General features: G+C 57.6%; 55 protein-coding genes and 1 other annotated feature (2 of these 56 only partly in view). Of the genes, 11 read left to right on the top strand and 44 right to left on the bottom strand.

Annotated elements, in window-relative coordinates; translation table 11 throughout:
- The 4 genes in view from NE562_RS01160 to NE562_RS01150 are tightly spaced (at most 21 nt apart) and all read left to right on the top strand, a layout consistent with a single transcriptional unit that may run on beyond the window.
- Positions 1–96, top strand: the 3' end of a protein-coding gene (locus NE562_RS01160; protein ID WP_280960551.1) for a pyridoxamine 5'-phosphate oxidase family protein. 519 nt of this gene lie to the left of the window's left edge; 96 of the gene's 615 nt are visible here — the last part of the coding sequence; its start codon lies off the left edge, out of view; it ends in the stop codon at positions 94–96.
- A complete protein-coding gene (locus tag NE562_RS17760; RefSeq protein WP_330645822.1) occupies positions 93–734 on the top strand; it encodes an ABC transporter permease in 642 nt (213 codons plus the stop codon). The genes NE562_RS01160 and NE562_RS17760 overlap by 4 nt, the downstream gene beginning before the upstream one ends.
- Positions 735–745: 11 nt before the next feature.
- Positions 746–1,636, top strand: a complete 891-nt coding sequence (locus NE562_RS17755) for a glycine betaine ABC transporter substrate-binding protein (protein ID WP_330645821.1) — start codon at positions 746–748, stop codon at positions 1,634–1,636.
- A gap of 21 nt (positions 1,637–1,657) precedes the next feature.
- Positions 1,658–2,386 carry an ABC transporter ATP-binding protein gene (locus tag NE562_RS01150; protein ID WP_280960550.1) on the top strand — a complete coding sequence of 243 codons (729 nt, stop codon included), beginning with the start codon at positions 1,658–1,660 and terminating at the stop codon, positions 2,384–2,386.
- Positions 2,387–2,431: 45 nt separating this feature from the next.
- On the opposite strand, the gene NE562_RS01145 is transcribed toward NE562_RS01150, so the two are convergent.
- Positions 2,432–4,831, bottom strand: coding sequence for an ATP-binding protein (locus NE562_RS01145; protein WP_280960549.1), 2,400 nt, complete (start codon positions 4,829–4,831; stop codon positions 2,432–2,434).
- A gap of 239 nt (positions 4,832–5,070) precedes the next feature.
- On the opposite strand from NE562_RS01145, the gene NE562_RS01140 reads away from it, so the two are divergent.
- Positions 5,071–5,409 carry a helix-turn-helix transcriptional regulator gene (locus tag NE562_RS01140; RefSeq protein ID WP_280960649.1) on the top strand — a complete coding sequence of 113 codons (339 nt, stop codon included), beginning with the start codon at positions 5,071–5,073 and terminating at the stop codon, positions 5,407–5,409.
- A gap of 11 nt (positions 5,410–5,420) precedes the next feature.
- Here NE562_RS01140 and NE562_RS01135 read toward each other — a convergent pair whose 3' ends face one another.
- The 6 genes from NE562_RS01135 to NE562_RS01110 all read right to left on the bottom strand — a co-directional run bounded on the left by NE562_RS01135 (position 5,421) and on the right by NE562_RS01110 (position 9,932).
- Positions 5,421–5,708, bottom strand: coding sequence for a DUF6809 family protein (locus NE562_RS01135; RefSeq protein ID WP_280960548.1), 288 nt, complete (start codon positions 5,706–5,708; stop codon positions 5,421–5,423).
- 144 nt (positions 5,709–5,852) lie between these two features.
- Entirely contained in the window at positions 5,853–6,032 is a 180-nt protein-coding gene (locus NE562_RS01130; protein ID WP_280960547.1) for a CopG family transcriptional regulator, read from the bottom strand.
- A 117-nt stretch (positions 6,033–6,149) separates the two neighbouring features.
- A complete protein-coding gene (locus tag NE562_RS01125) occupies positions 6,150–6,830 on the bottom strand; it encodes a GIY-YIG nuclease family protein (RefSeq protein WP_280960546.1) in 681 nt (226 codons plus the stop codon).
- Positions 6,831–6,837: 7 nt separating this feature from the next.
- Positions 6,838–8,127, bottom strand: coding sequence for a glutamine-hydrolyzing GMP synthase (gene guaA, locus NE562_RS01120; protein WP_280960545.1), 1,290 nt, complete (start codon positions 8,125–8,127; stop codon positions 6,838–6,840).
- Between the two features lie 90 nt (positions 8,128–8,217).
- Positions 8,218–8,883 carry a hypothetical protein gene (locus NE562_RS01115; protein WP_280960544.1) on the bottom strand — a complete coding sequence of 222 codons (666 nt, stop codon included), beginning with the start codon at positions 8,881–8,883 and terminating at the stop codon, positions 8,218–8,220.
- A gap of 110 nt (positions 8,884–8,993) precedes the next feature.
- A complete protein-coding gene (locus tag NE562_RS01110; RefSeq protein WP_280960543.1) occupies positions 8,994–9,932 on the bottom strand; it encodes a DMT family transporter in 939 nt (312 codons plus the stop codon).
- Between the two features lie 123 nt (positions 9,933–10,055).
- On the opposite strand from NE562_RS01110, the gene NE562_RS01105 reads away from it, so the two are divergent.
- Positions 10,056–10,922 carry a LysR family transcriptional regulator gene (locus NE562_RS01105; protein ID WP_280960648.1) on the top strand — a complete coding sequence of 289 codons (867 nt, stop codon included), beginning with the start codon at positions 10,056–10,058 and terminating at the stop codon, positions 10,920–10,922.
- 57 nt (positions 10,923–10,979) lie between these two features.
- Here NE562_RS01105 and guaA (NE562_RS01100) read toward each other — a convergent pair whose 3' ends face one another.
- On the bottom strand, positions 10,980–12,521 hold the full coding sequence (guaA, locus tag NE562_RS01100) for a glutamine-hydrolyzing GMP synthase (protein WP_280960542.1): 1,542 nt from the start codon (positions 12,519–12,521) through the stop codon (positions 10,980–10,982).
- A gap of 200 nt (positions 12,522–12,721) precedes the next feature.
- On the opposite strand from guaA (NE562_RS01100), the gene NE562_RS01095 reads away from it, so the two are divergent.
- Positions 12,722–13,666 carry an Ig-like domain-containing protein gene (locus NE562_RS01095; protein ID WP_280960541.1) on the top strand — a complete coding sequence of 315 codons (945 nt, stop codon included), beginning with the start codon at positions 12,722–12,724 and terminating at the stop codon, positions 13,664–13,666.
- Between the two features lie 46 nt (positions 13,667–13,712).
- Here the strand turns inward: NE562_RS01095 and dcd are convergent, their stop codons facing one another.
- The 17 genes from dcd to trpS form a co-directional block, all read right to left on the bottom strand.
- Positions 13,713–14,246 (bottom strand): dCTP deaminase, encoded by a 534-nt coding sequence (dcd, locus tag NE562_RS01090; RefSeq protein ID WP_280960540.1) that lies wholly within the window; start codon positions 14,244–14,246, stop codon positions 13,713–13,715.
- A gap of 19 nt (positions 14,247–14,265) precedes the next feature.
- Positions 14,266–16,041: an Rqc2 family fibronectin-binding protein gene (locus NE562_RS01085; RefSeq protein ID WP_280960539.1), complete on the bottom strand. Its 1,776-nt coding sequence runs from the start codon at positions 16,039–16,041 to the stop codon at positions 14,266–14,268.
- A gap of 12 nt (positions 16,042–16,053) precedes the next feature.
- Positions 16,054–16,833: a Nif3-like dinuclear metal center hexameric protein gene (locus tag NE562_RS01080; protein WP_280960538.1), complete on the bottom strand. Its 780-nt coding sequence runs from the start codon at positions 16,831–16,833 to the stop codon at positions 16,054–16,056.
- Positions 16,830–17,519, bottom strand: coding sequence for a tRNA (adenine(22)-N(1))-methyltransferase (locus NE562_RS01075; protein WP_280960537.1), 690 nt, complete (start codon positions 17,517–17,519; stop codon positions 16,830–16,832). The genes NE562_RS01080 and NE562_RS01075 overlap by 4 nt, the downstream gene beginning before the upstream one ends.
- Before the next feature lie 53 nt (positions 17,520–17,572).
- Positions 17,573–17,773, bottom strand: a complete 201-nt coding sequence (locus NE562_RS01070) for a DUF1858 domain-containing protein (protein WP_280960536.1) — start codon at positions 17,771–17,773, stop codon at positions 17,573–17,575.
- A 169-nt stretch (positions 17,774–17,942) separates the two neighbouring features.
- Positions 17,943–18,221 carry a zinc-ribbon domain containing protein gene (locus NE562_RS01065; RefSeq protein ID WP_280960535.1) on the bottom strand — a complete coding sequence of 93 codons (279 nt, stop codon included), beginning with the start codon at positions 18,219–18,221 and terminating at the stop codon, positions 17,943–17,945.
- 77 nt (positions 18,222–18,298) lie between these two features.
- Positions 18,299–18,916, bottom strand: a complete 618-nt coding sequence (locus tag NE562_RS01060) for a sigma-70 family RNA polymerase sigma factor (RefSeq protein ID WP_280960534.1) — start codon at positions 18,914–18,916, stop codon at positions 18,299–18,301.
- 130 nt (positions 18,917–19,046) lie between these two features.
- Complete coding sequence (glmS, locus tag NE562_RS01055) at positions 19,047–20,891, bottom strand: glutamine--fructose-6-phosphate transaminase (isomerizing) (protein WP_280960533.1); 1,845 nt, start codon at positions 20,889–20,891, stop codon at positions 19,047–19,049.
- 378 nt (positions 20,892–21,269) lie between these two features.
- Complete coding sequence (gene glmM, locus NE562_RS01050) at positions 21,270–22,622, bottom strand: phosphoglucosamine mutase (RefSeq protein ID WP_280960532.1); 1,353 nt, start codon at positions 22,620–22,622, stop codon at positions 21,270–21,272.
- 91 nt (positions 22,623–22,713) lie between these two features.
- Entirely contained in the window at positions 22,714–23,754 is a 1,041-nt protein-coding gene (gene ruvB / locus NE562_RS01045) for a Holliday junction branch migration DNA helicase RuvB (protein WP_280960531.1), read from the bottom strand.
- A 13-nt stretch (positions 23,755–23,767) separates the two neighbouring features.
- Positions 23,768–24,376, bottom strand: a complete 609-nt coding sequence (gene ruvA, locus NE562_RS01040) for a Holliday junction branch migration protein RuvA (RefSeq protein ID WP_280960530.1) — start codon at positions 24,374–24,376, stop codon at positions 23,768–23,770.
- A 2-nt stretch (positions 24,377–24,378) separates the two neighbouring features.
- Entirely contained in the window at positions 24,379–24,870 is a 492-nt protein-coding gene (ruvC, locus tag NE562_RS01035) for a crossover junction endodeoxyribonuclease RuvC (protein WP_280960529.1), read from the bottom strand.
- A 107-nt stretch (positions 24,871–24,977) separates the two neighbouring features.
- Positions 24,978–26,234, bottom strand: a complete 1,257-nt coding sequence (locus NE562_RS01030) for an aminotransferase class I/II-fold pyridoxal phosphate-dependent enzyme (RefSeq protein WP_280960528.1) — start codon at positions 26,232–26,234, stop codon at positions 24,978–24,980.
- Positions 26,235–26,240: 6 nt separating this feature from the next.
- Positions 26,241–27,014, bottom strand: coding sequence for a hypothetical protein (locus NE562_RS01025; RefSeq protein ID WP_280960527.1), 774 nt, complete (start codon positions 27,012–27,014; stop codon positions 26,241–26,243).
- Positions 27,011–28,159, bottom strand: a complete 1,149-nt coding sequence (gene wecB / locus NE562_RS01020; RefSeq protein WP_280960526.1) for a non-hydrolyzing UDP-N-acetylglucosamine 2-epimerase — start codon at positions 28,157–28,159, stop codon at positions 27,011–27,013. The genes NE562_RS01025 and wecB overlap by 4 nt, the downstream gene beginning before the upstream one ends.
- On the bottom strand, positions 28,146–29,282 hold the full coding sequence (locus NE562_RS01015) for a glycosyltransferase family 4 protein (protein WP_280960525.1): 1,137 nt from the start codon (positions 29,280–29,282) through the stop codon (positions 28,146–28,148). Before NE562_RS01015 ends, wecB begins: the two co-directional genes overlap by 14 nt.
- A 25-nt stretch (positions 29,283–29,307) precedes the next feature.
- Positions 29,308–30,318, bottom strand: a complete 1,011-nt coding sequence (gene trpS, locus NE562_RS01010; protein ID WP_280960524.1) for a tryptophan--tRNA ligase — start codon at positions 30,316–30,318, stop codon at positions 29,308–29,310.
- Between the two features lie 183 nt (positions 30,319–30,501).
- Between trpS and glpK the strand changes: the two genes are divergently transcribed.
- A complete protein-coding gene (gene glpK / locus NE562_RS01005) occupies positions 30,502–31,992 on the top strand; it encodes a glycerol kinase GlpK (RefSeq protein ID WP_280960523.1) in 1,491 nt (496 codons plus the stop codon).
- Positions 31,993–32,065: 73 nt separating this feature from the next.
- On the opposite strand, the gene NE562_RS01000 is transcribed toward glpK, so the two are convergent.
- The 14 genes from NE562_RS01000 to NE562_RS00935 form a co-directional block, all read right to left on the bottom strand.
- Positions 32,066–33,292 (bottom strand): peptidase U32 family protein, encoded by a 1,227-nt coding sequence (locus NE562_RS01000; RefSeq protein WP_280960522.1) that lies wholly within the window; start codon positions 33,290–33,292, stop codon positions 32,066–32,068.
- Complete coding sequence (gene mltG, locus NE562_RS00995; RefSeq protein ID WP_280960521.1) at positions 33,279–34,436, bottom strand: endolytic transglycosylase MltG; 1,158 nt, start codon at positions 34,434–34,436, stop codon at positions 33,279–33,281. Before mltG ends, NE562_RS01000 begins: the two co-directional genes overlap by 14 nt.
- A 50-nt stretch (positions 34,437–34,486) precedes the next feature.
- Positions 34,487–35,371, bottom strand: coding sequence for a CPBP family intramembrane glutamic endopeptidase (locus NE562_RS00990; RefSeq protein WP_280960520.1), 885 nt, complete (start codon positions 35,369–35,371; stop codon positions 34,487–34,489).
- Positions 35,361–35,933 carry a 5-formyltetrahydrofolate cyclo-ligase gene (locus tag NE562_RS00985; RefSeq protein WP_280960519.1) on the bottom strand — a complete coding sequence of 191 codons (573 nt, stop codon included), beginning with the start codon at positions 35,931–35,933 and terminating at the stop codon, positions 35,361–35,363. Before NE562_RS00985 ends, NE562_RS00990 begins: the two co-directional genes overlap by 11 nt.
- Positions 35,920–36,471, bottom strand: a complete 552-nt coding sequence (locus tag NE562_RS00980) for a DJ-1 family glyoxalase III (RefSeq protein ID WP_280960518.1) — start codon at positions 36,469–36,471, stop codon at positions 35,920–35,922. Before NE562_RS00980 ends, NE562_RS00985 begins: the two co-directional genes overlap by 14 nt.
- Before the next feature lie 55 nt (positions 36,472–36,526).
- Entirely contained in the window at positions 36,527–37,327 is an 801-nt protein-coding gene (locus NE562_RS00975; protein ID WP_280960517.1) for a GNAT family N-acetyltransferase, read from the bottom strand.
- Positions 37,324–38,241 carry a DUF2156 domain-containing protein gene (locus NE562_RS00970; protein WP_280960516.1) on the bottom strand — a complete coding sequence of 306 codons (918 nt, stop codon included), beginning with the start codon at positions 38,239–38,241 and terminating at the stop codon, positions 37,324–37,326. The genes NE562_RS00975 and NE562_RS00970 overlap by 4 nt, the downstream gene beginning before the upstream one ends.
- A 12-nt stretch (positions 38,242–38,253) precedes the next feature.
- Positions 38,254–39,033 carry an FAD-dependent thymidylate synthase gene (gene thyX, locus NE562_RS00965; RefSeq protein WP_280960515.1) on the bottom strand — a complete coding sequence of 260 codons (780 nt, stop codon included), beginning with the start codon at positions 39,031–39,033 and terminating at the stop codon, positions 38,254–38,256.
- Between the two features lie 4 nt (positions 39,034–39,037).
- Positions 39,038–39,778 (bottom strand): WecB/TagA/CpsF family glycosyltransferase, encoded by a 741-nt coding sequence (locus NE562_RS00960; RefSeq protein WP_280960514.1) that lies wholly within the window; start codon positions 39,776–39,778, stop codon positions 39,038–39,040.
- A gap of 102 nt (positions 39,779–39,880) precedes the next feature.
- Positions 39,881–42,394 carry a tetratricopeptide repeat protein gene (locus tag NE562_RS00955; protein WP_280960513.1) on the bottom strand — a complete coding sequence of 838 codons (2,514 nt, stop codon included), beginning with the start codon at positions 42,392–42,394 and terminating at the stop codon, positions 39,881–39,883.
- Positions 42,395–42,574: 180 nt separating this feature from the next.
- Positions 42,575–43,651 (bottom strand): 3-isopropylmalate dehydrogenase, encoded by a 1,077-nt coding sequence (gene leuB / locus NE562_RS00950; protein WP_280960512.1) that lies wholly within the window; start codon positions 43,649–43,651, stop codon positions 42,575–42,577.
- Between the two features lie 3 nt (positions 43,652–43,654).
- On the bottom strand, positions 43,655–44,146 hold the full coding sequence (locus NE562_RS00945) for a 3-isopropylmalate dehydratase small subunit (protein WP_280960511.1): 492 nt from the start codon (positions 44,144–44,146) through the stop codon (positions 43,655–43,657).
- A gap of 16 nt (positions 44,147–44,162) precedes the next feature.
- Entirely contained in the window at positions 44,163–45,422 is a 1,260-nt protein-coding gene (gene leuC / locus NE562_RS00940) for a 3-isopropylmalate dehydratase large subunit (protein WP_280960510.1), read from the bottom strand.
- Between the two features lie 18 nt (positions 45,423–45,440).
- Complete coding sequence (locus NE562_RS00935) at positions 45,441–46,982, bottom strand: 2-isopropylmalate synthase (RefSeq protein ID WP_280960509.1); 1,542 nt, start codon at positions 46,980–46,982, stop codon at positions 45,441–45,443.
- A 48-nt stretch (positions 46,983–47,030) separates the two neighbouring features.
- Positions 47,031–47,269 (bottom strand) — a binding site (T-box leader).
- A gap of 150 nt (positions 47,270–47,419) precedes the next feature.
- On the opposite strand from NE562_RS00935, the gene NE562_RS00930 reads away from it, so the two are divergent.
- The 3 genes from NE562_RS00930 to NE562_RS00920 are packed head-to-tail and all read left to right on the top strand — an operon-like array spanning position 47,420 to position 50,655.
- Complete coding sequence (locus NE562_RS00930; protein WP_280960508.1) at positions 47,420–48,619, top strand: dicarboxylate/amino acid:cation symporter; 1,200 nt, start codon at positions 47,420–47,422, stop codon at positions 48,617–48,619.
- A 22-nt stretch (positions 48,620–48,641) separates the two neighbouring features.
- A complete protein-coding gene (locus tag NE562_RS00925) occupies positions 48,642–49,214 on the top strand; it encodes a phosphatase PAP2 family protein (RefSeq protein ID WP_280960507.1) in 573 nt (190 codons plus the stop codon).
- A 10-nt stretch (positions 49,215–49,224) separates the two neighbouring features.
- Entirely contained in the window at positions 49,225–50,655 is a 1,431-nt protein-coding gene (locus tag NE562_RS00920; RefSeq protein ID WP_280960506.1) for a lipopolysaccharide biosynthesis protein, read from the top strand.
- Between the two features lie 63 nt (positions 50,656–50,718).
- Here the strand turns inward: NE562_RS00920 and NE562_RS00915 are convergent, their stop codons facing one another.
- The 5 genes from NE562_RS00915 to NE562_RS00895 all read right to left on the bottom strand — a co-directional run.
- Complete coding sequence (locus tag NE562_RS00915; protein ID WP_280960505.1) at positions 50,719–51,147, bottom strand: RrF2 family transcriptional regulator; 429 nt, start codon at positions 51,145–51,147, stop codon at positions 50,719–50,721.
- Positions 51,148–51,293: 146 nt separating this feature from the next.
- Positions 51,294–52,913: a solute:sodium symporter family transporter gene (locus tag NE562_RS00910; protein ID WP_280960504.1), complete on the bottom strand. Its 1,620-nt coding sequence runs from the start codon at positions 52,911–52,913 to the stop codon at positions 51,294–51,296.
- Between the two features lie 212 nt (positions 52,914–53,125).
- Positions 53,126–54,664, bottom strand: a complete 1,539-nt coding sequence (locus NE562_RS00905; protein ID WP_280960503.1) for a response regulator — start codon at positions 54,662–54,664, stop codon at positions 53,126–53,128.
- Positions 54,642–55,619 (bottom strand): substrate-binding domain-containing protein, encoded by a 978-nt coding sequence (locus NE562_RS00900; protein WP_280960502.1) that lies wholly within the window; start codon positions 55,617–55,619, stop codon positions 54,642–54,644. The genes NE562_RS00905 and NE562_RS00900 overlap by 23 nt, the downstream gene beginning before the upstream one ends.
- Positions 55,616–57,382 carry the 3' portion of a cache domain-containing sensor histidine kinase gene (locus NE562_RS00895; protein ID WP_280960501.1) on the bottom strand. It continues 21 nt past the right edge of the window, so only the last 1,767 of its 1,788 coding nucleotides appear in the window; its start codon lies off the right edge, out of view; the stop codon is at positions 55,616–55,618. Before NE562_RS00895 ends, NE562_RS00900 begins: the two co-directional genes overlap by 4 nt.

Here is a 57,382-nt window from a genome sequence, read left to right as displayed (position 1 = left end):
TCTCCCTACCGTATTGAGCAAGCGCATTGCCTGCACTGCGGTCTCTGCGCGGAGCTTTGTCCCAGCGCATGTATAATAAAGGAGCAACGAATTTGATTAACGAAATGATCCAGCTGCTTTCATCGCGAGGAGACTTCTTTTGGGGGTTGCTGTTGGAGCACCTGCAGCTCTCCCTTCTTTCGATCGCGCTGGCGATTGTGATCGGTCTGCTGACCGGCGTGGCGATCAGCGAGTACCGCAGAAGTTCCAAGGTCGTGATGGGCGTCATCAACTTTATCTATACCATACCGTCTATTTCCCTTTTGGGATTTTTAATCCCGCTGTCCGGCATCGGGAATACGACCGCGGTGATCGCGTTGACTATATACGCACTGCTGCCCATGGTGCGGAATACCTATACGGGCCTTGCCAATGTCGAACCGCTGCTGGTCGAGGCGGCAACGGGCATGGGCGGCACCCGCGCGCAGGTCCTATGGAAAGTAAAGCTGCCGCTGGCCATGCCCATGATCCTTGCAGGCGTGCGCAATATGACGGTCATGACGATCGCGCTGGCCGGTATCGCCTCGTTCATCGGTGCGGGCGGTCTTGGCGTCGCCATCTATCGCGGTATTACGACAAACAACAAGGCGATGACGCTGGCGGGCAGCCTGCTGATCGCTCTGCTGGCCATTTTGGCGGATACGCTGATCGGCCTGCTGGAAAAATTGACGCAGCGCCACAGGGCGCAGAGATAAAGGAGAAACCCATGAAGAAAAACAAGACCCTCGTTGTGGCGCTGGCGGCGGCCGCGCTTATTTCCGCCCTTGCGGGTTGCGGCAAGAGCGAAGACACGCTGCACATGGCGACCAAACCCATGACCGAGCAGTATATCCTTGGCAGCATGATGAAGACGCTGATCGAAGCGGAGACCGACCTTACCGTTGAAATGACAGAAGGCGTTGGCGGCGGTACCTCAAACATTCAGCCCGCGATGGAAAAAGGTGATTTTGATTTTTATCCCGAATACACCGGAACCGGCTGGAACTTCGTTTTAAAGGAGGACGGCCTCTACGATGAAAGCATGTTCGAGCAGCTGCAGGCGGGCTATCAGCAAATGGGCATGCGCTGGACGGGCATGCTCGGCTTCAACAACACCTTCGGCGTCGCCGTGACAAAAGACGCCGCTGAACAATACGGCCTGAACACCTATTCCGATCTTGCCGCCGCCGCGCCTTCGCTCACCTTTGGCGCGGAATATGACTTCTTCGAGCGCGACGACGGGTATGACGCTCTTTGTGAGACCTACGGCCTATCGTTCCATAACACGATGGATCTGGACATCGGTCTGAAATACGACGCGATTCGGCAGAAAAAAATCGATGTGATGAATATCTTTACGACAGACGGCCAGCTTGCCTCTTCCGATCTTGTGGTGCTTAAGGATGATAAGAACCTTTATCCTTCTTACATGTGCGGTTTTGTCGTGCGCGACGAAGTCTTGCAGGCGCATCCTGAGCTACAGCAGGTATTCGATCTGGTCGCGCAGTCAATCACGGACGCGGAGATGGCGGAAATGAATTATCAGGTAGAGACCGAGGGTAAAGCGCCTGAGGAGGTGGCCGCGGCATTCTTGCAGCAAAAGGGGCTCATGGCGTAAGCCGGCCGAAAAGGAGATACCATGAACGCGATCGAATACAAAAATATCCGTATGGCCTATGGCGACCGGGTAATCATTGAGGATTTCAGCCTTGCCATCCCGCAGGGAGAGTTCATAACGATCATCGGCTCCTCCGGCTGCGGCAAAACGACCCTTTTGAAAATGGTAAACGGTTTGGTCGAGCCAACGGGCGGCGAGGTTTATGTGGGCGGCGAAAACGTCAGCCGCGCGGATATCACCAAGCTGCGCCGAAGCATCGGCTACGCCATACAGGGCAGCGTGCTCTTTCCCCATATGACGGTGGAAAAGAACATCGCTTACGTGCCGAACCTACTGAACAAACGAGACAAACAGCGCACGGCGGAGGCTGTACGGAAATGGATGGGCATCGTCCGTCTGGACGACTCGCTGCGCAAGCGCTATCCGGATCAGCTTTCCGGCGGACAGCAGCAGCGCGTCGGCATTGCGCGCTCGCTCGCCGCCTCCCCCGACCTGCTGCTGATGGATGAGCCGTTCGGCGCGGTGGATGAGATCACGCGCGCTTCTTTGCAGGATGAGATCGCCCGTATCCACCGGGAAACCGGCATCACCATCCTGTTTGTCACCCATGATATCAACGAAGCGCTGCGTCTTGGCACGCGCATGCTGGTCATGGACCGTGGCGCAGCGCTGCAATATGATACGCCCGAAGCCATCCGCAAACAGCCTGCCAATCAATTCGTACAAGCGTTGCTCCGCCGCGCACTCTAACAGAAAAGGGGCGCTTCAGCTCAAGCTGCAGCGTCCCTTTTTCTGTTACGAAATGCCGTTCTGGTGGTTGGTTTTCCACCGGCTACAGCTTATCAAAGCGTTTTTCAGCTGGTCGATGGAGATCGGCTTTGCCAAGTGCCCGTTCATGCCGGAAAGGCGCGCCCGCTGCGCATCCTCGGCGAAAGCGTCCGCCGTCATGGCGATGATCGGCAGCTCGTCGATCCGCTCCATGCCGGAGCGCCGTATTGCCCGCGTGGCTTCATAACCGTTCAGCACCGGCATCTGCACATCCATAAAAACAATATCGTAATACAGCGGCGGATGCGAGCAGATCGCGTTTATTGCCTGCGCACCGTCCTCCGCGGTTTCCACGCGCGCACCGAGCAGTTCCAGCATCTCGGTGGCGATCTGGCGGTTCAGCTCATTGTCCTCCACCAAAAGCACACGAAGGCTGGCGGACAGCGCCTCTTTAGCGCTGCTTTCGGTAAGGGGGGCCGTCTCTACTTCGTCGCACCGGGGCAAACACAGGGTAACGGTAAAGCGCGATCCTTTTCCGTAGTCGCTCTCTACCTTGATATCGCCGTTCATCAGCGAAACGATGTTTTTGACGATCGTCATGCCAATCCCGGTGCCGGCGATCTTACTGATCCGGCTATCCTCCGCACGGCTGAACGGCTCGAAAATATGCGCTACGTATGCAGGCTCCATTCCTACGCCGGTATCCTCTATCACAAAGCGATAGGTGCCGGCTTTTGTTTCCCATTTTTTCAGTTCATCCACGTAAAGCGAGATCGTTCCGCCCGCTTCCGTGTACTTTGAAGCGTTTTCCAGAATATTGACCAGCACTTGGCTCAGCCGCGTCGCGTCGCCTATCACGCGCGGATGAAGCGTTTTATCTACATATACCGATAGGGATTGGCCCTTGCCTTCCGTTGCCAGACGAACCATGGAAACCACTTCCCGCACGGTATCGCGCAGATTAAAGGGAGCGTGCGTCAGCTCTACCGCGCCGCTTTCTATCTTGCTTACATCCAGTACATCGTTGATCAGCCCAAGCAGATGCGCGCCGGAATCGGCGATCTTTTGCAGATAATCCCGCTGCTTCCCCGTATCGCCCAGATGCAGCTGCGCCAGCTCGGTCATGCCGATGATGGCGTTTAACGGGGTGCGGATATCGTGGCTCATTCTGGAGAGAAAGTCGCTTTTGGCCTGACTGGCGTTTTCCGCCTTTTGCAGCGCGTCCTCCAGAATAAGCTTGGCTTTGCGCTCCTTTTGCAGCGCTTCTTCCTGCATGCGGCGTTCATCATCGATATTGCGCGAAAGCGTGATCTCGATCAGATCATCGGTATGGGGGCTTTCCACCCGTACCACCTGCGTGAAATGCCAGCGATATTCTCCGTTTTCCCCCAAATGAGGCACCCGCATGGAAACGATGCGCTCGCCGTTAGTAAAAGCATCGATCAGGGCTTTGCGCGAAAACCTGCTGTTAAATTCATCCCGGTATTCCGGATGGACGGTGCGCAATTCAGCCTCGATCAGATCCTGAAAAGCGCCTTCGTCGCCGGGCTTTGGCACCTGTTCGCGCTCGTATTCCAGCATATGAAAGGTGTTTTTGGTTAAGTTGACCGCGATCACCATCTGATAGGCTGTCTGCGCCGCCGTGGCAAGCTGGCTCACCTCGACATTGCGCTGCTGTTCCAGCTGGTATTCCTCCTGAATATCGCGAAAAATGAGAACGCACCAGCACTCGTCCTCTCCCAAGCGCTCGATTCTGGCGGCGCTGAACTCCACCATATGGTAAACGCCGCCGTCCACCAAACGGCGCATGCGCTTTATGATCTGCTTTTTGCCTTCTCCAAACAGCCGCAGCATGGCCTCTCTAGAAAAGTTCGCTTCAAAAAGCGGCAGATCGTCCGGATGCAGCGTTTTTTGCGCATATCGCCTGTTCTCCGCGCCAAAATTACCTTGTTCCGGAATGTCCGTCCACAACATGTCTTTTTGGCAGTTGACGTAGTAATCCTCGGTCAGGTTGGCGATAATGCATTCGTTAAAAACAGTTACCAGACTTTGGGCGTACATGCGCTCTATTTTTTGAGGGCCTTGCGCCTCTTCAAAATTCAAGCGGTGCGGGGTCGAAGTCACAACGACGGCAGGCGTTTGATCGTTCCACTGAATGCGGTTGGCCGTGATATCCACCGTGGTTTTCTGAATCGGATCGAAGCAGACAACGTGGTGCGTCTGCTTCGATCCGATCTGCTCTAACGGACAGCTGGCGCATTTTTCCGGCCATACATCGAAGCACTTTGCGCCAATTACCGCCCTGCCCCGTCCGGTATCCCGGCAGCGCCGGTTACAGTACAGCAGTTCGCGGGTATTCTCATCTATGACATACACGCTGGTTTCGGACAGTGCGTCCAAAAGTCCACTCAGGTTGTCAGCAGTCATGCTTTCCACTCCCCACCCAGACGGGCGTCCGCAACAGCGCGTTCATACCAGCTCTGGTTACAAGATCGATTCCACATCCATTATACACGCTGCGCAATTAAATAGAAAGTAGCTGCGCTCCATATTTTCAAAAAGCTCGCTCGCAACACAAACGCAACCGAAAATTGCGGAAAAATTGGTGGATGCAACCACGCATTTTTGATAAACTATTGCAAAATAAAGAGAGGAGAAATCAAATCATGACAGTTTCGTTCATTCTGATCGTGATCAGTATTATTGTGGTTGGAGTTTTCATCGGTTTTGGGGTCCTGATCACATGCGCGCTCTTGAAGTACATCCGATCAAAAGAGGTGCGGCAGGAAAAAGCGGCGGTGGCGAGATCCTTGGGAGAAACCTTAAAAGCACACCGGACCAGATGTAAAATGACACAGGAATTTGTGGCGGAATCCATTGGGGTGAGCAGGCAAGCCGTTTCCAAATGGGAAATGGGTACATCGGACCCCAGCACGTCAAATCTGCTTGCGCTGGCCAAGCTTTTCGGCATATCCGCCGAAGAACTGCTTCGGAATATCGCTTGAGCTTAAGCCTACTAAATTTCCGGTCCGCCGCCTTGCACGAAGATCTCGCACATCAGCATAACGCCGAGCTTGAGACCATATCCAAAGCAGTCCCGCTCTTCCAGCGTATTCGCTTGCGAATAGAGGTTGTTTAAAGCTTCAAACCGCTGGCAATCATCCACCGACATTTTACTGATAAAATAGCGCTGCTCTTCTTCGATCTTGCGATTGATGCAAGTGCGCTGGGGGTCAGGCTCAACCCGGCGGCTGATCGCACAGATCCCGCCATAAAATAAACTATCGATAATGCTTTCGTTCATATCTATATCCGTCCTTTCAATTTGGCTTCACAGGTGCCTTGCAAGAACGGTCCGCACAGTGTATAATATTTATGCGGTCTGCCCTTGTGGTAGCTGCGTATGGGAAGTGGCGAGTAACTTTGTCGAGGGACGCGCCGCTTCCTTTCATTTTTTTTCTAGGTCGTCATACATTTTGCGAACACCACGCCGAACCACTTCTGCTCTTGATATGTTCATCTGCTCACTGCATAGTGTGAGTAATTCAGATGTATCTCTATCAAAGCGTATTTTCATGGTAATGTCTTTGGGATTGTCTGTCGGACGACCCATTTTTTTTGCGGCCATTTGACACCTCCTTTTGCAGGTCGCTAAGTGCATTATAATATATAGACCTGCAAAAGTCAACAAGACATTTAAAAGGACCCGCAAACATCTGATACATTCAGATGTTTGCGGGTCTAATTATTCTTCCTGACTTTCCAATCGCTCACGCATTTCGCTTAAGGTAATGCCATCTTTGACAAAATATCTCCATCCATTGACGTGAGTATTCTCCAACCAGCCTCGTTTTTCTATCAAAAGCTTGCGGGCAAGAGCTGATACAGAATATTGTGCATTCTGATATTCGACAGTATTTTTGTCGTCAGCTACTTTAACACTTATACTGTCATCGAACATAAATATTAACTCTTGACCAATCGAAAGACCCAACAGCTTAAATGAATTATTTGTTCGTTTTGTCCTACTCTCTGCAATTTCTTCTTCTTCCGATTGTTCCTGTGTAGGAACATACAGCCTTAAATTTTCCCTATCATTTCTAAGCATTGCAACATCGTAAAAAATTCCATATGCTGTTTCAGGCGATATTCGGAAGAACTCGCGTTCACGAATCCGCCCGTTGCCGAGCTGCTCCCGTGCATGCAACGAACCATCTACCCTATCTATAAGACTGTGGATGTACTTCTCGACGAGCATCGGGTTATCAACTTCGTAGACGGCATAACAACGATATGATAGCGGGATATTAGTCGGGGCATTTAACTCTCGCAGGCGGCTTTCAATATCGTTACGCTCTGTCCTCCCAATTTTGACCCAACCATCAAGACAAGGATTCGTTAAGATGTATACAAGTCCCTTTGCCATATTACTGTCATTCCCACTCGATCGTGCCGACCGGCTTGGGAGTCAGATCGTACAGAACGCGGTTGATGCCGGGCACTTCATGGGTGATGCGGTCGGTGATGCGCTGCAATACCGGCCAATCGATCAGTTCGATCGTGGCGGTCATGGCGTCCACCGTATTGACCGCGCGGAGGATGCAAGGCCACTCGAACGAGCGCGCGTTATCACGTACGCCGACCGACTTGAAATCCGGTACAACGGTGAAATACTGCCACACCTTACCGGCTAGACCGGCCTTGTCAAACTCTTCGCGCAGGATGGCGTCCGCTTCGCGCAGGGCTTCCAGACGGTCGCGCGTGATCGCGCCAAGGCAGCGCACGCCAAGGCCGGGGCCCGGGAAAGGCTGGCGGTAGACCATGCTCTCCGGCAGGCCCAGCGCAACACCGCAGGCGCGCACCTCGTCCTTAAAGAGCATTTTCAGCGGCTCGACCAGCGCAAAGTCCATATCCTCCGGCAGGCCGCCGACGTTGTGGTGGCTCTTTACCGCCTTGACCGTCTTCGTGCCGCTTTCGATGATATCCGGGTAAATCGTACCCTGCGCCAAAAATTCAATACCGGAAAGCTTCCGCGCTTCCTCCTCGAACACGCGGATAAACTCAGCGCCGATGATCTTGCGTTTCTGCTCCGGATCGGTCACGTCCGCGAGCTTGTCCAGAAAACGGTCTACCGCGTCCACATAGATAAGGTTCGCGTCCATTTCATCGCGGAACACCGAAACGACCTGCTCCGGTTCGCCCTTGCGCAGCAGACCGTGGTTGACATGCACGCAGGTTAGTTGCTTACCGATCGCCTTGATCAGCAGCGCCGCGACGACCGAGGAATCCACACCGCCGGAAAGCGCCAGCAGCACCTTGCGATCCCCCACTTGCCGCTGGATCAGCTCGATCTGATCCGCAATGAAGTTTTCCATGTTCCAGTTGGGCTGCGCGCCGCACAAGTCGAATACAAAGTTGGACAGCGCGGTTTTGCGTTCGCTTTCGTCCGCGGGCCATGGCTTATCGCCCTTATGATCGGCAAGCAGCACGGGTACGTTGTAATTATAAACTTCCTTTGCCACGTCGATCTCTACCCCGTCCACCACACGGTTGGGGCCGCCGTTTAAAATAATGCCTTTTACGCCCGGCAACGCGTCCAGCTCAGCCGCCGTGATATCATGCGGGTGGATCTCGCTGTACACGCCCAGCTCGCGGATCTCGCGGGCCAGTCTGGGGTTTTCTTCGCTGCCAAGGTCAAGGATAACGATCATATCCTGCTTCATTGCAGTCCCTCCATCTTTCTATACGGTTAATATATTTAATCATACCGTATTTTTCTTTTGAATGCAAGCGTTTCACCATGGACGGCGCGGTTATAGGACCAGACGCTCCATGCGCGCGCCGGGCGCGAGCGCGCGGACATACGCCGCAATCTGTTCAAGGCAGCTCTCCACCCGAGCCGCCGGGTAGTCTTCGGGCGCAAACACCAAATAAACGGGGTGCAGCGTATCCTCCTGTAAACAGGTGCGCTCGTCCGGTCCGGCGATCATGCTGAGGATAATGCCGCCATCGTCGCGACCGGTCAAATCTCCCTTATATGAGTGACTTTCGCGCCCGCCCATGCCGGTAAAGGACTCCTCAGCAGCCGGGCGATAGAGTGTGACCGGGCCCTGCACACGTTCCACGTCATGCGTGCCCAGCAGCACGCGCGTTTTCAGCTCAGTCAAAAACGCCACTTGATTGATGGGGCTCCATTCTGGAAACGGCCGGCCCTTGAGCAAAAAACTTTCGAGCTGCGCCATGACCGGATAGGTCTTTTTGAATTTACGAAAATAACGAAAATAAGGGTCCTCGCTGAAATCTCGTTTGCGGTCATACTCAGGCGCCAAAAGCATGATCTCGTCCAGCTCCCTCCGCTTCAGCGCCTCAAAACCCGCCGTATCCCAATCAGATGAATCCGGATACCAAACCTCAAGCACGCCAAAGGGCAACTGCAAGCCTTTTAGGGCGGCGTCCTTCTGCATATCGATCAATTTCATGCCACTCCTTTATATAGAACTGCCTTCATTGTGGATGAATACGCTCGATTTGTCAAGTAGACGCGGTCTTTGTTTGCGCCGGGTCCCATACATAAGACGAATTTGGCGGTTCATCTAGTCTGTCCGATTTTTCCACTGCGTTCGCTAAAGACCGCGCCGCCGATGATTAGCACCGCCCCGATGAGTTGTACCGGCAACAGGGTTTCATGAAGCAGCAGCACTGAAAAAGCAACGGCTGAAAGCGGTTCCAAATAACCGCACACCGCCACTGACTGCACCGGCAGCTTACCGATCGAAGAAAAATAAAAGTAACATCCAATTCCTGTGTTGAGTAAGCCGAGCATAAGGATAGGCGCCCAATCCGAGCTTTCTATCCGAATGAACAAGCCCTGCTTTACGTAAACAAAAACGGCTACGGTTATAAAACTGAAAATGAGTTGCAGCATGGCGTTTTCCAACCCGGTAATACATGCAGCCTTTTTGTTGCAGATCACCATGGCCGCATACATGATTGCGGACATGCCGCCACAGAAGAGTCCCCAACCTATACCGCCCTCTTGCAGTGCTCTGCCGTTGACAAGATAGATCCCACACAGCACCGCAACAAAACCAATCATTTTCGTCGGCGTCAGCTTTTCACCGAACAAAAGCGGCGAAAGCGCCATAACAATGACCGGCCCGCAGTAATAGGCCAGCGACGCAATACCGACCCCGATCTGCTGGTATGCTTCATACAGGAACATCCAACTAGCGCCCATCGCAACACCCGATATGGATAAAAAGAGAAACTGCCGCTTATGTTTCCCAAAAGTAAGTTTTCCCTTGTGAAACAAGAAAATAATCAGTAACAGCAGACTACCGATCAACGTGCGCAGCAGAACGATTTCATAGCTGGTCAGCGCAATATGACTGGCTACAATGCCGTTTGTCCCGAATAACAGCAGTGCGGCAAAATATTTGATGTGCGCGTGCTCCGTGATCCTCTGCTTCTCTTTTTGGTTTCGATCGGTTACTGGCCGCAGCCTTTGCAGGGCGCTTTGTAAAATCATTTCGGTACCTCTCCCCATTGCATTTCTTTTGGATATAGTGTACCATATCCTCTATAAGCACAAAAGCGAATGTTTTTCATATATTCTATGATAAAATCGAATATTAAAGGGGATCGGTACTGCATGGATATGAACATACAAAAATACATGGCGTTCCTTAAAACAGTAGAGTATGGCAGCTTTACAAAGGCCGCCGAGGTACTGAGCTATTCCCAATCCGGCATCAGCCGCATGATCAACGATTTGGAGAAGGAGTGGAAGATCATCTTGCTAGAACGGGGACGCGCCGGGGTTCGCCTGACTTCCGACGGTCTCAAGCTGCTGCCGCACGCCCAAAGCGTCTGCACGGAATACCGCAAGCTGCAAATGCAGGTAGACGAGCTGAACGGGCTGCAAGCCGGCCTGATCCGGATCGGCACCTTTTCCAGCGTCGCGACCCACTGGCTGCCGAACATCATCCGGGAATTTCAAAAAGACTATCCCAACATTGAATATGAATTGCTGCTGGGCGACTATAAAGAGATCGAGGAGTGGATTCTCACAGGCCGCGTCGATTGCGGTTTTCTTCGCCTGCCCACGCACCCGGAACTGCAAACGATTTTCTTGGAGCAGGACGAGCTGCTCGTCATTTTACCGGAAGCGCACCCCTTGGCAGGGTGTGATAGATTCCCGGTCGCCGCGTTATGCAACGATCCGTTCATGCTGCTAGAAAAAGGCGAAAAAGCTGAGGTCTCCGAAATATTTGAGCGGTGCAAGATATCGCCTAACGTACATTTTACCACTTGGGATGACTATGCGATCATGTCAATGGTGGAAAGCGACCTCGGTATCAGCATTTTGCCCCGGCTGATTCTCAGGCGGGTTCCTTATCGCATCGTTGCAAAAGAATTGGAGGTACCTGCTTACCGCAGCATAGGTCTGGCCCTACGGGATCAGCGCTCCGCATCCATAGCGGTCAAGCGCTTCATGGAATATTTGCAATACCGCTGATACGGAACCCTGTCAAAAAATCCCCCAAACCTAAACATAAGGTTTGGGGGATCGTTTTTACTCCCACTCCACCGTTGCCGGGGGCTTAGAGGTGATATCATACACGATACGGTTGATATGGCCCACTTCGTTGACAATACGGATGGATACGCGGTCGAGCACCTCATAGGGAATGCGCGCCCAATCCGCGGTCATGAAGTCCGTGGTTGTCACGCCGCGCAAAGCGAGCGTGTAATCATACGTGCGGCCGTCGCCCATGACGCCGACCGAGCGCATATCGGTCAGCACCGCGAAATACTGGCTGATCGAGCGGTCCAGCCCTGCGTTCGCGATCTCTTCGCGATAAATCGCGTCGGCCTCGCGCAGAATGGCGAGTTTTTCCTCGGTCACCTCGCCGATCACACGGATGCCCAGACCCGGGCCCGGAAACGGCTGGCGCCAAACAAGATGCTCGGGCAGGCCAAGCTCCAAGCCCATCTGCCGCACTTCATCCTTAAAGAGCATGCGCAGCGGCTCGATCAATTCCTCGAAATCGACGACGTCCGGCAGGCCGCCGACATTGTGGTGGCTCTTGATGACCGCCGAATCGCCAAGGCCGGACTCGATCACGTCCGGATAGATGGTGCCCTGCACCAGAAAATCGACCTTGCCGATCTTCTTGGCTTCGTCCTCAAACACACGGATGAACTCTTCGCCAATGGCCTTGCGCTTGGCTTCAGGCTCGCTCAGCCCCTTTAAACGGTTTAAGAAGCGCTGCTGCGCCTTTGCGTGGACAAAGTTTGCGTCAAAGCGGGTTTTGAATGCCTCTTCCACCTCGATGCCTTCGTTTTTACGCATCAGGCCGTTATCGACGAACACACAGGTCAACTGGCGGCCGACCGCTTTGCTGAGAAGCGCCGCGGCTACGCTTGAATCGACGCCGCCGGAAAGGGCGCAAAGCACCTTGCCGTCCCCCACTTGCCGACGAATCGAAACAAGCTGATTTTCGATGTATTTCCCCATCGTCCAATCGCCGGTGCAGCCGCACACGTCGTATACAAAGTGGCGAAGCATATCCGTACCGTGCGGCGTGTGATTGACCTCCGGATGGAACTGTACGCCGTACAACTTTTTTTCCGCGTTTTCCATCGCGGCGGTCGGACAGGTCGCTGTAGTCGCGGTGACACGGAAACCCTCGGGCGCGTTCGCGATAAAGTCGGTATGGCTCATCCAGCAAATTTCGTTTTCTTGCAGATCGGAAAACAGCGTGCTCGTGCGGTCGAGCCGCACCTCAGTCTTGCCGTATTCGCTCTTTTCGGCGGCGTCGGATACCGTGCCGGCCAAAAGGTGCGCCATCAACTGGCAGCCATAGCAGATGCCGAGCACCGGAATGCCGAGTTCCAGCACTTCCCTGCCGCAGCGCGGCGAGGCATCGTCGTATACGCTATTGGGGCCGCCGGTGAAAATGATGCCCGCGGGCTGCATCGCCTTGATTTCGCTCAGCGGGGTCTTGTAGCTTTTGACCTCGCAGTATACATGTTGTTCGCGCACGCGGCGCGCGATCAGCTGGTTATACTGGCCGCCAAAGTCTAGCACCAGAATCAACTGATGATTTTCCATGAAAAATCTCCTTCCAAAGCAATATCTGTCTGTTGCTATTATGACACAATGCAGCGTTTTAGACAAGTTTTTTGCCGGTGTTTTTACTTTCCCGCTATATTTTTTGATAAATAGGCAGAAATAAACTATGTTTGACGTATGATTTTCGGGAAATTGGTGCATCCTTTGGGCAAGAGAACCTTTCAAGGGGTGTAATAACAATGTTAAAGGATAAAAAATTGCTGTTTTGCGCGGTCCTGCTGCCGATCACCGTGCTGTTTTCCGGCTATGCGCTGGCCGCGGGATTGAAAACCGTGCCCGCGGACGGCGCGCCGCCCATTGCGCAAAGCGTTCATGGCGAAACCTGTCTGGGTGTGCCGATCGAACTGACGCTCACCGCGACCGACGAGGACAACGACATTGCCTTGTACCAGTTAACCGAGCAGCCGCGACTAGGCACGGCTCAGATCGACGGCGCAGTACTGCGCTACACGCCGGGTAAAAAGGCCGGTACGGATAAGTTTTCTTACACCGCGGTGGATGAAAACGGCAATACCGCACCCGCCGCCACGGTAACGGTAACCGTGGTGAAGAACCGCTCTAAACTGACCTACGCGGATATGGAAGGCAATCCATCCCATTACGCGGCCATCTGTTTATCCGAAGCCGGCGTGATGACGGGGGAAAAGATCGGCGACTGCTCTTTTTTCCATCCAGCACAGCCGATCACGCGCAGCGAGTTCATTGCAATGGCTTCCGCCGTGGCCGATCTGCCGCTTGAGCCGACCGAGCAGACCGATTTTGCCGACGACGGCGGCCTCTCTCCGTGGGCCAAGCCCTATGTCAGCGCCGCGGCGTCCAGCGGGTTGGTCAGCGGCTACCGTACCGCGGGCGGCTATGCCGAGATCCGCGGGCAAAATCCGATCACGTTGGCCGAGGCCTGCGTTGTCGTCAATAATCTGCTGACCGAAACGCTTCAGGGCGCCGAAGCGGCCTACGCCTCGGAACACTCAACGGAAATGGATTGGGCGCAATCCGCGATCGGCTCGCTGAACCGGCTGCAGGTGCTCTCTCCCCTTTCCGAAATGCAGCAGCCGAGCGACGCGATCTCCCGCCAGACCGCGTGTGAGCTGCTTTACAACGCCATGCAGCTGATGGAAGAATAGTCAATCAGTAAGGCCACCGGAAAAAAGTATTCCGGTGGCCACTGTTTTAAAATTCAACCGACTTTTCAAAATCTTTATACAGCAAGCTGGGCTGAATGCCAACGTTGTTCTGGTACTTACCGCTTTCATAGGGGGTATACTCGCCGTGGATATCATGGTAGTATATCTGGCAGATCTCAACATTGGGATATATTCGGATGGGCTGCACGCAGAATATCTCCAGCGTCCAATAGCCCCGGAAACCCACATCGCCAAAGCCCGCGGTGACGTGGATAAAAAGGCCAAGTCGGCCGGTCGAAGAACGCCCCTCCAGCATGGGCACATAGCCATCGGTCGAGGTGTATTCGTTCGTGCGGCCCAGATAGAGCCGATTGGGTTCGAGAAGCAAACCGTTTTCCGGGATAAAAATGCGGTGCGCTCTGTTATTCTTCTTCATATCCAGCACTTCGTTGTCATAGACAAGCAGTTCATCCGCCAAGGACAGGTTATAGCTGTTTGGATTGATCCGTTTTTCATCAAACGGAATAATTTTGATCTCCTTGCCGATGTGCTTTAAAATTTCTTGACCGGATAGGATCATATGAGGTGTTCCTTTCTGTTTATTCCACGCGCAGCTTTTCGATCGCCGCTTCGTCCGGTGTGACATACGCCGTTTGGTAAACGTGATAAATGACCATGCCCGGCTTTGCGCCGGCGGGCTTTTTCACCTGACGTACCGGCGTATAATCGACCGGAACCAGCGACGAGGTACGCGCCTTGGAGTGGTACGCCGCGATCATCGCGGCTTCGGTCATGGCCTGATCGGTCGGCTCGCGGCCGTCGACCGCGAGAATGACGTGGGAGCCATGGATTTTCTGTGTGTGAAACCAAATATCGCTTTTCAGCGCGGTTTTCAGCGTGAGCAGATCGTTTTGCAGGTTGTTTTTACCCGCAAACACATCAAACCCGTCGCTGGTGCGGTAGTGGTAGGGTTTAGCCGAAGCGGGCCGCGCCTGACCGCGTTTGTTCCTTGTCTGCTTTTTGGAGAGCACGCCTGTCTGCGTTAACTCCTCGCGAAGCTGGGCCAGATCGCGTTCGTTTTCCGCTTCCTCGATCAGGGCAAGCACACTGTCGAGGTATTGCAGCTCGTCCTGCCCCTGCGCCAGCTGTACGGTGAGCATCTGTTCGGCTGTTTTGGCCTTGTTATAAAGCTTAAAGTAGCGCTGCGCGTTCTGCTGTGGCGTAAGCCTGATATCGAGCGTGATCTCGACCTCTGGGCAGGTCTCGTCGTAATAGTCCACCGCGCGGACCTTGTTCATGCCCTTTTCAATCTGGTACAGGTTGGCCGTGATCAAGTCGCCTATGCGCTTGTGCTTGTCACGGTCGTGCGTTTGGGCAAGCTCCTTTTGCTGGGCGGCGATTTTACGCGCCAGCCGGTCGCGCGCGTTCTGTACGGTTTTACGCAAATCCTGCGTGCGGCGCGCCATGCGCTCGGCCTTGCCCTTTTTCTCGTAAAAGGCGGCGAGCAAAGCGGAAAAGCTATCAAACACCGTTGTTTGCAAAAAGTCGCCGTATTGCGCAATGGGCGTGCAGGAGAAATCGAACACCGCGCCGTCCTCGCGCCGGGTCAGAAGCGTGGGCGAAAAGCGACCCCCTTTGACGTCGGCGCAAAAAGCGTCGAACGCCTGCGCAATCGCGCGGTAGTCCTTTTCCGTCAATTCGCGCAGGGGCTGCTGTACGTTTCCGGTCGCGCGGAACGCGATCTCACGGCACAACAGCGGCGAAAAGCCGAGAAGCAGGCCGAGAAGCGCACGGTCAAGCGCTGCCTCCGGGTCGCCCTCCCGCAGCAGGGCGGCCAGCGTTTCACCGGTCAGCCCAAAGGGATCGCGTTTGTCCTGCGCGGGCGGCATGCGGTAAAACAGGCCCGGCATTACCTGCCGCTTGCCGGATATATCACCGTCCACCCGGCGCAGCGAATCGATGACGCGCCCATCCTCGCCGCATAAAACCAGATTGGAGTGCTTGCCCATGAGTTCGCACATCAGGCGCTTTTTGCAGGGCACGCCCATTTCATCGTTGGTGTCCAACTCGATGGTGAACATGCGCTCGGTCGCGGGCTGGGAAATGGCGGCGATCTTGGCCCCCTGCACATGCTTGCGCATCAGCATGCAAAACATGGGCGGCGCGGCGGGGTTTTCCCGCGCGGCTTCGATAAAGTGCGCGCGCGGCGCGCCCGCCGCGATCGAGAGAAGCAGGCGCTTTGCGCCGCCCACGCCGCGCGTTTGCAGCACAATCTCGTCCCGGTCGGGCTGATATACTTTTTCCACGCGACAGCCCGTGAGCGCCGCGTTCAGTTCGTGCACTACTGCCCCAAGGCAGATTGCGTCGAGTGGCATAATAAACCTTCCTTATATAAATTGGATGCAATCGGCGTGCTTCGCCGATGTTTTGACCGTAAGCTTGGGAAAAGCGCCCCTGATCTGCTCTGCAAACACGGCGGTCATCGGGTTTTCGGTTGGAAAATGCCCGGCGTCCACCAGCGTCAGGCCAAGGGCCTGTGCGCGTTGCATCAAGTCGTAGCTGCAATCGCCTATCACAAAGGCTTCCGCGCCCTTTGCGAGCGCCTGATCCATCATTTTTCCACAGGCGCCGCCGCCGACCGCGACACGGCGGATGGCCCGGCCGCCGTCGCAGTAACGCACGCCGCCCGCGTTCAGGCAGTCCTTGACGTAGCGGACAAATTCCTCGGGCTGCATTTCGCGCGGCAACGTGCCGACACGGCCCAGCATACCGTTTTCCCCGGCTTCCATATTGGATACGCCGGTCAGGAACAGCGCGGCGGCCAGCGCGTCGTTTACGCCGCCCTGCGCGCAGTCCGCGTTGGTGTGCATACAGATGAGCGCGATCTCGTTTCGGATCGCCGCGCGCAGCAGGCGGCCCGTGGTATCATCCGCCGTGACCCGGCTGACCGAGGTGAAGATCGCCGGATGATGGGCCACAATCAGCTGTGCGCCGAGCGCGGCTGCCTCCTCCACCACCTGCTCGGTAATATCAAGCGCGCAGAGAACGGAAGAGACCGGCTGCACGCGGTCGCCAGCCAATAGGCCGACGTTGTCCCAGCTTTCCGCAAGCTCGTATGGGGCAAAGCCCTCTAAAAAAGTCAGGATATCCTGTACGGTTATCATCATAATTCCTCCATAGCGTCCCGAAGCGCCGTAACGGTATCGCGCTGCGCCGCGAGGCGCGCTTCATCGACCGCGCTGCCCTGCTCCATACCGGCCAGCGCGCGCGTTTCAATGCGCAGCAGGTGTGCCAGATATTCCTTCGCACCGGCCGCCCGCAACAGCGCGGTTGAAACATGGCAGGCGGAAAGCGGTTTTTCCCGCTTATCCGCCCCGCCCCGGGCGCTGATCACAATGTACCAGCGGCGCGCGCCTTCGCGGCAGATCGTTTCCTCAACGATGCGGCAGCCGTTTTGCCACAGCCATTGGCGCAGCTCGGGCGCGCCCGTCATAGGCTGGAGCAACAGCAGATGACCTCCGCCAATCGCCCACGGCGCGGCATCCAAAATTTCCGCAATGGTCTGCCCGCCCATGCCCGCGATCGAAACGGTATCGCACTCGTCAGGAGCGATCGCGTCAAGGCCGGGCGCAAGGCGAAGCGGCAGCGAAACGCCGTGATCCCGCGCGTTTTGTTCGGCGTGTCGGAGCGGTCCCGCGCCGATATCCGAGCCGACGGCGCTCCGTACGCGGCCCGCCTTTAGCAGGCTGATCGGCAGCTTGCCGTGATCGGTGCCGATATCGGCCAGACGCGCGCCCTGCGGCACCAGCGATGCAAGGCAGTCAAGGCGCGGCGTTAAAATCAAACTTTCCATAGTCTCCTCAAAAAAAACCGGGCCGGCTTTAGCCGGCCCGGTTTCCTACTAGCTTATTCTCCGAAAAAGCTGTTGAGCTTTTCAACCAGCTCGTCCGCATTCGTGCCGTGAACCATGCAGGCTTCCTCGATGCTTTCGCCCTGCGAAGCCGGACAGCCCAGACAGTGCATGCCCATTTCCGTGAAAAAGGGCGCCGTGTTCAGATCGCGGGCCAAAACCTCGCCGATCGTGGTTTTCTTCGTGACAGCAGCCATGATGAACCTCCTTAACTCGTTTGTTTGATTTCTTATAGTATACCGCAGAAAAACAGAAAATTCAATCAAAATATCATATTTATCACGTCTGAAATACTTATTTGTAAAAATTAAAAAAGCGTCCGAGAAAACTCTCGGACGCTGATTTTGCGGGTAATAGGCTAAAAAATTAGCCCTCTTCGCGCATCTTGGCGAAGCACTCGCTGCAATATACCGGGCGATCGGACTTGGGCTCGAACGGAACTCTCGCCTCGCCGCCGCAGGAAGCGCAGACTGCGGTGAAATACTCGCGGGGGCCGCGGGCAGCATTCTTGCGGGCATCGCGGCAGTTCTTGCAGCGCTGGGGCTCGTTCTGGAAGCCGCGCTCTGCGTAAAACTCCTGCTCACCTGCGGTGAATACAAATTCCTGACCGCATTCCTTGCATACTAAAGTCTTGTCTTCGTACATGCTTTTTACCTCTCTTTGATACCGTTCCCTCGGGAACCTAGATTTATTGCGTACAGGCTTCTTTTGCCTGCAATCGCCTATTGGGGTTTGATAGCTGCCGATTTTCGCTTGATGCGCTGGATGGCATTGTCCACAGACTTGATTGGTTTATGCAGTGTTTCGGCCATTTGCTCATAGGACAGGCCGTCTAGAAACAATGTTAAAACCTTTGCCTCGAATTCAGACAGGAGCGAATAGAGCCTGCGTATCAGCTCCGCCCGTTCCTCATTGCCGATCACCAGCGATTCGGGGTCACCGATCGGTGCCGCAACCCGGGTGTGCGATTGAGCAAGGTCTTCAAACAGAGGTCGATCAAAGGACAGGGAACGATTTAAAGGATCGTGCTTGAGCGCCGCCGCCGCACGCACCGCGGTATAGATCCGCCGGGTGACGCATAGGCGCGCAAACGCGCCGAACGGCGTTTTTTGTGCTTCGTCGTATTCGCGGATCGCCTTGAGCAGTCCAAGCATGCCCTCCTGCAGCAAATCCTCCGCGTCGGCGCCAACCAAAAAGTAGGGGCGCGCGCAGGTCTTTACCAGCCGGGAATACCGCGAAACGAGCGCTTCTGTTGCCTCGCCCTTGCCCTGCTGCGCCATTTGGCACAAAGCTTCATCGGATAGGGCGGCAAATGCCTCAAATTCCTTATCGTTTCTCATGTCGCTTCTCATTATAGGCGAAAGAATCCATTTTGTCAAGTAATTTTTGTGGAACCTATTGATTTTCCGCCAAATTTCGATTTTGATTTTTGTGCTAATTAGACAATCAACTTCGGCAAAACGCTTTAATTTATTCGACCGTGACCGACTTTGCCAGATTGCGCGGCTTATCCACGTCGCAGCTACGTTCCACCGCTACATAGTATGCCAGAAGCTGCAACGGAATAATCGAAAGGGACGCGGAAAATTCCGAAAGGCACTTGGGCAAACGCACGATATGGCGGCAAACCGATTCGTCGCCGGTAAAATCGTCCGTCGTGACGAGAACGACGCTTGCCCCGCGCGATACCACCTCGCGAATGTTGGACACGGTTTTTTCAAACAGGGCGGGCTGTGTGGCGAGCGCGACGACGAGCGTGCCCTTCTCGATCAGCGAGATGGTGCCGTGTTTCAGTTCGCCCGCCGCATAGGCTTCAGAGTGTACATAGCTGATCTCCTTGAGCTTGAGCGAGGCTTCCAGCGCGGCGGCATAATCCAGCCCGCGCCCTAAAAAGAAGACGGACGCGCGGTTGGCGTATCGGGTGGCGATACGCTGCATCTGTTCCTTGCAGGCAAGCGTCTGCTCGATCAAACGGGGCAAACGGCGCAGCTCGGCGCACAGCGCCTTTTCATCGCCGATCGAAATATGGCCGCGCACCCGCGCGATCCGCACGGAGATCATATAAAGCGCCGCAAGCTGCGCGGAATAGGCCTTGGTGGTGGCGACAGCGATCTCCGGCCCGGCCCATGTGTACAGCACGCCGTCCGCTTCGCGCGCGATCGTAGAAGAGACCACATTGACGATTGCGACCGTAAACGCGCCCGCCTGCTTGGCCAGACGCATAGCGGCCAGCGTATCCGCGGTTTCGCCCGACTGGCTGACGACGATGCACAGATCCTTCTTGCCGATGATCGGGTTTTCATAGCGGAATTCGCTCGCCACCTCAGCCGAGCAGCGCACGCGGCACATGCTTTCGATCACGCGCTTGCCCACCATACCGGCGTGCAGCGCCGAGCCGCAGGCGACGATATGCATATTTTCGATCTCGCGCAGGCGCTCATCCGTTAGGCCGCACTCCTCGAACAAAATGCTGTCGTTCTGGATGCGGGGGCGTACCGTGTCGCCGACCGCCTTGGGCTGCTCCATAATCTCCTTGATCATAAAGTGCTCGTAACCGCCCTTTTCCGCGGCGGACATGTCCCAAGTCACGGTCTGCACCGGCTTATCGAGCGTTTCGCCGAACTCGTTCATCACGGTAACGCCGTCCGGGCGGACGATCGCCACCTCGTTATCGTCCAAAATAATGTACCGGTCGGTCCGGCTGATGATGGCGGTGATATCGGACGCGATCATGTTTTCTTCCTTGCCCAAACCGATGACCAGCGGGTTATCGCGTCTGGCGGCGACGATCTCATCCGGATTATCGAGCGAAACGACGCCGAGCGCATAGGAACCGCGAATGCGCTGCACGGCGGCCAGCACGGTCTGCGCCAGATCCTCTCGCTTGCCGGTGTGCAAATAGTCGATCAGGTGGGCAACGGTTTCGGTATCGGTCTCGGACTGGAACGCGTATCCATGCTTTTCCAAACGCGTGCGCAGATCCTGATAGTTTTCAATAATGCCGTTATGTACCACGGCGACCTTGCCCATACCGTCCTTACCGCCGAGATGCGGGTGAGAGTTGCGGTCGGACGGCTCGCCGTGGGTCGCCCAGCGGGTATGGCCGATGCCGCAGGTGCAGCAAAGCCCTCCCTCTTCCTTGATCTTTTCTTCCAGATTCGCGATACGGCCTTGGGTTTTGACGACGCGCAGCCCTTCCTTCGTAAATGCCGCGACGCCGGCCGAGTCATAGCCGCGGTATTCCAGACTGTACAGGCCCTTGATCAATACAGGCAGCGCGTTTTCGCGCCCGGTAAATCCAACGATTCCACACATATTATAAATGATCCTCTCAATATACGAATGATTTAATTTCGCGCAGTTTTTTAATTTTGGGCATAAAAATAGTGCGTTACGCAGGTCTGCTCTGTCCGCGCGGTCGCCCGCGCGTTTTCCTCAGCCTGCTGACGACCAACTCACTCGTGGCCGAAGGGCATCCGCCGAAAACTTCGATTTACCCTTTCCTCGTCAACTGCGATACCGGCTGCACCGCAGTTCTGGCGCTTCATGTAATTCAGTTGTATCGGGCCGCATCCCCTCCTTTGCTAAAAAACGGGTGGACGTGAGAAAACCACGCCCACCCCCATTGGTGCATTTTATTGCCACGCAATAAAAATATGATTTTATGAGAAAATAGCTTTGGCTATTTTTCTATTATACGACAGACTCTATGACCTTTGCAACACTTTTTGCCAAAGAATCCACTTTCGCGCTGTCCTTGGCTTCCACCATGACGCGCACGAGCGCTTCGGTGCCTGAAGGACGCACCAGAATGCGGCCGTCCTCGCCGAGCTCCGCCTCGGCCGCCTTGATCGCCTCGCGCACGGGCGGCAGCTCGTGCAGCTTCGACTTTTTATCGTTCGGCACCTTGACGTTTACCATGAGCTGCGGCCACGGCACAACCTCCTGCGCGATCTCAGAGCACTTTTTGCCGCTCTCTTTGAGAATGGACATAAACTGCAGCGCGGTCAGCTCGCCGTCGCCGGTGGAAGCGTATTCTAAGAAAATAACGTGGCCGGACTGCTCGCCGCCCAGTATATAGCCCTTTTCCAGCATCATTTCCAGCACATACCGGTCGCCCACATTGGAACACTCGATCCGCATGTCGTTCTTTTCCGCATAGGCGTGCAGGCCCATGTTGGACAGCACGGTAGCGACGAACGCGCCGCCGCGCAGCTTGCCCTCCCGCTTCATGCGGGCCGCGCAAACCGCCATGATGCGGTCGCCGTCCAGCTCCTCGCCGGTCTCGTCTACGATCAGGCAACGGTCGGCGTCGCCGTCAAACGCAACGCCGAGGTCGAACTCGCCGTTCCGCACACGCGTCTTGAGTTGCTCCAAATGGGTGGAGCCGCAGCCGTCGTTGATATTGATGCCGTCCGGCTCGTTAAAGCGGATCTCGCTCTTGCATTCGACCAAACGGGTCAGGCGGCGGATCGTGGTGGAGGACGCGCCGTTGGCGCAATCGATCGCAACGCGCAGGCCGGAAAGATCGCCCTGAATGGTCTCGGCCAAATGGTCGGTGTATTCTACGACCGGGTCGATCGCGCTGCGCAGCACGCGGCCCAGCTTTTCGTGCGTTACCTTGGGGATGGAATCCAGATCGTCGATCAAGTCCTCGATCTTGCTCTCCATGTCGTCGGACAGCTTATAGCCGTTGCCCGCGAAGATCTTGATGCCGTTGTATTCAAACGAGTTATGGCTCGCGGAGATCACAATGCCCGCGTCCGCCTTATGCTTGATGGTAAGGAAGGCGACCGCCGGGGTCGGGATAACGCCGAGCAGCTCCACATCCGCGCCGACCGAGCAAATGCCCGCGACCAACGCGTTTTCCAGCATATCGGAGGAAATGCGCGTATCCTTACCGATCAGCAGCTTGGCTTTGCCGTCCTTTTCCAGTTCCTGCGTCAGTACATAAGCGGCAGCCGCGCCGATCTTGAAGGCGAGCAGTGCGTCCAGCTCCGAATTAGCAACGCCGCGCACGCCGTCTGTTCCAAAGTATCTACCCAAATTAAAACACCCAACTTTCCAAGTTTTGAGGATCGCTATTGTAAGGAACGCACCTTTTGAGCGCCGCTTCCTGTTTTCATTTTATCATCCGCTACATCATTTGCTGCCCGTCCGCCGGTTCCATTTCCAGATGGCGGTAAGCTTGCAGCGTCACGCACCGCCCGCGGGGCGTGCGGCTGAGAAAACCGATCTGCATGAGATACGGCTCGTACACGTCCTCCAGCGTGATCGATTCTTCGCCGATGGTCGCGGCCAGCGTGTCGAGACCGACCGGGCCGCCGCCATAGTTTAAGATAATGCTTTGCAGCATGCGCCGGTCGATGTTGTCAAGCCCGAGCTCGTCAATCTCTAGGGCGCGCAGCGCGATATCGGCGTTTTCCTTATCGATCGTCCCCTGCCCGCGCACCTGCGCGAAATCGCGCACACGGCGCAGCAGACGGTTGGCGATACGTGGCGTGCCGCGGCTGCGGCGCGCGATCTCTAAAGCGCCTTCGTGCTCGCAAGGCACGTTTAGGATACCGGCCGAGCGTTCGACGATGCGGCACAGCTCCTCCGGCGAATACAGCTCCAACCGGAGCAAAACGCCGAAACGGTCGCGAAGCGGCGAAGTCATCTGCCCCGCCCGCGTGGTCGCGCCGATGAGCGTAAACTTCGGCAGGTCGAGCCGGATCGACCGGGCCGAAGGGCCCTTGCCGATGATGATATCGAGCGCGTAATCCTCCATCGCCGGATAGAGGATCTCTTCCACGCTGCGGTCGAGACGATGGATCTCGTCGATAAACAAAATATCATTTTCCGAAAGATTTGTCAATAAGGCCGCCAAATCCCCCGCTTTTTCGATCGCCGGACCGCTGGTCACACGGATGTTAACGCCCATCTCAGCAGCGATGATACCGGCGAGCGTGGTCTTGCCAAGGCCGGGCGGGCCGTACAGCAGCGTGTGATCGAGCGATTCACCGCGCAGCTTTGCCGCTTCGATGTAAACCTGTAAATTTTCCTTCGCCTTGGTTTGGCCGACGTAGTCCGCCATGGTTTTGGGGCGCAGGGAGGGATCGGTCTCGTCGCCGTCCAGCGGGCGGGATGAGATGATGCGCTCGTCATCCGTCATACCGCCGGAAAATTCTATACTCAAGTGTTCCTGCTCCTTACTGTGCCGCGAGCTTCTTCAGACTCTGGCGGATGATCTCGTCCGCCTCCATATGAGCGGTGTCGAGGCCCTTCATGGCGGCGAGCGCTTCGGCCTGACTGTAGCCAAGCACCATGAGCGCCGCGACCGCCTCCTGCGTATGGTTGGCGCCGCCCGCGGCAAACGCCTGCGCGGCGGGCACGGCCGACGCGCCCGCTTCGAGCTGCTCCTTGCTCATTTTGTCGCGCAGCTCTAAAATGATACGCTGGGCGATTTTCTTGCCGATGCCGGGGGCCTGCGTCAAAAGCTTCTCATCGCCCGTGATGATGGAGAGCGCCAGCCGGTCGGGCGGCGCGACGGACAAAATGGAAAGCGCCGCCTTGGGGCCGACGCCCGACACCCCGATCATCATTTCAAAGCAAGAGCGCTCTTCCTCGTCGCTGAAGCCGTATAACTCGAAAATATCCTCACGCACATTTAAATGGGTGAGCAATTTGGCGCGCGCGCCCATTTTCAGGCTGCCGACGGTGTTCTGCGACGCATGGCACGCATAGCCCACGCCGCCGCAATCGATCACCACCAGCCCTTGCTGAAGCAGCGCGACCGTTCCTTCCAGATAATAAAACATAGTTACCTCTCATGATAGCGGATCGAACCCGCCGAGTGCCCGTGGCAAATGGCGAGCGCCAGCGCGTCCGCCGCGTCGTCCGGCCGTGGGATGCTGGTCAGGTGCAGAATGTTCTTGGTCATTTCCATCACCTGCTTCTTTTCGGCTTTGCCATAGCCCACGACCGACTGCTTGACCTGACTTGGCGTATAGGAAGCCGGGTGCAGCCCCTTCTGCGCCAGTGCGAGCAAGATGACCCCGCGCGCTTGCGCGACCTGAATGCCGGTTGTGATGTTGGAGTTGAAAAACAGCTCTTCAATCGAAGCCTCATCCGGGTGAAAGGTATCGAGCAGCGTGCACAGGTCGTCATAGATCTCAGCCAAGCGAAGATGCATCGGCATGCCGGGACTGGTTTTGATGGCCCCGTACTGCACCGGTGTAAACTGAAACTTTTCATACCGCACCACGCCGTAGCCGATCGTGCCATATCCGGGATCAATGCCGATTATTGTCATATAAAAACGAATCCTTTACGCAAATTAACGTTCTTATCCAAAATATTGTACCATAAACAGCGTAACGATGCAATATTCCGACGCTTGCCGGCGCATAGAAAAAACGCTCAAGCGCGGCGCTGTTTTTGGATGCGCTCGGCCGCGAGCAAAATCCCCGCCTTGCCGGAGGAATAGGTAAGCCCGCCCTGCATGTAGCATACATAGGGCTCGCGCATCGGCGCATCGGCAGAAAGCTCGATGGAAGCGCCCTGCACGAATGCGCCCGCCGCCATGATCACCGGATCGTCATAGCCCGGCATTGCCCACGGCTCCGGGGTTACGAACGAATCGACCGGCGCGCCGGCCTGTATGCCTTCGCAAAAGCGGCGCAGCGGATCGGGCGCGCCGAAGGCGATGGTCTGGATAATGTCATAGCGCGGCTCCTCCGCCTTGGGGCTGACCTCATAGCCGAGCATTTCCATGACCTTTGCGCAAAAAATCGCGGTTTTGAGCGCCTGCGCCGTCGTATGCGGGGCCATGAAAACGCCCTGATACAGCAGCCGGTTCTGCCCAAGCGTGGCGCCGCATTCGCCGCCGATGCCGGGCGCGGTCAGCCTGTAGGAGGCGTTTTCCACCAGATCGGCGCGGCCCGCGATATAGCCGCCCGTAGGCGCGAGGCCGCCGCCGGGGTTTTTAATCAGCGAACCCGCGACCAGATCGGCGCCGACCTGCGTCGGTTCGGTCGTTTCCACGAACTCACCGTAGCAGTTATCGACCATGATAACCGCCCGCGAGCCAGCCTCGCGCACTGTTTTGCAGATTTCGCCGATCTCGGCGCAGGACAGCGTTTGCCGCACCGCATACCCGCGGCTACGCTGAATAAAGACGAGCTTTACCGCGTCGTCCCGCACAGCCTTGTCTATCGCGGGCAGGTCGGGTCGGCCGTCCACGAGATCGACCTGTTTGTAACCGATGCCGTAGCGCTTCATACTGCCGCACCCGTCGCCGGTAATGGTGTTTTGCAGTGTATCGTACGCGGGGCCGGTGACGGAAAGCACGGTATCCCCCGTGGAAACGGCGGAAAACATGGCGCAGGACAACGTGTGCGTACCGTTTACAAAGCCGATACGCACGAGGGCCGCCTCCGTGCCGAACAGATCGGCATAGATGCGGTCCAAGGTATCTCGCCCGTGGTCGTCGTAGCCATAGCCGGTCGTGCCCGCGAACAGGTTGTCGGACACGCGGTTCTTGGCAAACGCTGCCAGAACTTTCTCTGTATTTTCTTCGCAGATCTCATCGATACGCGCAAAATAAGGCATGATTTCGCGCTCGGCCTGCCGGCCGAGCGCGCGAATCTCCTCTGATATGGCAAGGTAGTCAGACATAAACTTTTATTCTCCCAATATGCTTTGCCCGTTCGGCAGCTGGAACAGCTCGTCCGCCGGGGTTTCCAGTTTCAGTTCGCTCACCGTTACCTGACGGACGAGCGTTTCCCCTTCGTAAAAGGAGGCGGCGCGCAAAAGACCGCTCACCGCTGAAATATCGTACCGGCAGCGGTAGCCGTCCTTTTCAAATTCCACATAGACGCAAGGCTCCAGCTCGATCTCCTGCTTGCCCGCCGCGGTGTAGGCGAGCCCGTCCTCCAGCACATCCTCATAGGTGGGCAGCATGGCGGCGGCATCGTCGGAAAAATCGCCCCAAGAGCCTTTGTAAAAGCTTCTGTCGCCCGCGTTCCAGGCGTAGGCGACGCCGTCCACCCGCAACAGCGTGGACTGCACCGTTCCCGCCGCGTCCACGGTATCGGTGCGCACCGCGCCGCCCCGCGCGTAGCGCTGGCAATAAAGCGCGGAGGAACCGCCCGTGTAGGCAAGCCGGTTTTCCACCCGGCAGCTGTATGCTTCGGGCCGGGTAAGCGAGGCGATCACCTGCTTTGCGTTGGACACGCCGATCTCAACATCGTACACGCTTTGCACGGTCAGCGTTTTGCTGCCCGTGGTCACAACGGGCGCGCCGTCGTTTTCTCCCGGCAGCTCGATTCCGGCGCCGCGCGGATGCAGCAGCCCGGAAGAAAACAGATAGCTTAAAAACAGCGTAATCACCAGCACCGTAGCGCCGATCGACGCGATCATGGGCGGCGTAAGGCGGCGCTTTTTCGGCGGCTTCACGGCTGGAAAGGCGCGGGGCCGTCGTCCCGCAGGCCGAAGAAGTGCTCGACCGCCTGCAAAATGCGCTCGCAGGCCTTGCCGTCGCCATAAGGATTGACCGCATGCGCCATCGCGGCATAGGCGGCCGGATCGTCAAACAGCTCGCGCGCCAGCGAAACGATGGTTTCACGGTCAACGCCGGCAAGCTTTACCGTGCCGGCTTCGATGGCCTCCGGCCGCTCGGTCTCGCGGCGCAGCACCAGAACGGGCTTGCCAAGGCTGGGCGCCTCCTCCTGCAAGCCGCCGGAATCGGTCATGATAAGGTAGCAGCGCGCCATCAGGTTGTGCATTTCATCCACGGCAAGCGGATGAATCAGGTGGATGCGCTCGTTGCCGCCTAGGAATTTCTCCGCGGTCTCCCGCACATAGGGGCTTAGGTGCACCGGGTAGACAAAGTGAACGTCCGGATACGCCGCCGAAAGCTCAGCGATCGCGCGGCAGATATTCTCCATCGCCTCGCCATAGTTTTCACGGCGGTGCGCGGTGACCAGCACCACGCGGTTGTTTGCAAAATCGAGCGCTTTCAGCTGTTCGTCGCGAAATGCAAAATCGTTTTTCACAGTCATATGGATCGCGTCCACCACGGTGTTGCCGCAGATGGACACGCCCTGCGCGATGTCCTCGCGGGCGAGGTTGTCGCGGTTGCGCACGGTCGGCGCGAAATGGAGGGACGCGATCTGGCCGACCAGCTTGCGGTTCATTTCTTCCGGGAAGGGCGAGTATTTATCATAGGTGCGCAGGCCCGCCTCGACATGTCCGACCGGGATCTTGTGATAAAACGCCGCCAAAGCGCCGGCGAACGTGGTGGAGGTATCGCCGTGCACCAGAACGATATCGGGCTGCGCCTGTTCGAGCACCTCGTCCAGACCGTGCAGGGATTTTTCGGTGATGAGCGCCAGCGTTTGCCGGGGCTGCATGATATTCAGATCGTAATCGGGCTTGATATCAAAAATATCAAGCACCTGATCGAGCATTTCACGGTGCTGCGCGGTCACGCAGACGATGGATTCCAGCGTATCGCTCTTTTGCAGCGCGTGCACGAGCGGCGCCATTTTGATCGCTTCCGGCCGGGTGCCGAAAACCGTCATGACTTTAATCTTGTTCATCGCTATTTTTCTCCTTCTCTTCGGGCTGCGCGGGCGGAACGTTCTTCGGCTCCTCCCCTTCCGGCGGGCGGCGGTGCATGTGGTGCTCCGCCCCGTAGATCACGCACGCGCCCACAATGATGGCGACCAGCACGGCCAGCAGCAGGAAGATCGCCTTGACCTCGCCGGACGAGGTAAGGATGACCGCGGTAAGCCCCAGCGTGCCGCTCACGGCGTACAGAATGGCCACCGCCTGCTTTTGGTTAAAGCCCATATCGATCAGCTTGTGGTGCACATGGCCGCGGTCCGGGCTCATCGGGCTGCGCCCTTCGGCCAGACGGCGGATAATGGCGTTCGCCATGTCGAAAATCGGCAGGCCCAAAATAAGAAACGGCACCGCGAACGAAATGACCGCGTAAAATTTGAACAGGCCCATGATTGACACCGTCGCCAGCATATAGCCGAGAAAGGTCGACCCGGTATCGCCCATAAAGATCTTGGCGGGGTTGAGATTGTAGGGCATAAAGCCGATGCACGCGCCCGCCAGCGCGCCCATGGTGATGGCGATGCCCATTTCGCCGGTGAGCAGCGCCACGGCGAGCATCGTGATCGCCGCGATCGATGAAACGCCGACCGCAAGGCCGTCCAGCCCGTCGATCAGGTTGACGGCGTTTGTGATGCCCACGATCCAGATGATGGTGACCGGAATGGCGAAAATGCCAAGGTGGAAATACATATCATCCGAAAAGGGGTTTAAATTGGTAAACATATCGATGCGCAGCCCGCCGATGCAGACCGGTATCGCCGCGGCGATGATCTGCACGACAAACTTGAGCTTTGCGCCAAGCGCCATCACATCGTCAAAGATACCGAGCACAACGATCAGGAGGGCGCCGAGCAGCACGCACAGCATCGGCGTATCCAGCTTGCCGAACAACAGGATCGAGCACAAAAACGCCATGAAGATGCCAAGCCCGCCGAGTCGCGGGATGGGCTCCTTATGCATGCGTCTGGTATCCTTGGGCACGTCGATCGCGCCGATCTTGTGCGCAAATTTTTTCACGTAGGGCGTAAAGAAATAGGATAACACGCCGGCGACCAAAAACGCGGCGACGATCATCCATATTACCGTATATTCCGGCATTTCACCATTCCTCTCCAGCGCGCGTTCAGCGTTTTACAAAGCCAACCTTTTTGTAGACCTTATCAAGCGTTTTACGCGCAAGGAAGGCGGCCTTCTGCGCGCCCTCGTTATATACCTTTTCCAGATAGTCCTTGTTGTTCAAAAGATCCTCGGTGGTTTCGCGGATCGGGCGCAGCAGCTCTACCACGGCCTCGCCGACGGCGGGTTTGAAATCGCCGTAGCCCTTGCCGTCGAACTCCGCTTCGACCTCGGCGGTCGTCTTGCCGGTGGCGAGCGCATAGATCTGGATCAGGTTGGAAACGCCCGGTTTGTTCTGCGGGTCCATGATGATGCGCGCGTCCGAATCGGTCACGGCGCGCTTGAATTTGCGCATGATGGCGTCCGGCTGATCCATCAGCAGGATGTAGCCGTTTTCGTTTTCATCGGATTTGCTCATTTTCTTTTCCGGTTCGGACAGGCTCATCACCTTCGCGCCCTCGCCGGCCTTGGGGTAATAGCCTTCCGGGATAGTGAAGGTGTTCGGGTGCACGCCGTTAAAGCGGTTTGCGATATCGCGGCAAATTTCGATGTGCTGGCTCTGATCCACGCCGACCGGCACCAGATTGGTCTGGTACAGCAGGATATCGGCCGCCATCAGCACCGGATAGGTAAACAGACCGACGTTTACGTTGTCGGCATGCTTGGCGGACTTATCCTTGAACTGCGTCATGCGCGAGGCCTCGCCAAACATGGTGAAGCAGTTGAGCACCCACGCCAGTTCGGCGTGCGCCGGCACATGGCTCTGGATGAAGAGCGTGCTCTTTTCCGGATCAAGGCCGCAGGCGATATATTGCGCCAGCACCTCAAGCGTGGCGCGGCGAAGCGCGGCGGGGTCCTGCCGGACGGTGATCGCGTGCATATCGACCACGCAGTAGATGCAGTTATAGTCCTCCTGCAGGATCGGAAAATTGCGGATCGCGCCGAGGTAGTTGCCCAGCGTGAGTTTGCCCGAAGGCTGCACGCCGGAAAAGATCGTTTGCTTCTGGTTTTCGCTCATTTATGACGACTTCCCTTACAAAAAAATTCGATATAGCGGCTTTGGGATACATGACCCCATGCTTGGTTAGTATCATATCATATTTTTACACTTTATGCAACTAAAAATGGCTGATCCTGCACCGGTTGACAAGCCCGCCCGCAAGAGGGTATGATAGGCTTAACCGAAAGGAGGAAGTCCGTTATGGACCCATACTTACTGGCGCTGGATCAGGGCACGACCTCATCCCGCGCCATCCTGTTCGATCAGGAGCAGAACATACTTGCCATCCGCCAGCACGAGCTGGAACAGCACTATCCGCACGAGGGCTGGGTCGAACAGGACCCGATGGAGATCTGGTCGACCCAATACGCCGCGATGATGGAGGTGCTGGCCGTTTCGGGCGCTTCCCCCGCCGAGATCGCGGGCGTCGGGATTGTCAACCAGCGCGAAACGACCATTCTGTGGGAGCGGGCCACCGGCCGCCCCATTTATAACGCCATTGTTTGGCAGTGCCGCCGCACCGCCGATATCGTGGACGAACTGAAAGCCGCCGGGCTGACCGATCATATCAAAAGCGTGACCGGCCTTGTACCGGACGCTTACTTTTCCGCCACCAAGATCAAATGGATCCTAGACCATGTCGACGGCGCGCGGGAAAAGGCCGCGCGGGGCGAAATCCTGTTCGGCACGGTCGACAGCTGGCTCGTTTACAAGCTGACCGGCGGCAAAACGCACATCACGGACGCGACCAACGCCTCCCGCACCATGCTGTACGACATCCACCGCCTCGATTGGGACGACACCCTGCTGGAGGCGCTCGATATCCCGCGCGCCATGCTGCCCGAGGTGCGCTCTTCCAGCGAGGTTTACGGCACGGTCTCTTTGCCCGGCGGCGAGGTGCCGATCTGCGGCATCGCGGGCGACCAGCAGGCCGCGCTGTTCGGGCAGACATGCTTTCAGCGCGGCGACGCAAAGAACACCTACGGCACCGGCTGCTTTTTACTGATGAACACGGGGGAAACGCCCTGTGAAAGCCGAAACGGGCTTTTGACCACCATTGCGGTCCAGCTCGGCGGCGAGACGCAGTACGCTTTAGAGGGCAGCGTGTTCGTCGGCGGCGCGGTGATCCAGTGGCTGCGGGACGAGCTGCGCTTTTTCTCCGAAAGTCAGGATGCGGAATACTATGCCCGCAAGGTGCCGGATACCGGCGGCGTTTATCTGGTGCCCGCCTTTACCGGTCTTGGCGCGCCGCACTGGGACATGTATGCGCGCGGGGCGCTGCTGGGGCTGACGCGCGGCACCAAGCGCGAGCATATCATCCGCGCCGCGCAGGAATCCATCGCCTATCAGGTGAACGATCTGCTCGCCGCCATGGCGCGCGACACGGGCGCGCCCCTAACCACCCTTTCGGTGGACGGCGGCGCGAGCAGGGACGGCTTTTTGATGCAGTTTCAGGCCGATATATCGGCGCTGGCAATCCGCCGCCCGGTCATTCGCGAAACGACCGCGCTGGGCGCGTGCTATTTGGCGGGACTGGCCGCTGGCGTTTGGCGCGACCGGGACGAGCTGACCCGCCTGTGGCGCTGCGATACACTATTCCAGCCGGAGATGAACGAAGAGCGGCGCAAGGAACTGCTGCGCGGCTGGAACAAGGCCGTGGGGCGCAGCAAAGGCTGGGCCCGGGAAGAATAAAAAAATGCGTTCAGCGGAGCGGCTTCTTGATGAAGCGGCTTCCGCTGAACGCACGTCAGCGCCTGAAGCGCCCTTATGTGGGGCGCTCCTTTTTTTTGCGCAAAATGGCATAGGGGTGGATGGGAAACGGAAAATCAAAATGCACGCGCATCTGCGGCACGTTGAACAGATCGAGGGCCTCCCCCTCGTCGTTTCGTGGAAATGCGGAAAAAACATAGGGCGCGGCGTCCGGCTGGAGCAGCTCCAGCTCCTCCCCTTTAAAAATGCGATTTTTCAGGGCGAACACAGCGTGCCCCTCCGGCCCGATCGTAAGCGGCATACCGGCCACCTCATAGTCGCGGATATACTGGCTATCCTCGTAATGCTGGCCGTTTTCCGCGCCGCCAAAATAAAAGCCGGTGTAGTATACGCGGTGGCTCACCTTGTTCACTTCGTCCAGACAATCCTGCGGCAAGGGCCGCCCCGCCGCGTATGCGTCGATCGCGCGGCGGTAAGCGCCTGTCACGCAGGCGGTGTAATACGCGGTCTTGTTCCGTCCCTCGATCTTGAGCGAATCGACGCCCGCGTTTGCCAGCTCCGGTATGTGGCCGATCATGCAAAGATCCTTGGAGTTATACAGGTAGGTGCCGCGACCGTCCTCCTCGACCGGAAAGTATTCGCCGGGGCGCTGCTCCTCCATCAACGTATACTTCCAGCGGCAGGGCTGCGCGCACGCGCCGTGGTTGGCGTCGCGCCCGGTCAAGTACTGCGAGATCAGGCAACGGCCCGAATAGGAAATGCACATCGCCCCGTGCACAAACGCTTCGATCGCAAGGCTTTCCGGCGTTTTGGCGCGGATCTCCGCGATCTCGGCCAGCGACAGCTCGCGCGCTAAAACGATGCGTTCCGCACCCAGCTCAGCCCAAAAATTGGCGGCTTCATGGTTTAGAATGCTCGTCTGCGTAGAGATGTGCAGCGGCACGCGCGGCGCATAGCGTTTGGCCAAACGGATCACGCCCACATCGGCCACGATCAGCGCGTCCGCCCCGATCTCCTGCAAAAAAGCAAGATACGCGGGCAGCGCGTCCAGATCCGCATTGGATGGCATGACGTTGACCGTGATATAGCATTTTACGCCGTGCGCGTGCGCGAAGGCAACGCCCTCGCGCAGCGCGTCATCATCAAAGTTCTGGGCGGCGGCGCGCATGCCGAACTGGCGCCCCGCCATATACACCGCATCCGCTCCGTAGGCGACCGCGTAGCGCAGCTTTTCCGGATCGCCCGCCGGGGCGAGCAGCTCCGGCCGCTTATTCACCCTCATTCGACTGGTTGGCAGCCTGCGCCTGCGCCTGATTGGAGATCGCAATATTGTTGTTCTGCTCGTCGTTGGTCGAGGCGAACAGGTGCGAGCCGTCCGGCATGGCGACATAGTAGTAGTAGCCGTGCTCCTCCGGATGGGTGGCCGCGTAAAGCGATTTATAACCCGGGTTGCAGATCGGTCCGGGCGGCAGGCCCTGCTGGGTGTAAAGGTTATACGGCGTGTCCTGCTGCAATTCCTCCTGCGTGAGCTTACCGCTCGTTCGGCCAAGGCCGTACAGCACGGAAGCGTCCACCTGCAGGTACGGGAACTGTCCGGCGTTATTCAGCCGGTTATAGATAACGCCCGCGATGCGCGCGTACTCGTCGTCCTTCTGCGCCTCGCGTTCGATCAGAGACGCGATGGTGACGATCTCGTGCATCGAGCGGCCCAGCTGCTCGGCGCCCGCCTTGATCTCATCGTCGTACTTGCTGTCGCCGAAGTTATTGAGCATTTTATTGATCGCTTCTACCGCGTTGTTATTGGCGAATACCTGATAGGTATCCGGGAAGAGGTAGCCTTCCAGCCAGCCCTCCTTAGGCGGCAGGCGATCCTTTAAAAACTCGTGCTTAAAGGGGTATTCGTTCAGCGCCTTATTCAGCGCTTCTTCGGTGCACACATGCTTTTCCAGCATCAGCTGGCCGATCTGCGCGACCGAGTAGCCCTCCGGAATGATCAGCTCGACAACCTCCGCGTCTTCCGAGCTGACCAGCGCGCGCGCGATCTGCCCATAGTCCATATTCGGGTTGAGCGTATAGGTGCCGGCGAGCACGCTGGCGTTTTTGCCGGTCAGGCTGATATACAGTTTGAAAATGGAGCCGTAGTGGATGATGCCCGCGTCGTCCAGCTGTTTGCTGAGCGAGACCACATCGGTATTTTCCGAAACCGTGATCGGCTTTTCGGCATCGTCCGCAACAAAGGCGAACACATCGTTTGCCACAAAGATCGCCACGAGCGACAGCACGATCGAAATGCCGAGCACCGCGATCACATAGACCACCGTGCCCGCGCACCCGCCGTTTTTCTGCCGCCGGCTGCGTCGGCGGCCGGACCGCTGCCGTTCCGGCTGCTCGGGCTGCTGATTTACGTTGTTTTCCATATTATCCATAGTATCACCTCTGTTGTTTTAAAAAACGTACCGCTTGGGGCGGCACCGCTCTATATCCAGTGCAGAACAGCCTTTGCCACAAAGGCCAGCACAAAGACCAAAAATCCGGGGTTTGCGGTGAGCCGCCAAAAATCCCTGCGGCCCGCGCCCTTTTCAAAATGCGGGATCGATCCTCTGACGAGCAGCCGCTCGGCCGCGCGCAGCGTCAGGTACAGGAATAATAGCAGGATCAGCGCGTTGACGGCCGCGAAATAATTCCAGATGCCGAACGCGGAATAAGTCTCCGTGATCCATACGACAAGCACATAGTAAATATTGTTGACGGCGTGCGCGATGATCGCGGGCCAAAGGCTGCCAAAAGAATAAGCTAAATAAGCGTAGGCCACGCCGGCCACCATCGGGCCGATAAAATTCATCAAGCTGCCGTGCAGCATGGCGAACGCGACGCCGCTGACCAGCAGGCACGCTCCCGTGCCTGCCAACTGTTCATGGGCGGCGAGCAGCGAGCCGCGCAGATAAAGTTCCTCCACCAGTGAGGATAGGACGACGATGACCGCCACCCTGCCCAGCGCCGTCAGCCCGGTTTGCGGCGCGTCGAGCGCGGTGGCCGATAGATCGGCCCCGGCCAGCCCCACGAGCTGATAGATCAGGAAATTGAGAAAAAGCGATAAAACGGCGACCGTTACGCCCAGCTTGACCGAAAACCCGATCGCCCCCTTGGGCAGCGGTTTTGGCCTGAGCCGTTTGGAGAGGCGCTCGCGCTGCCGCATGGTCACCCAAAGCAGCAGCATGGGCAAAGCGAACGAAATCAATTCCGAAGCCGCGATCAGCAACGTGCCGCCGCCGAAATAAGTAGCCAGCGCGCCCGAGCCGGTCAGCAGACAAAAGCACAGGAACAGCGACAGTCCGGGAAACAATGCGGTTTTACGTTTCATGAACCTGCCAGACCTGCCTTTCGGTAAAAATGTATTGCACGCGCTCGTCATGCGGTTCCGCGGGCAGCGCTTCGAGCAGGCGGCTTTCCGCGCAGAGCGCCGCGCGGAAAGCATTCGACCGGTGCAGGAACCTATCGTAGTAGCCGCCGCCATAGCCCAAACGCACCCCGCGCCTGTCGCACGCGAGCGCTGGCGCGAGAATCAGGTCGATCTGATCCGGGGACACGATGGGCGCGTCCGGCGACGGTTCCAAAATGCCAAAGGCGCCGGCCCCGCAAAGTTCTTCCTGCGTGCGTATGCGGCGCGCGGTCATTTCGCGCGCCGCTTCGCACCGGGGCACGCATACCGTTTTGCCTTGCCGCAGCGCGTCCGCTAAAATACGGCTAGTGTCAATCTCGGCCGCCGTGGAAACATAAAGGAAAACCGTTTTAGCCGCGCGGTAGACCCCGCTTTGCAGCACGTTTGCGGCGACGGCCTCGTCGATCCGTTGCTTTTCAACGGGTGATACCGCGCTCCGCTCTTGCCGGAAACGCGCACGCAACGCGCTCTTAGGCTCCCGCATGGTGCACAACGGCGGCGGCAACCCGGCGCGCCTGCTCCTCGCCGCAAAGAGCGGATACGAGCGCGCAGGCAAAATCCAGCGCGCCGCCCACGCCGCGGCCGGTGATGATGTGTCCATCCACCACGCAGTTGCGGGAAAGCGGGGTCGCGCCCTTCATGCCGTCCTCCATGCCGGGGTAGCAGGTGGCTTTCTTGCCCTGCAAAACGCCCATGCCGCCCAGAATGACCGACGGCGCGGCGCAAATGGCGGTAACGTATTTTTCCTTTTGCAGCATGCCTTCAATGGCGCGGTGCACGCGCGCATCCTCATTGAGGTTGTTGGTGCCCTTGAGACCGCCCGGCAGCACGACCATTTCGGTCCCGTCCCAGTCAGCCTCATCCATCTCGATATCGGCCACCACCGGGATCCCGTGCGAGCCGCCGACCGTTTTACCGGTCACGCCTACCGTCTGTACCTCGACGCCCGCGCGGCGAAGCAGGTCGACGGGCGTGATCGCTTCGATCTCCTCAAAGCCTTCCGCCAGCAATACATATACCATGTTTCAGCACACCTTTCCAGTTGTCGCTTGCAAGCACGCTTGCAACTATATTTGTTCAGTTCAGCATTAAATTGAAATAACCCGTTTGGTTCGGCGACGGAATATGCCACTTGACACAGCCAAGCGGCATCTTGCCGCCGGGGGCGGTATACGATAGCGCGGCCAGCCCCAACGTTTGCAGCAGGCCCTGCTCGTACGCCGGACGCATGCCAACGGCTTCCTGCGCGCCGTCCGCCCAGCAAAAGGCGTAAGCGGCAAGGCCGTCCTCACCGAACCAGCCGTAGACGCCCGCGCCGAGCGCATCAAACAGCGATAGCTGCATGCGCCAGAACGCATCGTCCCGCAAAACGGCAAGCTCGCCCGCCGACCGCGCATAAAGCGCGTCCATTGCGGGAATATCCGCGCCTGTCAGCCGCCGCGGCAGCAAGGCGGAAACCGCTTGCCGTTCCACGCGGCGCTTGTCTGCAAAAAAAGCGGGTTCGTAGCCAAAGGGGCGATAAAAGTCAAACAGCCATTTCTCCGCCGGGATCAGCATGGAGCATACGCGGCCCGCTTCCCTGTCCAGCGCGAACGAATGCTCCAGCAGCCGCGCCATCAGCCCACGGCGGCGGAACGCGGGATCGGTGCACGCGCCGTAGATATAGGTGGCGTCTCCCGTCCTTGCACCAAAGCGCAGGCGGTAGGGCAGCATTTGCAGCATGGCGCAGATCACGCCCTCATCCGTGAAAAGCAGCGTGTGCCGGGGCGCGTAACGGTTTTCAAAAAACCAATCGTTAAAGCCGCCCTCATCCGGAAAGCAGGTCTCCCAAAGGCGGCGCACCGCTTCTAAATCGCCCGTGTCGGCAAATCGGATCATACGGCGGCGTCCTTAATCCGGGCCGCGTATTTCACGCCGCGCATGACAGGATAATAGGACTTTTTCGCCTTGCGCAGGCCTTCCAGACCAAGGTCCTCTTCCCGATTGACGTATTCCACCTCATCGCAGTTCCTTAAAACGAACTGTTGGTTAATCATTTGGTAAGCGCCGGGGATGTCGTGATCGGCCTTTTCGATCTGCACCACATACATATCCTCGGTCGCCCGGCAGCCGAGCGTAAAGGCGATTACCTCGCCGTCCAGCCGCAGCATGCCGCCGCGCAGATCGAGCGCCGCGAAGTGATCGAGCGCCTGCTTGATCGCGCAGGTCTCCCCTTCAAACGATGCGTTGTGCGCGCAGCCGTTTTGGCGGCACCAGCGCAGGTGATATTCGTACGCCTCGCCCGTTGTTTCGGGCGTGATATCCTCATAGCTCCAACGGTTTTCATGCGCGGCCAAAAAACGGTTGACCAAATTGCGCTTGCTTTGCAGCTTTTTCCCCGATAGCGTGCGGAGCTTTTCGGCCAGATAGATATAATCGTCCCCATCCTCGTTCCCGTGCAGGAACTCGAACCGGCCCGGACAGGCCGCTTCCACACGCTCGATCATTTCCTCGGCGATGGAAACCATCAGGAAGGGATTGCCGCGCCCGGCGGCGTCCGCTTCCAAGGCCTTGATCGCGGCGGCAAGATCGCCGTCGCCGATCGGAGCGAGATAACGCTCGAAGCCGCCGTCCTCGGGCCGCATCTTGACCAGCAGAAAGCCGTCCAAAAAGCAGATCTGCGTCTCGTAATGGCCGCGCCACATGAACAGGTCGGTAAAGCACCGCTCGCACAGGTGGTAATTGTGGTGAGCGCCGCAGGCGTCCACGGCCGCTTTGTCTTCTATCGTGATCTCTCGAAATGGCAGTAACATAAAACTCACTTTCTATTCGGTTGCCGCGTCTCCCCGCAGCATTTGGTAATGTGCCCGCACCTCGGCCGCCTTGCCGCAGCTCATCTTGCCTTCGCTGCACGCGCCGTCCACACAGGCGGGGCCGCAATGCGAAAAAAGCGTGGGAGCGGCGGCATAGGTCAGGCGGTACATTTCTTCCGCCAGCGCGCGAATTTCCCACTGCGCGCGGTTACAGCAGCGCAGCGCGAAAAAGTTTTTCAGGCTTCTGGCATTGGCCGTCATGACGATGCGGGTGGTGCAGGCGTTCGGCATGACATAGCGCGCGTCCTCGATCGCGTGCTTTTCCGCGTCGCTCCTCGCCTTCTTTTCCGGCACGCCCTGCTCCAGCAGCTCGTCCAGATAGCCCTGCATAAGCGTTTCAGTAAGCGCCTCGTAGGTGCGTTGGTCGTCTTCCATGGCTTTTATAAATTGTTTCCGCGCGGCGGGGATTTTATCGATCGCGGGCGGCACGACATATTCAAAACCGTGCGCGCGCACGTAGCGCTGGCTCTGCACGGAAAACGAGGCCATACGGTGCCGCGTGATCTGCGCGAGCAGCGAGCGCGAAACCCCTTCGATCGCAAAGGTGAAGGAGGCGTGCTCGATCGGGCTCTCATGCCCGATCTCGGACAGCATTTCAACAAAGCGTTCGGTCTTTTCGGGCGTCAGCCCTTCCAAAACGCCGTCCACATCGGTGGCGGAGTAGCAGTTTTTCGCGGCCGCGGCCACCAGCTTTTCCGGTTCGGGCGTATGGGCGATGAGTTTGACTTTCATTGAGTTAGCTTTTCCCCTTTCTGCCGGTAAGGCGCTGACCGATCACAATAAATAAAAACTTCGGCAGCTTCAGCATGCGCCCAAAGCGGCTGGGCTGCTTTAAAAGCCGGTAAAACCATTCCAGACCCAGCTTGATAAAAATATCCGGCGCGCGCTTTACTTCGCCCGCGAACACATCGAGCGAGCCGCCGAGTCCGCAAAAAAGCGTGGCGTGCATCTCCTCCATATGCGCTTCGATAAAACGCTCCTGCTTGGGCGCGCCCAGACAGACAAAAACCGCGTCCGCGCCGCCGCAGGCGTTCACCGCTTCGACGACCTCGCCGGGATCGGCAAAGTAGCCGTCGTGGCAGCCCGCGAGCACCAGACCGGGATACTTTTCGCATAAATTGCGCCCCGCCTTTTCCGCGATGCCGGGTTTGGCCCCCAGCAGGTACAGCCGCATGCCCTCGCGCGCCATAGCGGCGGCCAGTTGTTCGGCAAAATCGATGCCGGCCACCTTGCCGCAAAGTTCCTCGCCCAAAATCTTGGCCGCGTATATCACGCCGATGCCGTCCGGCAGTACCAGCGCGGCCCGGTTGACGATGCCGCGCAGCGTGTCGTCCTTCCGGCAAAGCTCCACGATCTCCGGATTCGGCGTCACCACATACCCTTGTCTGCGCGCGCGCAAACGGTCCATCGCGACCTCCACGGCCTGACCTAGGGTCACTGCATGGAAATGGACGCCCAAGATAGAAGCGGTTTTCATTCCAAGTATCTCCTGTCCTTTGTATATCCAAAATCTATTTTATTATATACCAGAAGCCCAAAAATCTCAAGAAAAACTATTTCCTGCTGCAACGCAGAGCGCTTAACCGCCCCAAAGCCATTTTAATGGTTTGTTCGTCAGCCGTGCGACGCGCTTTTTGGCCTCCTCGTAACCATGACCGGCGGATTGCTGATACCATGCAAGCGCTTCGGCTTTATCCTTCGGCACGCCTGTGCCTTTTTCGTAGCATTCGCCAAGGTTGAACATGGCCACCCGGTTTCCCTGCGCGGCGGACCGCCGGTACAGTTCCACGGCCTTTGCCTTGTCCCTTGGCACGCCGCGGCCAAATCGGTAACACTCACCCAGATTACACAGCGCGGGCGCGTGACTCTGTTCCGCGGCTTTCGTGTACCACGCCGCCGCAAGCCGACGGCTCTTCTTCACGCCCTGCCCGCATTCGTAGCACCGGCCCAGATTAAACTGCGCATCCGCGTCGCCCTGCGCGGCGGCTTTTTCGTACCAATGGACGGCCAGTGCAGCGTTTCGCTCCACCCCTCGTCCAAGGGCATAGCAGTAGCCAAGATTATACTGTGCGGCGGCATACCCTGCTTCCGCCGATTGGCGATAGAGCGCCGCCGCCCGACCTTCATCCTGCTGTACGCCGCTTCCGTTCAGAAAACAGGTGCCCAGATTATTCTGCCCCACGATATTGCCCTGCTCCGCCGCCATTTGGTAATAGGCGGCTGCCTCCGTTAGGTTTTTTTCCACACCTTTGCCAAATTCGTAGCACCAGCCAAGGTTGACATACGCCTGACTGTAGTCCTGCGCAGCGGATTTTTTGTACCACGCGATCGCAAGCGCTTCATCCTGCTCGACGCCTTGCCCGTGCGTATAGCAGTAGCCCAAATTGTTTTGCGATACCGGGTGACCCTGCTCCGCCGCAAGACGGTACCACCGAACCGCCTGCTCATAGTCCCGCTCAATCCCAAAGCCGTTTTTATAGCAGTATCCGAGATTATGCTGCGCCTGCGCATCCCCCCGCTCCGCGGCTTTCCTGTACCACGATACCGCCAGCGGCAGGTCGCACTGCGTCCCGATCCCCTTTTCGTAGCAAAACCCCAAATTACACTGCGCCATCACATTGTCCTGTTCCGCGGCCTGACTGTACCACGCAAACGCTTGCTCCCAGCTTTGCTTTACCCCATAGCCATTTTCATAGCACACGCCCATATAAAACTGTGCGCGGGGGTAATTCTGTTCCGCAGAGGCTGCAAACCATTTTGCGGCCGCGATATCGTCCTCCTCAACAGCGATGCCGCGAAAGTAGAAAAACCCCAAATTGCACTGTGCGGGCGCATAGCCGCCCTCCGCGGCCTGCAGATACAATGCGCGGGCTTTGTCTTTATCCTCCGGCACGCCGCTTCCCGTTTCATACAGCAGCCCCAGCGCGCAAACGGCGGGCCAATACGCCCGCTCCGCGGCTTTTTCATACAACCCGGCGGCGACTTGCGGATTCTTCTCCACGCCGTAGCCTGTTTCGCAGCATAGGCCCAGATAATACTGTCCCCTTGGGTGACCCTGCGCCGCTGCTTTTTCAAACCAACGAGCGGCTTGCGCGCCGTCCCGTTCCACTGTGATCCCGTAGTAATAGAAATAGCCTAAATCACACTGCGCGCGGGCAACGCCCGCCTGCGCGGCTTTCTCATACAGCGCGCGGGATTTCTCCCGGTCCTCGTCAAGACCGCCGCTGGCGTTTTCGTAGCACTCCCCCAGCATGCACTGCGCATCCGGATCGTTTTGCTCCGCCGCTTTTTGGAACCAAGTCACGGCTGTTTTCTGATCCGGCGCGACGCCGATGCCATAATAATAGCGCAGGCCTATCCGATATTGCGCGGGTGCGAAACGGCGCTCCGCCGCTGCTTCATAGAGCGCGGATGCCTTCGCTTCGTCCTTTGGCACGCCATATCCGCACTCCATGCACTCCCCCAGCAGAAACTGTGCGCGGGGATAGTCCTGCTTGGCCGAGAGGGTAAACCATCTGACAGCCTCGGCGTTGTTCTCGTCCACCGCAATGCCCTGATAATAGAAAAAGCCCAGATTACACTGTGCCGGGGCATAGCCGTTCTCCGCCGCCTGCTGGTACAGTTCCCGCGCCAGCTTCTTGTCTTCCGGCACGCCTTCCCCCAGTTCATAGCACAGGCCCAGCGCACACTGGGCGGGCGGAAATTCCTGCTCCGCCGCTTCCTCATACAGCGAGGCGGCATGCCGCATATCCGCCTGCACGCCGTAGCCATATTCATAGCAGATGGCAAGATGATAAATCGCGGTAATGTTTCCCTGCTCCGCCGCCTTCAAAAACCAAAAGAATCCCTTTTTAAAATCTTGCTCGGCGCCGCCGCTGCCGTTGCAACAGTGCACGCCCAGTTCATCCTGCGCGGATAAGTCGCCGTCTTCCGCCCGGCGCACAAGCTCGCTATAATTGCGCTGTTGTCTGGCGGTGGCCGCGCTAATCAGCTCGGGCGACAGAAAGACCGCGGTATATGTATTTTCCGCTCGTTTATTATCCGTTTGGTCGGGCATTTTCTGTTCAGTGTCCATCATCGTCGTCCTTTCCAAAGCGAGTATCCTCGCTCATTAGTATAAAACATATGCATGGAACAAGCAAGAAAAGGAATATGAACGGCGCGATATGCCGCAGTGAAGTGCACCCCCAAAGTTAGACAGCATGGTATACTGAAACTAACGTTGGCGGTGCACTTCATATGCATATCGCGCCGTTTATCGTTTATTTATGATTTATAGCTTCGCGCGAATCAGCGCGCCCATTTCCGAGGTGGAAAGCACCTTTTCACCCGCCGCCGCGATATCGGCGGTGCGGTGGCCCTCGTTCAGCACCGCTTCCACCGCGCGCTCAATCGCGTCCGCTTCGGCGGAAAGGCCGAAGGAGTAACGCAGCATCATGGCGCAGGAAAGAATGGTCGCGATCGGGTTGGCGATGCCCTTGCCCGCGATATCGGGCGCGGAACCGTGGATGGGCTCGTACATGCCCTTGCCCGATTCATTCATCGAGGCCGAGGGCAGCATGCCGATCGACCCGGTAATCATCGAAGCTTCGTCCGACAGGATATCGCCGAACAAGTTGCCGGTCACGATTACGTCGAACTGGCCCGGATTGCGGACGAGCTGCATGGCGCAGTTGTCCACGTACATATCGGAATACGCCACATCCGGGTACTCGTCCTTGATGCGGTGCATGGTCTCGCGCCAGACGCGGCTGGTCTCCAGCACGTTGGCCTTATCGACCGAGCACACCTTTTTGTTCCGCTTTCTGGCCAGCTCGAACGCACGGCGGCCGATGCGCTCCACTTCAAATGTAGAGTAGTTCATTTCGTCGCAGCCGGTTTCTCCCCAGCCCTTGTCGCTCTCGCAGCGGTAGTGGCGGCCAAAGTACACGTCGCCGATCAGTTCGCGGCAAACGAGGATGTCAAACCCGGCGCCGATGATCTCCGGCTTGATCGGGCAGGCTTGCGACAGCGCCGCGTGCATCTGCGCAGGGCGCAGGTTGACGAACAGGCCGAGCGCCGCGCGCAGGCCAAGCAGCGCCTTTTCCGGCCGTTTGCCGGAGGGCACTTCGTCCCACTTGGGGCCGCCTACCGCGCCGAGCAGCACGGAATCCGCCGCCTTGCAGATTTCAATCGTTTCATCGGTCAGCGGGATGCCGTGCGCGTCGATCGAGCAGCCGCCCGCGAGCACCTCTTGAAAGGAGAAGCTGTGTCCGAACTTCCCGCCCACCGTTTGTAGGGTCTGCATCGCCTCGGTGACGATCTCGGGGCCGATACCGTCGCCCTTTACGACCGCGATATTGTACTGCATGGCTTAGACCCCTCTCTCTTTGAGCGACGCGAGCAGGCCGCCCGCTTTGATAATGCTTTGGATAAACGGCGGAAACGCCAGCGCCTGATAGGTTTCGTTTTTGGTCTCGTTAGTGATCACGCCGCTGTCGAAATCGATCGAAACCGTGTCCCCCGCCGCGATACCGTTCACCGCCGCCTCGCATTCGAGGATGGGCAGGCCGATATTGATCGCGTTGCGGTAGAAAATACGCGCGAACGACGAAGCGATCACGCAGGAAACGCCGTTTTCCTTTAAAACCAGCGGCGCATGCTCGCGGGACGAGCCGCAGCCGAAGTTGCGCGCGGCGACAACGACGTCGCCCGGCTGCACCTTTTTGACAAATTCCGTGTCGATATCCTCCATCGCGTGCGAAGAAAGTTCTTTGACATCTGCGATATTCAGGTAACGCGCGGGAATGATAACATCGGTATCCACGTTATCCCCGTATTTAAAAGCCTTGCCTTTTGCATTCATGGTCTGCTTCCTCCCTTTAAAGATCGGCCGGCGTGCAGATGTAGCCCGCTACCGCCGAGGCCGCCGCTACCGCCGGGCTGGCCAGATAGATTTCCGAGGTAATATGTCCCATACGGCCGACGAAGTTGCGGTTTGTCGTCGAAACGGAGCGCTCGCCATGGGCCAGAATGCCCATGTGGCCGCCCAGACACGGGCCGCAGGTCGGGGTGGAAACGATCGCGCCAGCCTGAATGAAGATCTTGGTCAGGCCTTCCTCGATGCACTGGAGATAAACCTCCTGCGTGGCGGGAATGATGATGGTGCGCACATCCTGATGCACATGGCGGCCCTTCAAAATAGCCGCCGCGGCGCGCATATCCTCAATGCGTCCGTTCGTGCACGAACCGATCACAGACTGCTGGATCTCCACCCGGCCCATCTCGTCGACGGTCTTGGTGTTTTCCGGCAGGTGCGGGCAGGCGACAGTCGGCTTGAGGGCGGACAGGTCGATCTCGATCGTCTCGCCGTACGCCGCGTCGTCATCAGCCGCAAACACGGTGATCTCGCGGTCGACACGGCCCTTTATGTAATCCATTGTTTTATCGTCCACGGGGAAAATGCCGTTTTTCGCGCCCGCCTCGATCGCCATGTTGCAGATCGTGAAACGGTCGTCCATCGAAAGCGCGGAAACGCCTTCGCCGGTGAACTCCATGGATTTGTAAAGCGCGCCGTCCACGCCGATTTTGCCGATGATGTGCAAAATAACGTCCTTGCCGGAAACATCCGGCTGCAACGCGCCCGTCAGCTCAAACCGGATGGCCTCCGGCACCTTGAACCACGCCTTGCCCGTCGCCATGCCGGCGGCCAGATCGGTCGAACCGACGCCGGTAGAGAACGCGCCGAGCGCGCCGTAGGTGCAGGTGTGGCTGTCCGCGCCGATGATGAGCTCGCCGGGCGCGGTCAGGCCCTTTTCCGGCAGAAGCGCGTGCTCGATACCCATTTCGCCCACGTCAAAAAAGTTGACGATCTGATGCTTTCTGGCAAACTGGCGGCATTCAAGGCACTGCTCCGCCGATTTAATATCTTTATTCGGTGCAAAGTGATCCATAACAAGCGCGATCTTGCGGTTGTCGAACACCTTTTCAAAGCCCGCCTTTTCCATTTCGCGGATCGCTACCGGGCCGGTGATATCGTTCGCGAGCGTCAGGTCGACGTTTGCCTCGATCAGCTGGCCGGCGCTTACGCTTTCCATCCCCGCGTGCTTTGCAAGGATCTTTTGCGTCATCGTCATACCCATTATACTCAAATCCCCCTGTCAGTCGATAAAATACTTGTTGATGCCGTTGATATAGGCCTTGATCGACGCTTCGATAACGTCGGTCGATACGCCGCGGCCGGTCACCATTTCGCCGCCGTCGATCACGATCTTGACGATCGCTTCCGCCTGCGCGTCCTCGCCGTCGGTCATGGATTTCAGCGAGTAATCCTCCAGCACGACGTCCTTGTCGACGATCTTGTTGATCGCGCGGTACGCGGCGTTGACCGGGCCGTCGGACGCGGCGACGCGCTCAAACGTCTCGTCGCCCTTCTTGACGCGGATCACGGCGGTCGCGGTGATCGAGTTGCCGGAGTTGATGACAAAGCGGTCAAGCGTGTAGCGCTCCTCGCCGGATACCGGCACAACGCCGATCAGCGCTTCCAGATCGCGGTCCTTGATCACCTTTTTCTTATCGGCCAGCACCTTGAACTTGGCGAATACCTTGTCGAGCTTGGCCTGATCGAGCGAGTAGCCCAGCTCGCGCAGGCGGTCCTCGAACGCATGGCGGCCGGAGTGCTTGCCCAGCACGATGGCGTTCTTCGGGATGCCGACGGATTCCGGCGTCATGATCTCGTAGGTCTCCTTATTGGCCATCACGCCGTGCTGGTGAATGCCGGCCTCATGCGCGAAGGCGTTCGCGCCGATGATCGGCTTGGTCGGCGCGACGGGCACGCCGGTGATCGTCTGGATCATGCGGCTGGCGCGGTAGATCTGCGTGGTCTCGATATTGCAGGCGACGCCGTAGTGGTCGCGCCGGGTATCCAGCGCCATCACGCACTCCTCGAGCGAAGCGTTGCCCGCGCGCTCGCCGATGCCGTTAATCGTGCACTCGATCTGGTCTACGCCGGCCTGAACGCCCGCCAGAGAATTGGCGACCGCCATGCCCAGATCGTTATGCATATGGCAGGAGAGGACGACGTTTTCAATGCCCTGCGTATGCTCGCGGAGATAGCGGATGCGCGCGGCGTATTCGTCCGGCGTCATGTAGCCGACCGTGTCCGGGATGTTCAGCGTAGTGGCGCCCGCCTTAATCGCGGCCTCGAACGCGCGGCACAGGAAGTCCAGATCGGAACGGCAAGCGTCCTCGGCCGAGAACTCGATGTTCGCGCAGTGCTTTTTCGCATAGGCCACGTTGTGCGCGATGGACGCAATCACTTCGTCCGGCGTCATTTTCAGCTTATATTCCATGTGCACCGGCGAAGTGGCCAGAAATACGTGGATGCGCGCGTCCTTCGCGTGGTGGATCGCGTTATACGCCGCGTCGATATCCTTTTCCACACAGCGGGCCAGCGAGCAAATGGTTGAATCGTGTACGATATCCGCGATCGCCGCGACAGCCGCCGCGTCGCCGGGCGAAGCGGCCGCAAAGCCGGCTTCGATGATATCGACCCTCAGCGCTTCGAGCTCGCGGGCGACCTCGATCTTTTCATTCAGGTTCATGCTGCAGCCGGGCGACTGTTCGCCGTCGCGCAGGGTGGTGTCGAAAATTTTGATGGTTCTTTCCATGGTTCTTGTCCTCTCTTTCTGATTTTCATACACAAAAGTTTGTTTCTAGGGACAAAAAAAGCTCCGTCCCTTTACTCGAAAGTAAGAGACGAAGCGAATGCTCCGCGGTACCACTCTTGTTGCCGCAAAAAACACGGCCACTCAGTGCACATCAAACAATGCGCCGCCCTCATAACGGTGGGCATCCGTTCGCGCCTACAAGCAAAAGCTTTCAGCGGACAGCTCCCGGGCGAGTTTCATCGTTTGCTGTTACCGCCTTGCACCGGCCGGCGGCTCTCTGAAAACATCGTACGATTACTTTACCCGTTCATCACATTTTTCAATATGGCAATAGTTTATCTGTTTTGCCGCCGGTTGTCAAGAGGTATTTGCGATTTTTATAGAAGTTGCGCCCGGCGGTACGCTTACCTTGAAAAAAGGCGATTTTTCTGGTATAGTGGTTGACAGAGTGTAAAAGGAGCGTTAAGAAATTGAAACATCTCGGATTATTAACCCGTTTGATCGCCGGTATCGCGATCGGCACGCTGATCGGCCTGTCCGGCGGCTTTTTCGGCATTGCGGATTCCGCCGCGTTCGTCGCGGTCGTGCGGCTGTTCGCCACGTTCACCTCGCTGTTTTCCACCTTCTTGGCCTTTATGATCCCGCTGATCATTTTATCGTTCATCACGGTGGGGCTGGCCGAGCTCGGCAAAAAGGCGAACCGCCTGTTCGGCATTACGCTGCTGCTCGCTTATGGCACCACGGTATGCTCCGGCTTTCTCACCTTTTTGATCGGCAAGGCGTTTCTGCCCGGCCTGATCCGCCCGATCACGGGCGACGTGCTGGAGGCCGCCGGGTTTTCTCCCTTCTTCTCTATTGAGATCCCGCCGGTATTCGGCGTGATGACCGCGCTCGTTCTCGCTTTTGTGCTCGGCATCGGTATGGCGAACATCAAGGGCGCTTCGCTGCTTGGCGTGTGCCGCGATCTGCAAAGCATCGTAACGGCGGTTTTGGGCAAGATTATCATACCGCTTATTCCGGTGCATATCGCCGGCCTATTCTGCAATATCGCGGCGGAAGGCCGCTTGTTCGCCACCGTGAAGATGTTTGCTTCGCTCTATATCGTCATTTTGGTGTTGCAGTTCCTTTATATCCTGTCTCAATTCGGTTTGGCCAGCCTTGTATGCCGGAAGAACCACTTTAAAAGCCTGAAAAACGTCGCGCCCGCGTACTTCACCGCGCTGGGCACGCAGTCCTCCGCCTCCACCATTCCGGTGGCACTGCAAAGCGCTTATGACAACGAGGTGGATCAGGATGTGGCCGACTTTTGCGTTCCCCTTTGCGCCACGATCAACCTGAACGGCGATACGATTTGTTTGGTGCTGGGCGCCATGGGTATCATGCTGGCAAGCGGCGGCGTGCCCACGCTCGCCACCTTCGCCCCCTATATCATGATGCTTGGCATCACGATGGTCGCGGCGCCCGGCGTGCCCGGCGGCGGCGTGATGGCGGCGCTGGGGCTGATCTCCACCATGCTTGGCTTTACCAATCCGATGCAGCAGCTGATCATCGCACTGCACTTCTCGCAGGACAGCTTCGGCACGGCGGCAAACGTCACGGGGGATCAGGCGCTCGCGCTGATCGTCAATGAGCTGGATCATAAAAACAGCGCCGAAGAGCGGGCCCGCTGACAGATAAGGAGAACTGACCCCAATGGATATTTTGCTTGACATCATGCATACCTTTGATTACGATATTCTGCTGCATCTGTCTCAGTCCATGCGCGGCGGCGTTTCCGATACGGTTTGGACTATGATCACTTGGCTCGGCAATTACGGCGCGCTTTGGATCGCCATTGCCGTTGCGCTGTTGTTCTTTCACAAGACGCGGCGCGCGGGCATCGCCATGCTGGTTTCGCTGCTGCTCAGCGTATTGGTCGGCAATGTGCTGATTAAGCACTGGATCATGCGACCGCGCCCCTTCGTCACGCACCCGGATCTTGTCGCGCTTTTTGACCCCGGCGATCAGTGGAGCTTTCCCTCCGCGCACACGCTCTCTTCCTTCGCCGCGGCCACGGCTCTATGCTACTACCACCGCCTGCCCGGCGCGGCGGCCTACATACCGGCGGCGCTGATCGCCTTTTCCCGCCTATACGCCTGCGTCCACTACCCGACGGACATTTTGGGCGGCGTGGTGATCGGCATTCTCTGCGGCCTGCTCGCCGCGTGGCTGACCGACCGGATGATAGACCGCACCCATACGATCCGCCTGCGCAAGGGCGCGTAAGGAGTATGCCATGAACCAGTATAAGCGCCTTTTGAGCAATACTTTTATTTTCGCCATGGGCACGTTCAGCTCCAAGATTCTTGTCATCCTAATGCTCCGTTTTTACACGGGCATTTTGTCGCCGGACGAGATGGGCGTGGCCGATCTCATCATCAAAACGACCAGCATCCTCTACCCCGTCGTTTCGCTTTCGATCGGTCAGGCCGTGATCCGCTATGGTCTGGAAAAATCGAATCATAAATCCGATGTGTTCACCATTGGTATCGCAACGGTGCTGATCGGCTTTTTGGTCGCCATTCCCTTTCACCCCGCGCTGGGTCTGGTGCATTATAACACCTCGCTCGGCGCTTCCGGCTCGCTTCGGGAATACGCCCCGCTCATCTACCTTTATGTGCTTACCTCGTGCACGCAGAATGTGTGCAGCCAGTTCATTCGTGCGCTGGGCTTTGTGCGTTTGTATGCGGTCGACGGCATTTTCCGCACGCTGCTCACCATACTGCTCAACATTCTGTATCTGAAGGTATTTCAGTGGAACATCTTCGGCTATGTGTTTTCCATCATCTGCGCGGATGCGCTTTCCACGGTGTGCTTGTGCTTGATCGCCGGGCTTTGGAAGTATTTTAAAGTACGCAAGCCGAATTTCCACCTTTGGCGCGGTATGCTCGCCTATGCGCTGCCGCTGGTGCCGGACGCGATCTTGGTGTTTATCATCGGTTTTTCCGACCAAATGTTCCTTGCGCACTATCAGGATACCGCGGTAAGCGGCATCTATTCGGTCGCATACCGGGTGCCGACGCTGATCGCGCTGGTCGCTTCGGTTTTTGTGGACGCTTGGCAGCTCTCCATGGTCAACGACAATTCGCGGAAGGAGCAGATCCGCTTCTTTTCCAATGTGGGCAACACCTATTCGTCTATTGTATTCATCGTTGCGGCGGGCGGCGTGATGTGCTCCAAGCTTGCCATGAAGGTGCTGGCCGTGCCCAGCTATTATATCGGGTGGGCGTTCATTCCGCTTTTGGCCCTTGGCGCGGGCTTTAATTGCCTGTCCAGCTTTCAGAAAAGCGTATATCTGCTGGAAAAGAAAACGGTATCGTCCTTTGTCTCCACCGCCTTTTCCGCTGTGCTCAATATCGGCCTGAATTACCTGTTCATCTCGCCCGACCATTTGGATCTGGGCGGTAACGGCGCGGCGCTGGCCACGCTGATCAGCTATTTCGCCCTGTTCATTTACCGCATGATCGACAGCCGCCGCTTCATGCCCGTGCACTGGAAACTGCCTCGCCTGACGCTGACCGTGCTGCTTGTGAGTTTGCAGGTGTTTTTGATGCTGCGCGAGCCGCCGCTGTGGCTGCTTTGGCAGGTGCTGCTATTCGGGCTTGTTTTTCTTCTCAACTGCCGGGAACTGCTCTACGGTGCAAAAAAGCTGCTGCACCGCGCCTGAACACCTTATCTTATATCGCAAAAAGTGCGTTGTAACATCGGTTACAACGCACTTTTTTTGTTTTTAAATCGAAAAATCCAGCGGTCTTTCGCGGCTCACCAAATCCTCCAGCGTGACGCTGTCCACGTAACGGTTGACCGCTTCATACAGGCCCTTCCAAAAGTCCAGCGTGGCGCATTCTGCGGCGCGGGCGCATTCGTTCGGCTCGTTCTCCAAACAGGATACCGGCGCGAGCGAGCCTTCCGTAATACGCAGGATGTCGCCCACCGTATATTCGGCAGCCGGACGCGCTAACTGATAACCGCCCTGCGCGCCGCGCGTGGAACGCAGGAAACCCGCGCGGGCAAGCTGCACCACGATCTGTTCCAGATATTTGGCGGAAATCTCCTGCCGTTTGGAGATGTCGCGCAGCGGCACATAGCCGCCGGTATTCTGTTCCGCAAGGTCGATCATCAGACGGAGCGCATATCGCCCCTTTGTAGAAATTTTCATCAGCATCCCCTCTGAGGCTTATTATACTACAAAATTACTATGATTTTCAAGTGCAATCTCTTCCACACGGCGTAGAAAGGAAAATCCCCCGGTATCGCTTTCGCAAAACCGGAGGATTAAGAGAAAAGAAATAAGCGATATATCGGTCAAGCTGCAATGCCGAGGGGAGAAAACACAGCGTAAACCACGATCACCAGCACAATGACAACGGCGGAGACCACATAGCGGTACTTCCACGGCGTCAGATCGACCGCGCCCACATCGTGCTGCACATACACTTCGCCGGCTTTGTTGCGGCGGTGCATCAGATACATCAGCAGAATCTCAAACGGCCAGAGCACCGCGATCGCGTACAGATAGTGCACTTCCTCGCCCAGCGTAATGAGGAACAAGGTGTACATGACGATATGAAACACGAAGATGAACTTGGCCGCGTATTTGGGCAGTCGATTAAAGAAGAAGCCGCCGAACACCGCGCTCAAAACAGGCAGCGCAATGAGCATGACCATTTCATCCAGCAGCGTCTTGAGGCCCTGCGGCGCGTAGAAAATAAACGGCGAAACCGCAATGGAAGCGACCGCGCAGATCGTGCCGACCAGCTTGCCGATCGAAACGAGTTTCCGGTCGGCCGCTTCGGGGTGGATGAAGTCCCGATAGATATCGAGCGTAAACATGGTGACGATCGAGTTGAGCACCGAATTGAACGAGGAGAGAATGGCGCCCAGCATGACCGCCGCGAAGAAGCCCATAACAGGCGCGGGCACGATACGTGCGATCAGCATCGGGTAGGCCTCGTCCATCATGGTTACCTGATCGCCCAGCAGGAAGAATGCGATAATGCCCGGCAGCGCCAGATACATAAAGCCGATGATTTTCAAAAATGCGCAGAAAATCGCGCCCTTTTGCGCTTCTTTCAGGTTTTTGGCCGCCAGCACCCGCTGCACGAACGACTGGTGCGTGCACCACGACTGCAAATGCAGAAACAGCAGGCCGGTCAGGATAGTCGGCCACGGCACGGCGGGCGGCACAGAATCCGCGGGCGCGATGGCGTTCAGCTTTTCAGGCGCGGCGTGCAGCAGGTAATCCAGACCCTGCGCCAGCGCGCTGCCCTCCCCCGTGCCAAACGCATGGCCAAGCGCAACAAGGCCGAGGAAGGGAATCATAAACCCGCCGATGATCAGACCCACGCCGTTGATCGTATCCGACACGGCCACCGCCTTCAGGCCGCCGAAGATCGCATAGATGGAACCAATTACGCCGACCAGTACGCAGATTAAAATAATCGATTGGAACTTAGTGATGCCCAACATGCCGGAAACGCCGAAAATGTTTTCAAAAACTAGCGAACCCGAATACAGGATGACTGGAATCTGAATGAAGATGTACAGACAGATATATGCGATTGAGAACCACAGCTTGGTGCCGCGATCATACCGCTCGCCGATCATCTGCGGAATGGTCGAAACGCCGCTTTTCAGGTAGCGCGGCGCGATAAAGTTGGCCAACACCAGACAGGCGATCGCCGCGATCACCTCGAACCCCATCGGACTCATATTGGTAAACCACGTTTGTCCGTTTACACCGACCAACTGTTCGGCTGAAAGATTGGTCAGCAGCAGCGAGCCCGCGATCACGATGCCCGGCAGGCCGCGTCCGGCGAGGAAATACCCCTCCGCGGTCTCCAAATTATCGCCGCGTGTTTTCAGCCAAGAGATCACCGCGACCAAGACGGTGAAAAAGATAAATGTGCCTACGATCCATGCCATAAGAATTGCGTCCCCCTTGTTTTCTGTCTTTCACTGCCTTTATGTTAACAGAGACAAGGGCGGCATACCGTACGCATTTCTTACGATTACCTGTTGTTTTTTGCTTATTTACGGCGCAGCAAATAAAAAAAGACGCTTTCCCCCGCCGTTTTCATGAGAACGGCACGGAAGAAAAGTGTCTTTTTTTGCGGTTTGCCGGTGTCTTTTTGCGCTCACCTGTTCGCCTGCCGCTCTTTGCGGTACTGCGCCGGGCTAACGCCCAGCTTCTTTTTAAACATTTTACAAAAATGCTGGTAATCCTGAAAGCCCGCCCGCGCGGCGATCTGCCCGATCGTATCCAGACTCTCCGTGAGCTGGCGCAGCACCTGCTCCAGCCTACAGCCCAGCAGATATTCGGAAAAGCCGACGCCGACCTCCTGCTTGAACGCGCGGCTGAGATAGGCGATGCTCAGGCCCACCTCGCGCGCGACATGTCCCAGTCCAATGGGCTCGGCAAAGTGCGCGCGCGTATAGCATACCGCCCTTGCGATGGCCGGGCTGAGCCGTTCCAGTCCGGCGGGCAGCGACATTTCACGCATGCGGGACTGATAGTCCGACAGGCGAGCCGCACAGTCCGCAAGGCAGATGATCGATGCGTAAAACGGTTCGTCCCGCGTCAGGCCCGCCGCGGTATCGCATTGCTTGAGCCAACTGAGCAGCACGCCGATCTGCACCCGCTCCGCGCGAAACGCATCAAGGGCAGCGTGAAAACCGCTTTGCAGCCGCGCGCCGTCGCCCTTTCTCAGGCAGGCGGGCAGCTCCTCGCAAAATGCCAGCGCCGGCTCCGGTACCTGACTGCCCATAGGCGCCCGCCCATCGTACCGTACGATCTCCTTGCCGTAAAAATGCTCCTGCGCGGCCTCCCGCGCCTGCCGCAGCGCGCGGGCAATCGAGCCGCCGCCTTCGCACACCTCGCTTACGCTGATGTGGCAATCCGCCGCGAGATAATCCCTTACAAAGCTGTGCAGACTCGCGCTTTGTTCGGCCAGCACCTCGTTTTGACGGGAAGCGGAGGGCGTATCGGAAAAATCGTATAGGATCGCATAGCGCGTTCGTTCCAGATCGATCACTTCCGCCGTGTAGCCGCCCGCGACATGGCGGCACGCTTCGTACAGCCCCTGTTCGCGCAGCGAATCACCCTGCTGCGCGGCGGCCAAAAGAACCGCGCAGCGGTAATAGCGGTAGCGCAGTCCCACGGCCTGTGTTTCGCGGTACTGCTCTTCCCAGCTTGTCTCACGAGCCAGCAGCGATTGCAGCAGCTCGCGCTGCGTCAGGCGACTTCCCTTTTCCGCCATGCGGTGCAGCGCGTGGCGGCCTTCCGCCTCCGCGCGGCGGCGCCGCATCGCGTCGGTCACTCGTTCGAGCGCTTCTCCTAGCGTTTCTTCGTCCAGATGGTTTTTCAGCACATACTCGTCCGCGCCCAAACGCATCGCTTCCTTGACATAGCCGAAGTCGTCATGGCAGCTTAGAACCAAGATGCCGCCGTCATACTTCTTTTCACGCAAAGCGCTGATAAACGCGATGCCGCCCATGCCCGGCATGCTGATATCCGTCAAGATAAGATCGGGCTGCAAATGCGCGGTCAGCTCGGCGGCCTCCTCACCGTCCCGCGCGTCGCCGACGATCTGGTAACCTTTTTCCTTCCATGGGAAGAAATTGCGCAGGAACATCCGCACCAGCGTATCGTCGTCAACGATCAGCAGTTTGTACATTCCCGCTCTCCTCCCGTCTTTCATCCCAGTATTGTTTCGCGTTATCAGCTGTCAGCAACCGGCTTTCAATATAGACGCTGCCGCCGATCTCCTGTCCTGCCAGCGCGCGCGTCACTGTTTCGATCGCCAACGCACCGATCTCGTCCCCCGCCTGCGTGACGAGCGCCGCCATGCGACCGCTCGCCACGGCTTGCAGCGCGTCATCCTGCGTGTCGACCGCGACGATACTGCACGGGCGCGCCGTACCGGCGCGTTCCTGTGTCAGCACCGCGCCGAGCCCCATGACCGCGTTGGTGCAAAAAACGCCGGTTACTCCGGGATACTGGTTCAAGATCTGCTGCATCGCGTCAATCGACTGGCCAAGGTCGCTGTCCGCGTGCGTCACAGAAGCAAGGCGCAGTCCGCCAGCCTGCTGCAGCCGCTCGGTAAAACCCTGCACACGGTCGTTATGCGAGGATTGCAGGCTGCTGCCCGCGATCACAGCCACTTCCGCGCCCTCCGGCAGCTGCTCCAGCAGGTAGTCCGCCGCCAACTCGCCGATGTGCCGGTTGTCCGCGCCGATATAGGGCAGCGGGCGATCGGTCGCGCGGGTATCCACCATGAACAGCGGCACGCCGTAGGCCTGCGCCTCCTGCTCCATCCAAGACGTTTCGCCCGAATTGCAGGGAGAAACAATCAATGCGTCCAGCTCACCGGTTTGCAGCAGATCGGTGATGAGCAGGCGCTGCTCCGCCTCATCGTTTTCTGTGCGCGGATAAAGCAGCAGCAGCTCTACCTGCTGCTCTTCGGCAGCCCGCTCCATGCCCGACTGTACCTCGCGCCAGTGTTGGCTGTTCAGCGCCTTGAGCACTACCCCGACACGGTATGCGGGATCGGCGGCGGACGCCGCCGTGTCGGCACAGCCCGTCAAAAGCAATAAACCCAATAGAAGGAGCGCGCTCAACCGTTTTTTCATGCCTGCTCCTCCGTTTCTTCCGAATCTGTATCGATCGCAAACGCCAAGGGATCGCGGCTGGCCGGCAGCGTCAGTTCGATCTCGGTCCCTTCGCCCGGCGCGCTGATCAGAGAAAAGCCGCCTTGCTCCCCATAATAAAGCGCGAGCCGCTCCCGCACGTTGGACAAGCCGATACCGGTGAACTGACAGTGCGCGTCATTCTGTCCTTCCAGCAGCTGCTCTGCCTGTTCCTCTGTCATGCCTTTTCCGTTATCGCGCACCGTGATGCGTAAAAAATCGTTTTCTGTTTTCGCCGAGATCTCGATCCGATTGTCCGACCGTTTGATGTTCATGCCGTGCAGCACGGCGTTTTCGACCAGCGGCTGCAAAAGCAAGCGCGGAACATAACATGCGAGCGCGTCATCGCTGATCTCGTACGCCACCGTGAAGCAATTCATATAGCGGTAGCGCTGCAACGCCACATAGTGCTCAACCAGCGCCGTTTCCTCGCGCAGTGTTATAAATGTGCCTTGTTTATTGGTGCTTGCTTCCAGAAGGGCGATGAAATCCGCCAACTGCTCTCCAACCTTTTTATCATTTTGCAAAAGCGCGGTGTATCGAATGGTGTTCAGCGTGTTATACATAAAGTGTGGTTTGATTTGATGCTGCAGCGCCCGCATCTCCGCCTGTCTGCGCGCCAGACGGTCGCGCACCTGCTGTTCGACCAGTTCGCGAATGCGTCTTGCCATTGCGTTGAATCGCCGGCCGAGCTGCTGCAACTCGTCGCTTGCGGCAAGCTGCACGCGCGTTTCCAGCTTGCCCTCGCCCACCGCGTCCATGGCGTTCATCAGTTGGCCTACCGGCCGGTAAATCCAGCGGGACAGCAGCTGCGCCAATAGCACCGCGATTAAAACGATCAGTAAAATAAACGGCAGCATGATCTGCTGCTGACGCAGATCATGCGTCAGTCGAGCGCGGTCGGTCAGATACAGCAGGCGGCAATCGGAAAAGCCGCCTTGCACCGAGGCATATAGCATGCGCGAACCCGCTTTGCTGCAGCCGCCGGACTGCACCGCGCTGGTAAGCGCGGGCATCTCGGCCAGCGAATCCGCGGTAAGTCCGATATCGCCGATATAACGCGAGGAGATCACCTGCCCCGCGTGGTCCAACAGATAACACTGCGTGTATTCATCGCGGCCAAGTTCATCCAGCAGCGCATAATACAGCACCCGTTCCTTGATGCCGACCAACAGACGGCCGATCGCTACTCCATTTTCATCTGTAAGATCGCGCACATAGGCATAGTACAGCTCCGGCGTGCCGCCCGTGCTGTTTCGCGCGACGGGCTGAATGCCGGTTTGCGGCGCGCTTTGCCAAAAAGAAACATCAAAAGGCGCCGCCGTACCGGCGGCCTCCAACATATGGTGCTCATCCGAGGATACAACGGTGTCTGCCGCCGGTAAGTACAGATAGATCGCGTCGATCAGTCCGCCCTCCGGAATTTGGCTTTTCATGCGCTCAGACAGGCGCAGCGCCTGCGCGGCCGTCTGCTCGCCCGGTGCGGCGAAAGCAGCGCCTTCCCTAAGGAAGTCCGCATCCGCCGCCAGACGCACCGCCGCGAAATAAGTGGTTTTTAAATAGCCGTCCAGCTGTTCCGATTTATTTTTCAGCGTACGCTCGATCGAATCGATGCTGCCGCGCTCGATCTGCTCCATCGAACGGTGATAGCTGTTGCCCCAAACGACGGCGATACAAAGCAGCGCCGGCAGCAGGATGGCAAACAC

The organism is Butyricicoccus faecihominis, assembly GCF_024462775.1.
Classification (GTDB): domain Bacteria; phylum Bacillota; class Clostridia; order Oscillospirales; family Butyricicoccaceae; genus Agathobaculum; species Agathobaculum faecihominis_A.
This window is presented reverse-complemented; position numbering and strand designations above follow the sequence as displayed.

Excerpts from the sequence above, each read along its gene's own strand:
- glpK (WP_280960523.1), top strand. The coding sequence starts at position 30,502 with ATGGACCCATACTTACTGGCGCTGGATCAGGGCACGACCTCATCCCGC.
- NE562_RS01075 (WP_280960537.1), bottom strand. The coding sequence starts at position 17,519 with ATGGAAAGTTTGATTTTAACGCCGCGCCTTGACTGCCTTGCATCGCTG.
- NE562_RS00920 (WP_280960506.1), top strand. The coding sequence starts at position 49,225 with ATGAACCAGTATAAGCGCCTTTTGAGCAATACTTTTATTTTCGCCATG.
- NE562_RS01150 (WP_280960550.1), top strand. The coding sequence starts at position 1,658 with ATGAACGCGATCGAATACAAAAATATCCGTATGGCCTATGGCGACCGG.
- glmS (WP_280960533.1), bottom strand. The coding sequence starts at position 20,891 with ATGTGTGGAATCGTTGGATTTACCGGGCGCGAAAACGCGCTGCCTGTA.
- NE562_RS00905 (WP_280960503.1), bottom strand. The coding sequence starts at position 54,664 with ATGTACAAACTGCTGATCGTTGACGACGATACGCTGGTGCGGATGTTC.
- leuC (WP_280960510.1), bottom strand. The coding sequence starts at position 45,422 with ATGGGTATGACGATGACGCAAAAGATCCTTGCAAAGCACGCGGGGATG.
- NE562_RS01125 (WP_280960546.1), bottom strand. The coding sequence starts at position 6,830 with ATGGCAAAGGGACTTGTATACATCTTAACGAATCCTTGTCTTGATGGT.
- NE562_RS00970 (WP_280960516.1), bottom strand. The coding sequence starts at position 38,241 with ATGTTACTGCCATTTCGAGAGATCACGATAGAAGACAAAGCGGCCGTG.
- ruvA (WP_280960530.1), bottom strand. The coding sequence starts at position 24,376 with ATGTTTTATTATCTGGAAGGAACGGTCGCGCTGCTTCAGCAAGGGCTG.
- dcd (WP_280960540.1), bottom strand. The coding sequence starts at position 14,246 with ATGATCCTATCCGGTCAAGAAATTTTAAAGCACATCGGCAAGGAGATC.
- thyX (WP_280960515.1), bottom strand. The coding sequence starts at position 39,033 with ATGAAAGTCAAACTCATCGCCCATACGCCCGAACCGGAAAAGCTGGTG.
- guaA (WP_280960542.1), bottom strand. The coding sequence starts at position 12,521 with ATGGAAAATCATCAGTTGATTCTGGTGCTAGACTTTGGCGGCCAGTAT.
- NE562_RS00980 (WP_280960518.1), bottom strand. The coding sequence starts at position 36,471 with ATGGTATATGTATTGCTGGCGGAAGGCTTTGAGGAGATCGAAGCGATC.
- NE562_RS01030 (WP_280960528.1), bottom strand. The coding sequence starts at position 26,234 with ATGTCTGACTACCTTGCCATATCAGAGGAGATTCGCGCGCTCGGCCGG.
- wecB (WP_280960526.1), bottom strand. The coding sequence starts at position 28,159 with ATGAACAAGATTAAAGTCATGACGGTTTTCGGCACCCGGCCGGAAGCG.
- NE562_RS01000 (WP_280960522.1), bottom strand. The coding sequence starts at position 33,292 with ATGAGGGTGAATAAGCGGCCGGAGCTGCTCGCCCCGGCGGGCGATCCG.
- ruvC (WP_280960529.1), bottom strand. The coding sequence starts at position 24,870 with ATGACAATAATCGGCATTGATCCCGGATATGGCACGATCGGCTACGGC.
- NE562_RS01145 (WP_280960549.1), bottom strand. The coding sequence starts at position 4,831 with ATGACTGCTGACAACCTGAGTGGACTTTTGGACGCACTGTCCGAAACC.
- NE562_RS01060 (WP_280960534.1), bottom strand. The coding sequence starts at position 18,916 with ATGAGAAACGATAAGGAATTTGAGGCATTTGCCGCCCTATCCGATGAA.
- mltG (WP_280960521.1), bottom strand. The coding sequence starts at position 34,436 with ATGGATAATATGGAAAACAACGTAAATCAGCAGCCCGAGCAGCCGGAA.
- NE562_RS00945 (WP_280960511.1), bottom strand. The coding sequence starts at position 44,146 with ATGAATGCAAAAGGCAAGGCTTTTAAATACGGGGATAACGTGGATACC.
- NE562_RS00975 (WP_280960517.1), bottom strand. The coding sequence starts at position 37,327 with ATGATCCGATTTGCCGACACGGGCGATTTAGAAGCGGTGCGCCGCCTT.
- guaA (WP_280960545.1), bottom strand. The coding sequence starts at position 8,127 with ATGAAGCAGGATATGATCGTTATCCTTGACCTTGGCAGCGAAGAAAAC.
- NE562_RS01085 (WP_280960539.1), bottom strand. The coding sequence starts at position 16,041 with ATGCCACTCGACGCAATCTGCCTTGGGGCAGTAGTGCACGAACTGAAC.
- NE562_RS01110 (WP_280960543.1), bottom strand. The coding sequence starts at position 9,932 with ATGATTTTACAAAGCGCCCTGCAAAGGCTGCGGCCAGTAACCGATCGA.
- NE562_RS00985 (WP_280960519.1), bottom strand. The coding sequence starts at position 35,933 with ATGCGGGAGCCTAAGAGCGCGTTGCGTGCGCGTTTCCGGCAAGAGCGG.
- NE562_RS00960 (WP_280960514.1), bottom strand. The coding sequence starts at position 39,778 with ATGAAAACCGCTTCTATCTTGGGCGTCCATTTCCATGCAGTGACCCTA.
- NE562_RS01130 (WP_280960547.1), bottom strand. The coding sequence starts at position 6,032 with ATGGCCGCAAAAAAAATGGGTCGTCCGACAGACAATCCCAAAGACATT.
- NE562_RS00915 (WP_280960505.1), bottom strand. The coding sequence starts at position 51,147 with ATGAAAATTTCTACAAAGGGGCGATATGCGCTCCGTCTGATGATCGAC.
- NE562_RS01140 (WP_280960649.1), top strand. The coding sequence starts at position 5,071 with ATGACAGTTTCGTTCATTCTGATCGTGATCAGTATTATTGTGGTTGGA.
- NE562_RS00910 (WP_280960504.1), bottom strand. The coding sequence starts at position 52,913 with ATGGCATGGATCGTAGGCACATTTATCTTTTTCACCGTCTTGGTCGCG.
- NE562_RS01105 (WP_280960648.1), top strand. The coding sequence starts at position 10,056 with ATGGATATGAACATACAAAAATACATGGCGTTCCTTAAAACAGTAGAG.
- NE562_RS01015 (WP_280960525.1), bottom strand. The coding sequence starts at position 29,282 with ATGCCGGAATATACGGTAATATGGATGATCGTCGCCGCGTTTTTGGTC.
- NE562_RS00925 (WP_280960507.1), top strand. The coding sequence starts at position 48,642 with ATGGATATTTTGCTTGACATCATGCATACCTTTGATTACGATATTCTG.
- NE562_RS01080 (WP_280960538.1), bottom strand. The coding sequence starts at position 16,833 with ATGATGATAACCGTACAGGATATCCTGACTTTTTTAGAGGGCTTTGCC.
- NE562_RS01070 (WP_280960536.1), bottom strand. The coding sequence starts at position 17,773 with ATGGCTGCTGTCACGAAGAAAACCACGATCGGCGAGGTTTTGGCCCGC.
- leuB (WP_280960512.1), bottom strand. The coding sequence starts at position 43,651 with ATGCAGTACAATATCGCGGTCGTAAAGGGCGACGGTATCGGCCCCGAG.
- NE562_RS01095 (WP_280960541.1), top strand. The coding sequence starts at position 12,722 with ATGTTAAAGGATAAAAAATTGCTGTTTTGCGCGGTCCTGCTGCCGATC.
- NE562_RS00900 (WP_280960502.1), bottom strand. The coding sequence starts at position 55,619 with ATGAAAAAACGGTTGAGCGCGCTCCTTCTATTGGGTTTATTGCTTTTG.
- NE562_RS01135 (WP_280960548.1), bottom strand. The coding sequence starts at position 5,708 with ATGAACGAAAGCATTATCGATAGTTTATTTTATGGCGGGATCTGTGCG.
- NE562_RS01115 (WP_280960544.1), bottom strand. The coding sequence starts at position 8,883 with ATGAAATTGATCGATATGCAGAAGGACGCCGCCCTAAAAGGCTTGCAG.
- NE562_RS01065 (WP_280960535.1), bottom strand. The coding sequence starts at position 18,221 with ATGTACGAAGACAAGACTTTAGTATGCAAGGAATGCGGTCAGGAATTT.
- NE562_RS17755 (WP_330645821.1), top strand. The coding sequence starts at position 746 with ATGAAGAAAAACAAGACCCTCGTTGTGGCGCTGGCGGCGGCCGCGCTT.
- trpS (WP_280960524.1), bottom strand. The coding sequence starts at position 30,318 with ATGAGCGAAAACCAGAAGCAAACGATCTTTTCCGGCGTGCAGCCTTCG.
- NE562_RS00990 (WP_280960520.1), bottom strand. The coding sequence starts at position 35,371 with ATGAAACGTAAAACCGCATTGTTTCCCGGACTGTCGCTGTTCCTGTGC.